At 39.6% G+C, this 41682-nt stretch carries 37 protein-coding genes, 1 pseudogene and 4 riboswitches (1 of these 42 cut by a window edge); of the genes and pseudogenes, 8 read left to right on the top strand and 30 right to left on the bottom strand.

Features of this window, described 5'->3' with window-relative positions:
• Nucleotides 1–45, bottom strand: a riboswitch (TPP riboswitch) (it extends 52 nt beyond the left edge of the window).
• A 5-nt stretch (nucleotides 46–50) separates the two neighbouring features.
• The 8 genes from thiD to ACGLXV_RS23785 form a co-directional block, all read right to left on the bottom strand.
• Nucleotides 51–866, bottom strand: coding sequence for a bifunctional hydroxymethylpyrimidine kinase/phosphomethylpyrimidine kinase (gene thiD, locus ACGLXV_RS23750; RefSeq protein ID WP_391560565.1), 816 nt, complete (start codon nucleotides 864–866; stop codon nucleotides 51–53).
• A gap of 20 nt (nucleotides 867–886) precedes the next feature.
• Entirely contained in the window at nucleotides 887–1522 is a 636-nt protein-coding gene (gene thiE, locus ACGLXV_RS23755) for a thiamine phosphate synthase (protein WP_391560566.1), read from the bottom strand.
• 13 nt (nucleotides 1523–1535) lie between these two features.
• Entirely contained in the window at nucleotides 1536–2351 is an 816-nt protein-coding gene (gene thiM, locus ACGLXV_RS23760) for a hydroxyethylthiazole kinase (RefSeq protein WP_391560567.1), read from the bottom strand.
• A gap of 94 nt (nucleotides 2352–2445) precedes the next feature.
• Nucleotides 2446–2558, bottom strand: a riboswitch (TPP riboswitch).
• A 103-nt stretch (nucleotides 2559–2661) separates the two neighbouring features.
• Nucleotides 2662–4428, bottom strand: a complete 1767-nt coding sequence (locus ACGLXV_RS23765; protein ID WP_391560568.1) for a methyl-accepting chemotaxis protein — start codon at nucleotides 4426–4428, stop codon at nucleotides 2662–2664.
• A gap of 196 nt (nucleotides 4429–4624) precedes the next feature.
• A complete protein-coding gene (locus ACGLXV_RS23770; protein ID WP_391560569.1) occupies nucleotides 4625–5974 on the bottom strand; it encodes an MATE family efflux transporter in 1350 nt (449 codons plus the stop codon).
• Between the two features lie 341 nt (nucleotides 5975–6315).
• A complete protein-coding gene (locus tag ACGLXV_RS23775) occupies nucleotides 6316–7371 on the bottom strand; it encodes a sugar ABC transporter substrate-binding protein (RefSeq protein ID WP_391560570.1) in 1056 nt (351 codons plus the stop codon).
• 25 nt (nucleotides 7372–7396) lie between these two features.
• Nucleotides 7397–9103, bottom strand: coding sequence for a methyl-accepting chemotaxis protein (locus ACGLXV_RS23780; protein WP_391560571.1), 1707 nt, complete (start codon nucleotides 9101–9103; stop codon nucleotides 7397–7399).
• A gap of 180 nt (nucleotides 9104–9283) precedes the next feature.
• Nucleotides 9284–10216 carry a D-2-hydroxyacid dehydrogenase gene (locus tag ACGLXV_RS23785; protein WP_391560572.1) on the bottom strand — a complete coding sequence of 311 codons (933 nt, stop codon included), beginning with the start codon at nucleotides 10214–10216 and terminating at the stop codon, nucleotides 9284–9286.
• A gap of 113 nt (nucleotides 10217–10329) precedes the next feature.
• Between ACGLXV_RS23785 and ACGLXV_RS23790 the strand changes: the two genes are divergently transcribed.
• The 3 genes from ACGLXV_RS23790 to ACGLXV_RS23800 all read left to right on the top strand — a co-directional run bounded on the left by ACGLXV_RS23790 (nucleotide 10330) and on the right by ACGLXV_RS23800 (nucleotide 12612).
• On the top strand, nucleotides 10330–10800 hold the full coding sequence (locus ACGLXV_RS23790; protein WP_391560573.1) for a hypothetical protein: 471 nt from the start codon (nucleotides 10330–10332) through the stop codon (nucleotides 10798–10800).
• Nucleotides 10801–10906: 106 nt separating this feature from the next.
• Complete coding sequence (locus ACGLXV_RS23795) at nucleotides 10907–11560, top strand: MtnX-like HAD-IB family phosphatase (protein ID WP_119708397.1); 654 nt, start codon at nucleotides 10907–10909, stop codon at nucleotides 11558–11560.
• Complete coding sequence (locus tag ACGLXV_RS23800; RefSeq protein ID WP_391560598.1) at nucleotides 11557–12612, top strand: iron-containing alcohol dehydrogenase family protein; 1056 nt, start codon at nucleotides 11557–11559, stop codon at nucleotides 12610–12612. The genes ACGLXV_RS23795 and ACGLXV_RS23800 overlap by 4 nt, the downstream gene beginning before the upstream one ends.
• A gap of 24 nt (nucleotides 12613–12636) precedes the next feature.
• Here ACGLXV_RS23800 and ACGLXV_RS23805 read toward each other — a convergent pair whose 3' ends face one another.
• From ACGLXV_RS23805 to abnB, 3 genes are all read right to left on the bottom strand, one after another.
• Entirely contained in the window at nucleotides 12637–13095 is a 459-nt protein-coding gene (locus tag ACGLXV_RS23805) for a DinB family protein (RefSeq protein WP_391560574.1), read from the bottom strand.
• Between the two features lie 62 nt (nucleotides 13096–13157).
• Complete coding sequence (locus ACGLXV_RS23810; RefSeq protein ID WP_391560575.1) at nucleotides 13158–13892, bottom strand: SGNH/GDSL hydrolase family protein; 735 nt, start codon at nucleotides 13890–13892, stop codon at nucleotides 13158–13160.
• A gap of 378 nt (nucleotides 13893–14270) precedes the next feature.
• Nucleotides 14271–16625, bottom strand: a complete 2355-nt coding sequence (gene abnB, locus ACGLXV_RS23815) for an arabinan endo-1,5-alpha-L-arabinosidase AbnB (RefSeq protein WP_391560576.1) — start codon at nucleotides 16623–16625, stop codon at nucleotides 14271–14273.
• Nucleotides 16626–16994: 369 nt separating this feature from the next.
• Here abnB and ACGLXV_RS23820 point away from each other — a divergent pair, with 369 nt between their 5' ends.
• Nucleotides 16995–18338, top strand: a complete 1344-nt coding sequence (locus ACGLXV_RS23820) for an MFS transporter (protein WP_391560577.1) — start codon at nucleotides 16995–16997, stop codon at nucleotides 18336–18338.
• A gap of 29 nt (nucleotides 18339–18367) precedes the next feature.
• Here the strand turns inward: ACGLXV_RS23820 and ACGLXV_RS23825 are convergent, their stop codons facing one another.
• The 4 genes from ACGLXV_RS23825 to queC form a co-directional block, all read right to left on the bottom strand.
• On the bottom strand, nucleotides 18368–19576 hold the full coding sequence (locus tag ACGLXV_RS23825) for an MFS transporter (protein ID WP_391560578.1): 1209 nt from the start codon (nucleotides 19574–19576) through the stop codon (nucleotides 18368–18370).
• Nucleotides 19577–19728: 152 nt separating this feature from the next.
• Nucleotides 19729–20457 (bottom strand): 7-carboxy-7-deazaguanine synthase QueE, encoded by a 729-nt coding sequence (queE, locus tag ACGLXV_RS23830; RefSeq protein WP_391560579.1) that lies wholly within the window; start codon nucleotides 20455–20457, stop codon nucleotides 19729–19731.
• Nucleotides 20454–20933 carry a 6-carboxytetrahydropterin synthase QueD gene (queD, locus tag ACGLXV_RS23835; protein WP_391560580.1) on the bottom strand — a complete coding sequence of 160 codons (480 nt, stop codon included), beginning with the start codon at nucleotides 20931–20933 and terminating at the stop codon, nucleotides 20454–20456. Before queD ends, queE begins: the two co-directional genes overlap by 4 nt.
• A 3-nt stretch (nucleotides 20934–20936) precedes the next feature.
• Entirely contained in the window at nucleotides 20937–21590 is a 654-nt protein-coding gene (queC, locus tag ACGLXV_RS23840) for a 7-cyano-7-deazaguanine synthase QueC (RefSeq protein WP_160546090.1), read from the bottom strand.
• A gap of 53 nt (nucleotides 21591–21643) precedes the next feature.
• A riboswitch (PreQ1 riboswitch) is annotated at nucleotides 21644–21686 on the bottom strand.
• A gap of 143 nt (nucleotides 21687–21829) precedes the next feature.
• Nucleotides 21830–21927, top strand: a riboswitch (guanidine-I (ykkC/yxkD leader).
• 68 nt (nucleotides 21928–21995) lie between these two features.
• On the opposite strand from queC, the gene ACGLXV_RS23845 reads away from it, so the two are divergent.
• Nucleotides 21996–22337 carry a DMT family transporter gene (locus ACGLXV_RS23845; protein WP_391560581.1) on the top strand — a complete coding sequence of 114 codons (342 nt, stop codon included), beginning with the start codon at nucleotides 21996–21998 and terminating at the stop codon, nucleotides 22335–22337.
• The gene (locus ACGLXV_RS23850; protein ID WP_119708387.1) at nucleotides 22337–22651 is read left to right on the top strand and encodes a DMT family transporter; all 315 of its coding nucleotides are present in this window, start codon (nucleotides 22337–22339) and stop codon (nucleotides 22649–22651) included. The genes ACGLXV_RS23845 and ACGLXV_RS23850 overlap by 1 nt, the downstream gene beginning before the upstream one ends.
• Before the next feature lie 38 nt (nucleotides 22652–22689).
• On the opposite strand, the pseudogene clpP reads toward ACGLXV_RS23850, so the two are convergent.
• The 9 genes and pseudogenes from clpP to ACGLXV_RS23895 form a co-directional block, all read right to left on the bottom strand.
• A pseudogene (gene clpP, locus ACGLXV_RS23855) lies at nucleotides 22690–23271 on the bottom strand (ATP-dependent Clp endopeptidase proteolytic subunit ClpP); the annotation flags it as partial.
• Between the two features lie 27 nt (nucleotides 23272–23298).
• Nucleotides 23299–24018 (bottom strand): sigma-70 family RNA polymerase sigma factor, encoded by a 720-nt coding sequence (locus ACGLXV_RS23860; protein ID WP_391560582.1) that lies wholly within the window; start codon nucleotides 24016–24018, stop codon nucleotides 23299–23301.
• 162 nt (nucleotides 24019–24180) lie between these two features.
• Nucleotides 24181–24873: a hypothetical protein gene (locus tag ACGLXV_RS23865; RefSeq protein WP_391560583.1), complete on the bottom strand. Its 693-nt coding sequence runs from the start codon at nucleotides 24871–24873 to the stop codon at nucleotides 24181–24183.
• A 90-nt stretch (nucleotides 24874–24963) separates the two neighbouring features.
• Nucleotides 24964–25716 (bottom strand): ABC transporter ATP-binding protein, encoded by a 753-nt coding sequence (locus tag ACGLXV_RS23870; RefSeq protein WP_391560584.1) that lies wholly within the window; start codon nucleotides 25714–25716, stop codon nucleotides 24964–24966.
• A gap of 20 nt (nucleotides 25717–25736) precedes the next feature.
• Entirely contained in the window at nucleotides 25737–26501 is a 765-nt protein-coding gene (locus ACGLXV_RS23875; RefSeq protein ID WP_391560585.1) for an ABC transporter permease subunit, read from the bottom strand.
• A 17-nt stretch (nucleotides 26502–26518) separates the two neighbouring features.
• Nucleotides 26519–27472, bottom strand: coding sequence for a sulfonate ABC transporter substrate-binding protein (locus ACGLXV_RS23880; RefSeq protein ID WP_391560599.1), 954 nt, complete (start codon nucleotides 27470–27472; stop codon nucleotides 26519–26521).
• Between the two features lie 29 nt (nucleotides 27473–27501).
• Complete coding sequence (locus ACGLXV_RS23885; RefSeq protein WP_391560586.1) at nucleotides 27502–29031, bottom strand: AMP-binding protein; 1530 nt, start codon at nucleotides 29029–29031, stop codon at nucleotides 27502–27504.
• Nucleotides 29032–29055: 24 nt separating this feature from the next.
• Nucleotides 29056–30222 (bottom strand): acyltransferase, encoded by a 1167-nt coding sequence (locus tag ACGLXV_RS23890; RefSeq protein ID WP_391560587.1) that lies wholly within the window; start codon nucleotides 30220–30222, stop codon nucleotides 29056–29058.
• A 122-nt stretch (nucleotides 30223–30344) separates the two neighbouring features.
• Entirely contained in the window at nucleotides 30345–31277 is a 933-nt protein-coding gene (locus ACGLXV_RS23895; protein ID WP_391560588.1) for a prolyl oligopeptidase family serine peptidase, read from the bottom strand.
• A gap of 183 nt (nucleotides 31278–31460) precedes the next feature.
• Between ACGLXV_RS23895 and ACGLXV_RS23900 the strand changes: the two genes are divergently transcribed.
• On the top strand, nucleotides 31461–31820 hold the full coding sequence (locus ACGLXV_RS23900; RefSeq protein ID WP_066049581.1) for a Lin0512 family protein: 360 nt from the start codon (nucleotides 31461–31463) through the stop codon (nucleotides 31818–31820).
• Between the two features lie 94 nt (nucleotides 31821–31914).
• On the opposite strand, the gene ACGLXV_RS23905 is transcribed toward ACGLXV_RS23900, so the two are convergent.
• Both ACGLXV_RS23905 and ACGLXV_RS23910 read right to left on the bottom strand, forming a co-directional pair.
• A complete protein-coding gene (locus ACGLXV_RS23905; RefSeq protein WP_391560589.1) occupies nucleotides 31915–36534 on the bottom strand; it encodes a lamin tail domain-containing metallophosphoesterase family protein in 4620 nt (1539 codons plus the stop codon).
• 124 nt (nucleotides 36535–36658) lie between these two features.
• Nucleotides 36659–37138: a DUF2798 domain-containing protein gene (locus tag ACGLXV_RS23910; protein WP_391560590.1), complete on the bottom strand. Its 480-nt coding sequence runs from the start codon at nucleotides 37136–37138 to the stop codon at nucleotides 36659–36661.
• 151 nt (nucleotides 37139–37289) lie between these two features.
• On the opposite strand from ACGLXV_RS23910, the gene ACGLXV_RS23915 reads away from it, so the two are divergent.
• The gene (locus tag ACGLXV_RS23915; RefSeq protein WP_391560591.1) at nucleotides 37290–37721 is read left to right on the top strand and encodes a MarR family winged helix-turn-helix transcriptional regulator; all 432 of its coding nucleotides are present in this window, start codon (nucleotides 37290–37292) and stop codon (nucleotides 37719–37721) included.
• Nucleotides 37722–37750: 29 nt separating this feature from the next.
• Here ACGLXV_RS23915 and cobO read toward each other — a convergent pair whose 3' ends face one another.
• The 4 genes from cobO to cobM all read right to left on the bottom strand — a co-directional run bounded on the left by cobO (nucleotide 37751) and on the right by cobM (nucleotide 41645).
• On the bottom strand, nucleotides 37751–38287 hold the full coding sequence (gene cobO, locus ACGLXV_RS23920; RefSeq protein ID WP_391560592.1) for a cob(I)yrinic acid a,c-diamide adenosyltransferase: 537 nt from the start codon (nucleotides 38285–38287) through the stop codon (nucleotides 37751–37753).
• Between the two features lie 65 nt (nucleotides 38288–38352).
• Entirely contained in the window at nucleotides 38353–39732 is a 1380-nt protein-coding gene (locus ACGLXV_RS23925) for a cobyrinic acid a,c-diamide synthase CobB (protein WP_391560593.1), read from the bottom strand.
• 18 nt (nucleotides 39733–39750) lie between these two features.
• A complete protein-coding gene (locus ACGLXV_RS23930) occupies nucleotides 39751–40872 on the bottom strand; it encodes a cobalt-precorrin 5A hydrolase (RefSeq protein WP_391560594.1) in 1122 nt (373 codons plus the stop codon).
• Complete coding sequence (gene cobM / locus ACGLXV_RS23935) at nucleotides 40872–41645, bottom strand: precorrin-4 C(11)-methyltransferase (protein WP_391560595.1); 774 nt, start codon at nucleotides 41643–41645, stop codon at nucleotides 40872–40874. The genes ACGLXV_RS23930 and cobM overlap by 1 nt, the downstream gene beginning before the upstream one ends.
• Nucleotides 41646–41682 lie beyond the last annotated feature (37 nt).

The raw sequence follows: 41682 nt of genomic DNA on the forward strand, positions 1-41682 counted from the left end.
GTTGGAAAGATTCCTCTCAGCCTTTAGGCACCCCTAGCTAATTTCATATTTTATTTCATTCCGATTTTTGCTTTGTTTCGTTTGTAAGCCCAATGATTGGTTGGACCGTGACCGGATCCAATGTGTAGATCCTCCTCGATGGCTGCCTGAATAAAGTCTTTTGCCACTTGTACCGCTTGAACAATCGATCTTCCTTTTGCAAGTTGTGCGGTTATCGCAGCGGAAAAGGTACAGCCTGTGCCATGAGTATTTTTTGTAGAAATCCGACTCGAAGTAAAGGTGTGAAATTGCTGTCCATCAAATAAAAGATCAATCATTTCTTCACTTCCTTGATCATGGCCGCCCTTAATCATGACTGATTCAGCACCCATGACATGAAGCAATTTTGCTGCTTGCTTTCGGTCATCCATCGTCTCAATTTTTATTCCTGTAAGCACCTCTGCTTCTGGAATATTTGGTGTAACGATAGTCGCGAGTGGCAGTAATTTTTCTTTTAATGCTTTTACTGCTTCGTTTTGTAAAAGTGAAGCTCCACCTTTTGCAATCATCACTGGATCTACGACGATGTGTTTCATCTCATAAAATTCTATAAATCTCGCAACCGCCTCAATGGTGTCACTGTTAAATAACATCCCGGTTTTGATCGCATCTGGACGCAAATCTTCAGCAATCGATTGGAGTTGTTCTTGAATTCCTTCCAAAGGAACTGAATAGACACCTTGTACCCCTGTTGTGTTTTGTGCGGTTACGGCTGTTATCACAGACATTCCGTACACATCTAATTCTTGAAATGTCTTCAGATCGGCCTGTATGCCAGCCCCTCCACCACTATCTGAACCTGCAATGGTTAATGCCTTATTTACCATAGTGAATGACCTCTCCTTGACTAAAATTCATCAACTAATCTACGTAAAAGCTTGGTATGCTCTGGGATATGACTGGCTCGACAAATATCGGAAATGATCGCTAGGCCATTTGCTCCTGCTTTCATAACGGTTTCTCCGTTGGTAGAATTAATTCCACCAATTGCAACTAGAGGCAGAGAGATTCCTGTGTTACAAAATTTAGTAAAAATATCCAAGTTTTGTTGCTTTTCGGTATCCTCTTTTGAAATCGTAGGATATATCGGTCCAATTCCTAAGTAATCAGCTCCGTCTCGAACAGCTTGAAGTCCCTCTTCAACCGTATGAGTGGATACACCAAGAATTTTGTTAGGACCGATTGTCTCCCTTATATATTTTGCATTTTCATCGTCCTGGCCAACATGAACTCCATCAGCATCAAGAGCAATAGCGAGTGGTAAATCATCATTGACGATAAATGGGATCCTATGTTTCCCACAGAGTTCTCGTAGTTTTTTTCCAAGCTCGTACTTTTCTATTTCTCCAAGAGACCTGGTCCCTTTTTCTCGATATTGAAAACACGTTATTCCACCTTCAATCGCTAAAGCTAACGTTTCTTCAGGTGTTCGATCCATGCAATCTTGACTGCCCATAATAAAGTACAGTTTTAGAAATTCCATTTCCCTATGCTCCTCATATGGTTGTGACTTTTGAATACACTTTTGCGAGGTCTACCACATCAGAGGATGAAGTGAGCATAAGTTGATTAAGAAATTCCATCTGGAAAGTGCCTACATGATGGTCTCCTGTCGCTAAAACTGCACGCTCAGCAACTGCTCCATAAAAGGCTGAGGCTCCTGCAGCCGCTAGTAAATGATTGCTTTCTACACTTACAAACGCTCCTACGACTGATGAAAATAAGCAACCAGTCCCAGTTACTTTTGTTAGAAGGGGATGCCCGTTTGAAATAATAATCGATTCTTCTCCATTAGAAACAACATCGTCTTTTCCGGTAACCACAACCGTCATATGTAATTTTTGAGCTGCAATACGAGCGAGATCTGCGATATTGCCTTCACCTGTGCCTGCATCAACTCCGCGTGTTTGCCATTCTTCTCCTATTACGTTGGCTACCTCGGCCGCATTTCCACGTAATATGCTAATGTTCACTTCAGATAGAAGTCTTTTAACGGTATTTGTGCGGTATGGTGTTGCACCAGCTCCAACAGGATCAAGCACGACCGGTACCCCTTTTTCATTAGCAGCTTTTCCGGCAATGATCATAGCTTCTACTTCAGGTTCCCTTAATGTACCGATATTGAGTACGAGTGAATTTGCGATGCTTACCATGTCAGCTACTTCTTCTTTGGCATAGGCCATAACTGGTGAAGCACCAAGAGCTAACAACCCATTTGCAACAAAATTGGTGACTACCACATTCGTCATATTATGAACTAACGGTGATTGCTCTCTTACTCTATCAATTAATGTTAAAAATTCCTGACTCATTTTCCCTACTCCTTTCGTATTAAAAAACTATTTCAAGACAAAAAAAGCCAGATTCTTATAGAACCTGGCATAGTTACGAAACAATTAACATTCATCTTCGCAGTAACTACTTCCCTCCGCTGGTATGAGCCAGATCAGGTTCCAAGAGTCGAAAACTGAATATTGTTTTCTCTCAGCCCGAACATACGGGCCCCCCTAGTAGATTTCATATGAAACTATAATTCAATCATAGTGGAAGGTTTTTCATAAAGCAACTATAAATTATTTAAAAAGTAAAAAAGTTCCCCCTGCACCAACAGGAGGAATCCTATTAAATCGTAAATTTCCTTAAAACTTCTTTTAAGTTAATCGCCATATCATTTACTGTCTGAACGGATGAAGCGATTTCCTCCATCGTTGCCAATTGCTCTTCAGCTGATGCAGCAACTGCACGTGAGGAGGTGGAATTAACCTTTGCAATTTCTGTTAGCACTTCAATATTGGCAGTTACATATTTGGAGCTTTCCGTCATTTTTTGTACATATTGATGAATAGACTGAATCGTCTTACGTATGTCTGTGATAGAATCAGTAATTTGTATAAAAGATCTTCCCGCCTCATTTACAGCAATAGACCCATTTTCTACCTCAAGTGTGCTCTTTTCCATCGACTTTACGGCTTGATTAGTGCCGGTTTGGATTTTTAATATAAGATCAATAATCTCGTTGGAAGAGCTCTTAGATTGAACGGCAAGTTTACGCACCTCATCAGCAACAACGGCAAAGCCTTTCCCATGCTCACCCGCTCGTGCTGCTTCAATTGCTGCATTTAAAGCGAGTAAATTCGTTTGATCTGCAATACTTGTGATCACTTTCGTTATTTGACTAATCTCTTTTGATTGACTACCAAGGTTATCAATCACTCCTGCCACTTCTAAAACTGAGTCATATATATGCGACATTTGCTTAATCGCATGTTGTACGACCTTATTTCCGTTTTTAGACACTCCGTCTACCATATTGGCTGAAGCTTCGAGTTCTTCTGAAGAAAGGGTTAGTGTTTCTTGAATGGTAGCCAATGTTTTCATCGTATGTATGGTTTCATTTACACTTTCTAATTGTTTATGAGAGGAGGCGGCAACCTCTTGAATGGAATAAGTGATACTTTCTGTCCCTTGTGCTGTTTCCTCTGAACTTGCGGTTAAATCCTCGGCAGACGCAGATACCTGTGTGGTTGTTTCATATGCTTGGGAAATTAATGCTCGCAGCTCTTTTACCATCCGGTTGAAAGTAATGGTTAGCTCACCAATCTCATCGGTTGATGTGACCTTCATATCTGCTTGACTAAAATCACCTTCTGCAACCACTTTAATTCTATCCGATAAACGACGGATTGGACCGTGAATGGAATTCATTAATACAAAGGCAACTAATACGGAAATACAAATAACTATTATTGTAAGGATCATGGTCCAAATTTGAACTTGACTTCCGTTAGAAATGATTTCTTCTCCCAGCTGTTCTACGCTTTTATTTTTTTCGTCAGCTAAAGCTTTTAATTTTGACATCGTTTGTTCTGCTTTAAACTTTTCAGATCCAACATTAAGTAATGCTTGACGCTTTTCTCCGCTATCAAACACATCAAAAGCATCCTTCATCATAATCTCATTCCATTTGCCACTATCGGAAATGACCTTTTTTACTGTGTTTTCATCTTTGTTCCCCGTAACGTTAGTCAATAACTTTTCTTCTAACTGTTTACTAAGCTGTACATTGCTCTCAAAGCTTTCCTTTGCCTGGGGTGAACCTTCAAGCATGTACTCATTTACGAGCCTTAATCGCTCAGCCATAAAAAATCGTAAATCTTGTAAATGATTTAATTGCTGTGACTCTTCTAGAATAAGTGATTTTGCTAATTCATTTGCCTTTTGGGTATTGATCATGGAGTATATAGCTAGTCCACTAGAAACTAATAACACTAGCCCGAAGCTAAGCATGATTTTTTTGCGAATACTTTGTGGTTGAATTCGATTTTTTAATATCGGAAAATACTTCATACTGCCAATTTGTTGTTTTAACCATATTCCTAAAGACTTCAATCCCTACACATCCTTCACCCGTTGTCCCATTCATTATGGCAAAGGAATATTAAGCAATTGTAAAGGAACTGTAAGTATTGTATAAATAATACAACTTTATACCTAATTCTTAAGAACTATCAAAAAAATAAAAAACCTAGGAAATGATGGTATTTCCTAGGCAAGCGCAGGTTATGACATTTCTCTGCAAAATTCCTTATCCTACTAATCGATTAGTAAGTTTTTTGACGTAAAGAGATAAAAAGACGCTTCGGGATAGACTAAATAAGATAAACGCCAGCCATACTCCGTGGTTTCCAAAGACGGGTACAAGAAATACAATGGCTGCTAAAAACACAAGTAAAGCGATGAAAATAGAATTTCTCACCGATTTCGCGTCCGTTGCACCAGAAAAAATGCCTTCTAGTTGTAATCCCCAAAATCCGACAAGTGGAAATAGAAACATCCAAAATAAGAATCCATGAGTGGTATTTTTAACTTCATGAATCGTCGTGAATAATGACACGATAAAGTCTCCAAACAGGAAGGTCAAAAGGGATAAAAGAATAGCTGTGGCAAATCCCCAGGTTGCTGAAAGGGATAAAGCTCGAAAATATAGAGAGCTATTCTTACCTCCAAACGCTCTTCCCACTAAAATGCTTGAGGCATTAGCGAATCCTCCAAAAAGATATGCCATTACATACTGAACTTGTAAAAGGATCGCATTTGCAGCTAATGTGAGCTCACCCATACTTGCTCCTTTTGAGGTGAAAATTCCAGTCATCGTGACTAAACATAATGTTCGGAGAAAATGGTCGCGATTCACAAGAAACATTTGAACTAAGGTGTCCTTCTTTATTAACGCAGCATACGAAGGGATAAAGAAACGACTTTTATTTGTATGATAAATAATGAACATTCCAACTAAAACGGAGGATACTTCAGCGATTAAAGTAGCATAGGCGACGCCTGCAACCCCCATATGTAAGCCCAGAACAAAGACAATATCAAGCACGATGTTTAATAGGTTCATACCAATTTGAAGGAATAAGGACATTTTTACTTTTCCTAAGCCGACTAGCCAACCAATGGTTACATAGCTTAGTAGAATAAACGGAGCTCCCCAGATACGAATGAGAAAGTAAGTTTCAGCCAGGGCATTTGTTGATGCATTCCCTCCCATAAGGAGAAGGGATAAATGGATGATTGGCTTTTGAAAAAGGATAAAAATCAAACCCATTAGAATAGCAATAATCATCGGGCGGTAAAGCGCAAGCATAATTCCTTCTTCATTTTTTGCTCCATCAGCTTGTGACGTGAAGCCACTTGTCGTCACACGTAAAAAGCCGAGCAGCCAGTACATCGTATTAAAAATAACGGCAGCAATCGCGACTCCACCTAACGCCGTAGGGTCTTGTATTCTTCCAACAACGGCCGTATCTACCACCCCAAGTAATGGAGTAGAGACTCCAGATAAAATTAAAGGAAAAGCTAGTATAAAGTATTCGCGATGAGTACATGTATGTGAATAACGGTGAACCATTTGTCTAACGGAAGCTAAGTTCATTTTCCTCCCCTTTCTTGATAAAAAAGCAACTAGTATAGCAAAATGCTAGGAATACCTTATCATATTGCTAGCAAGATGATAAGGTATCCTAGTCCCTATAGTTGAATAGAATTCATATACAATTCCTGTATATGATCCGTGGACGTTCCCAGCCAATGATAATAGACTATAATGTGCTAAACTTAAAGTGTCAATATTTAATCGTAATTTTTACGATTAAAAAGATAGTTTTTAATAAAAATGTAAGTTTTACATTTTTGGTCAGCCTATTTTTGTACAAAAATAATACCATTTGACGAAACAAGGACCAACTATCATCAGTTGGTCCTTGTACTTATGATTTATTTAAACACGTCTGTCTCGTTCAAGTATCCATCCTTAATTACGGTATCACGCACGTTTTCTTTTGTGATGGCAATTGGATTTAAGAAGACAGCTGGTACATCGATTTTTCCATTGTTAATTTGCTTGTCGGTCTTTACTTCTTCACCCTTTGCTACCATCATCGCCATTTCGGCAGATTTAATCGCTAATAGGTTGATCGGTTTATATACGGTCATCGTTTGTAGGCCTTGAACGACACGTCGAACTCCTTCAAGTTCGGCGTCCTGACCAGAAACCGGAACGGTGCCAGCTAAACCAACGGCAGCTAATGATTCGATTACTCCACCAGCCGTTCCATCATTGGCGGCAATAACCGCGTTAATGGCATTTCCATTTTTACTCAGGGCCGTTTTCATATTTTCCTTTGCAATGTCTGGGTTCCAATCATCTGTATACTGATCATGAACGAGCTTCACAGTTCCGTTATCGATCAAAGGCTGTAATACATTCATAGCCCCTTGTCGGAAAAGAATCGCATTGTTGTCAGATTCTGCTCCACCGATATAAGCGAAATTTCCGCTAGGTACTTTCTTTAAAATTTCCGTAGCTTGAATTTCCCCTACTTTTTCATTATCAAAGGAAATATAGTAATCTACTTCGGCATTTTTTATCAACCGGTCGTAGGAAACCACCTTTACACCTGCTTCATGGGCAATTTCTACGATTTCAGCTGAAATTACCGCATCATGAGGAACAACGACTAATACGTCAACTCCCTCTTCAATTAATAGTTTGGCTTGTTTAATTTGGACTTCATCCAAACCGTTAGCTGCTAGTGTTTTTACTTGACCACCCAGCTTTTTAATTTCTTCTTCAAACAGTGCTTTATCTTTGTACCATCTTTCGTCTTTTAACGTATCTAATAAGAAACCAACATAAGGTTTCGACTCATCGGTGATTAATTTTGAGTCGTTATTGCTTGATGCTTTCTCTGCTGAAGAACAACCTGCTGTAACGATCATTACGATTATTAGAAATAAACTTGTTAGTGACATCTTTGTAAAATACTTCATATGCTTCCTCCTTCCTAATGAGCCATTATAGTTCGAATTTTTTGATCAAGTTGTTCATTCTTTCTACCATGCTTGTTAGCATTTTGGCACTTACAGAAATATTGTCGAGCGATTGGTTTTGCTGTAGGACAGCTGCTGAAATCTCTTCCGAACCAGCTGCGGTTTCCTCTGATACGGCAGCAATATGCTCGATATTTTCACTCATGGATTGACTTGATTGTTGAACTTTATTTAAGCCTTCTGAAATGGTTTTTATGCCAATGGACATATGTTCTACTTTTTCTTTAATGTCGGCAAATTGTTGACCAGTTAGTTCAATTTGTACGGTTCCTTTATTCACTTCACCGTACCCTTCGTTCAAATTATCTGCAATTTTTGATGTTTCTTCTTTAATGCTGAAAACAATGGATGCAATACCTTCGACAGAACGCGAAACCTCTTCGGCTAATTTTCTTACTTCCGTTGCTACAACAGCAAAGCTTTTTCCTGCTTCTCCAGCTCTAGCCGCTTCAATGGATGCATTCAACGCAAGCAAGTTCGTTTGATCGGCAATGGACTTGATCACATGGACGATCTCTGTGATCGATTGTGTCTTGCTTTCTAAATTCTTCACTTGGTGAACAGATTCACTTACCACATGATTAATTTTCTTCATTTGTTGTAGTGATTCTTTCATTTGATTGTCCCCACGAACGGCCACATCTAACACTTGACCGGAGAATTCTACTAATCTTTCACCTTGAGAGTTAGAATGAATGATTTCATCATTGAATTCCTTTGTTTTTGACGCAATATTAGCTGCATTATCCGCTTGTGTGCTTGCTCCCTTAGCCATTTCTTCAATGGTGATAGAAACTTGTTCACTTCCTAGCTTTACTTCCTCTGATGACTCAAACAATGTGACACTTTGCTTGTCCACTTCCAATGATAAAGTCGAGATTTCAGAAATCATTCCTCGTAAGCTTGTTGCCATCTCATTAATAGAGTGAGAGAGCTGTCCAATTTCATCAGTCCCGCGGTAGGTTAATTCCTCATTGTTCAGTCTTCCGCTAGCAATCTCATTACTTTGAACGACGATTTCTTCCAGATTTCTTTTGATTTTACGACTAAGGATAAAAATCATGATAAATGAAAGAACGATTGATCCGAGTGATGAAATGATAAGAATCAGATATAGTCTCTCTAGTTGATTTTGTGCTGCGGCTAAATCAGCTTCACTTATTTTTGTTGCCGTATCTTTTAACTCATAGCCCAATTTAATGGTTTCATTTTTTAATTCTCTTGCTTCCCTTTCTAATGTCGTAAACTCTTCTGTATTAATTTGTTGTACTTTTGGAACGATCGTACTAAAAAAATACTCGTCGAGTTTATGATTGTTTTCAATGAGCTGATTAAACGTTTCCAATTGATTGGTAGTTAGATTTTGCTTTAGTTTTTTTGCAATGCTGACAAACTCTTGACTATGATCCAAATACACATTCAACTTTGTTTCATCAGACAACAGAATGTACTCCGGAACTAGTAAGTACTTTTCATGGTAAAGGGTTACTAAGTTTCCAGCATCTACAGCTACTTGATTTCTCGTCACTGTATCTTCCATTTTTTCGCTCGTATCTTTAATGAAAATTCCTGTTACTACAACAGAAATTAAAAAAGCAATGGTCATAAAAGAGAAGATTACCATGTACTTCCCACCAATTTTGATGTTTGACCATTTTACCCTTTTTAACATACTACTCCCCCTACTCGGTGATTGGTTTTAACAATCGACAAAATTCTTCATTCTTTTTATCGGCGTAGGAGTATAGTTTGTTAAGTTATCTTACAAATAATTATTTATTATATAAGAATAAGGAACTATAAAGAGCCTGTTTCCATCATATTTATATATGATAGAAACAGGCTTATTCTTTTAATATCCTTTATCAAAATCCACTGAATTCGATAAAGGTTGGTTTGATTCTATGGCGTGTAAGGTTTGAGAAAAGCATAGGATCGCTTCATTCAGTTCGGTTACGGCAGAGATATGTGGAGTAATGGTCACGTCTTTCCTTAACCAAAGAGTCGAATCTTTTGGTAGTGGTTCTCTCTCCACTACATCTAGAATCGCCGTATGTATGTTACCTGAATCGAGTGCATTGATGAGCGCTTTTTCATCAACCGTTGCGCCTCTGCCGACGTTGATAAAACCTACTGACTTCATTTGAGAAAATAGTTCTTCATTGAATAACTGTTTTGTGTGTTGAGTCAGCGGGAGCGTACTGATGATCCAGTCAGCTTCTCCTATAATGGAAGAAACGGAGTTTATCGGAATAATTTTATGAAAATATTCCTTTTGTTTCCCGCTTTCGGAGACACCAATAACGGTGGAACCAAAATGGATAAACGTCTTGGCTACTTCTTGGCCTATGGCCCCAGTTCCAAAAATAACGATCGTAACATCCTTCAACAACTTCGGTGTTTTTTGAATCCACTTTTTTTGTTGCTGCTGTTTCTGAAATTGCCTATGATATTGTAGGTTTGTTAATAAATAACTTAAACAATATTCACTTATTCGTTCACCGAAGGAACAAATGGTACGGGTAAGAAGAACGTGATTTTCTTTCCACCCTTCTATGTCTAAAAAATTATTCACACCTGCATTAAAGGAATGAACCCATTTTACTTTCGATAGTTGAAAATTTGCGCATGGTTTGAATCCCACATAGGCATCTGCCCAGTCTAAGTCATGATCTGTGATCGCCTCTACAGGTAGAAAGCGAAATTCCTTTTGTTCCATGTTTGGAAAATATGTCTCAAATTCCTCCTGATACTCCCCTGCTATAAGAATGTTATGTATATTCATACAAACCTCCGATGGTCTATTTATTTGTATTGTACTATAGCTTGATAAATAGCAGTAGCTGTTTGGCATTTCCCGTTCTTCTCTTTCATACAGTGTAGAACGGGGTGATTACTATGAAGAGATGGCTAAAAATCGTGATACTCGTTTATTTATCCCTTTTATTTTTCGGAAGTTTTATCGCGGTAGGTATGCTATGGACGGGAAGCATTGAAAAGTGGATTCCGGAGGTTTCTAAAATAGAGATCTTCCTTTATTATTTCTTTGCAGGCTCAATTGGTAGTTCACTTCGTCATCTATATATGTTTTGCTCTCATTATATGAAGGGTGAATTAACGGATTATCGAAAGTGGATTATGTATATATTTTATCCGATATTTGCTACGGGAACTGCCGTTGTTGCGGTTACCCTCATACAAAGTGGGATATTATTAATTCAATTTATTGAGTATGAAGATACGCCATATGCGCAAATCAGCATCGCTTTTTTTGTCGGTTTTGGTTTTAATCGGTTTTTAAATAAACTAAATGCTGTATCCACGAAGTTGTTTCAACCGGAACAAGAGACGGATAAACCATCCAATTAAGGCTCATGGAACTTTCCATGAGTCTTTTAAAATTTACTTCGTTATCTTACCAATTTTTGCTTATAATATGGGAAACACCTAAATTAATGTGAAGGGAATTTTGTAGATGAAAAAATGGGCATTTGTATCTGATTTTGATGGTACTATTTCGAAAAAAGACTTTTACTGGATGGTGATTGATAAATACTTTTCAGAAGGAAAAGAGCTTTTTAACGACTGGAAGGCTGAGAAGATCAAAGATATTGATTTTCTTGCTACCGTCTTTCGAGCGATTCACCAAGAAGAAGCACATATTATTGAAGATATACATACGATTCCAATTGACGAGTATGTCCCTCATTTTATTAAGCATGTTCAAGAAAATGGTGGAGATTTTTATATACTAAGCGCAGGTACGGATTATTATATTCATCATATTCTCAAGAAATACGACATAAAAGACGTGACTGTGTTTTCGAATGAAGGATTTTTTCATGAAAAAAATATTCATATGAAAATTGATAGTAACGATTGGAAATACTCTGAGCGATATGGAATTGATAAATCGAAAGTGATTCAAAAATTAAAGGAAGAATACGAGCTGGTGTATTTTGCTGGTGACAGTGAGCCTGATTCGCATCCGGCTGTGTTTGCTGATCTCACCTTTGCCAAGGATGCCCTTCAAGATATGCTTAAGGAAAAGGGTGTCCCCTACATCGCTGTTGAGGAATTCACAGAAATTGAAGAATACCTAATTAATAAAGGGCTGATTTCACGATAATGCGACAAGGTACAAATATTTCGATTCCTTCTTTATTGGAGATTAATAGTGGGGTTATTCATCAATTAGAAGCGTACTTAATCAAGCATGGCTTTCGTGATGCAATGATCTTTTTTGATGAATATACTAATGAAGCTTTTGCTGAAACCATCCAATCCTCCTTTTCAAGGATTTCCCTTGATACAAAGGTATTGTCATCTGGATTGGATATTAATGATTTGATTCAAGTAGCCTTTTCGCTAAAGAACTATGATGTGGTCCTTGGTATGGGCGGTGGTGCTCTAGTCGATTATGGAAAATATATTGCGTTTGTTAGAAAGTTTCCGTTTATTAGCATTCCTACATCTGCGTCAAATGATGGATTTGCAAGCTCCAACTGTTCGATTGTGGTAAATTGCAAAAAGACGACGGTTCCAGCGCAAATTCCTTATGGAATCGTTGTGGATCTTGATATCATACAGACTGCCCCTTCAAAAATGATTCTAGCAGGAATAGGTGATTTACTATCAAATATCACCGCACTATATGATTGGGATTTTGAAGAGAAACATGGAGTTGGTTATGTTAATGCATTTGCGGCGATGCTAAGTAAAAAAGCGGTGAATAGTTTTATCCGAACACCTATGAGTGATATAAAGAATCCGATTTTTTTAAAAGAATTGGTTAGTTCAATGACGATGGGTGGAATTTCGACCGACATAAGTGGAAATAGTGCACCCATTAGTGGTTCTGAGCATCTGATCTCACATGCATTAGATAAAATATCAGTTACCCCGCAAATGCATGGTGTACAAGTAGGGATTGCAACGTATATCGTAGCAAAAGTTCAGAATCACAGATACGAACGTGTGAGAAAGGTATTTGATCGGACGGGCTTTTTTGAATATGTTCAAACACTATCACTACATAAAGAAGAATATCGACAAGCCATTGATTTGGCACCTTCCATGAAGCCGAACCGGTATACATTTTTACACGAAGAAAAGTATCGTGAAAAAGCCAAACAGTTGCTCGATGAGGATGACATTTTGCAGGGATTATTTAAACAATAAAGTGGATGCTATCCAGCGCCCACTTTATTGTTCTTCTCTTTTAAAAATGATATAGTCCGAGCTAACGGGTTCTTCGTCATTTTGCCGAAGAAGGAGATTGATTTGCCCTCGATGATACTGCCCGTGTAGAGCTATATGGACAAGGATATCTCTGATCGAGTTATGAAACTCCTCTCCCGTGCTATTTTTATAAATAACTATTTGCTCGATTTCTTGTTCTGTTACTCTCGATAAATAAGTCCGATAATCATGATGGTTCTTGTGAAGAAGTTCATCACAACTTTTCAATGAGAGGTCTGTCCAAATAGGGAGATGAGCACTGCTCTTCCCCACCAGCCTTGTGATCCATACCCGTTCAGCTAATAAAGTGTGAGCGAATAATTTTTCTGCTTGTTTATTGGGTTCACTAAGTGAAAGTAATGTGTTGTTGATACGTACATTTGCCCAATGTAAATGATCAAACATACTTTGAATGGATTCCATTCTTACTCCTCCTCCTAAAAGTGTCCCGCCCTATTCGTAGTGAAAATAGGGCGGGAGCAACTTTACTCTTCTTGTATCGCCTTCCAAAATTCTTTTGCCACGGCCTTATATCCTTCTATACTTAAGTGGATGTCGTTAGGGTTAGGCACATATGCCGTTTCATATTTTTTAATCACTTTTGCGGTAGGCACAAACTCATCTCCGTTGGCAGAAGCTACTTTTTCAATGGTCTGATTCAGCGCATCTAATAATGGAAGTAAGACAGCCTGCTCTTGCTTTGGTAAATGAGGGAATGGATTGTAGTAGCCCATGACATAGACCTTTATTCTAGGATTGATTTTTTCGATTTCACTTAAAATGAGGTATAAATTTTGGGCAATGGTGTTTAGGACAGCTGGTGCTGTGGAAGGATTTTGCTGTATCGTTTTTAAATTGGCTAACAAATCATTCGCTCCAATATCAATGGTAATAAGTTCAGCGTTTTTAATGGATTCCCTTAGTGGACCGTATTTGGAATTGGTAGGATTGAGAAGCTCACTTACGATATTGGTAGTCCTGTATCCAGGGACACCATAGTTATTTAAAGTGATTTCGTACTGTGATTGCTCATAACGATCAACTAGAAAATCTGCGTACCCTTTATCGAGTTCACGATAAGGTGTTGCCCCAGCGGCTAACGAATCACCTAGAGCCACATAGTCGAGTTGTTTGTTGTCTTTCGCAAGCGTTGTCATTGGTAGTGATGCAAACATTGCTCCGATTAACATGGTACGTAAAATTTTACTCTTCATTTTCATAACCCTACTCCCCCTTTTCTTATTCTTTATACTAATTCGTGATTAAGAACGAAATTCCTATTGGTACTATAAATATTTAGGATAGTATGGTATATAAAAGAGTGATAAAATTAAGTGTTTCGTTAGGGTTTAGTCGGGTATTTTTTGATATTCTTTGTTTTTTCATAGTAATTGAGAAAGTTATTTTGTAGTTCTCTAAAATATACTAGGGATTATACTAGTATTTTTGCGATTCTCAGATTTTATTTGCGTTCATAATATTATATTTGCTATTCCGAAGATTTATTTGCATTACACCTGATTTACTTGCGATTCTTATTGGACCACGAAAACCAAAAAATCCAACTCACCCTACAACCAGTGAGTTGGATTTTATATTTACTTACTCAATTCTGCCACTTGCTCTGCGGTTAATGATCCTTCATATACATGTAACTCATCGATTAACCCTTTATATGGTGTGTCCCACCAGTTTACACCCAGGCCAAAGGTTCCGTTTGTTGTTGTAAATACATTCGGGAAACCGTCTTTGTTAAATTTCTCTTCTCCATTCACGTATACCGAGATTTGACCTTCGTTGACTGTAAATGCGAGATGCGTCCACTCTCCAGCTGGAATTGTCATCCCCGTAACGGCATCGTACCATGTTGTACCAGACCAGATCATCGTTTGATTTCCAACTGGTCCCATTGGAACAAGACTCACCCAGTTGTTTGCATCTCTTGCCCCAAAGAATGTGGTAGTAAATGCTGTAAGCTGTTCAGGCTTTAACCAAAGTGCGACAGAATAGGAGTTGCTTGAAATCAAGCCATTTGGTAGTCGTACTCCTGAATCCCCGTTAAAAACAGCCGCATTTCCACTTTTTCCTTCTGTGTAGCTGATGTATCCAGTCGTATTATCAATGCGATTTCCAGTAACCGTTCCTGCGGTTAAATTACCTAATGAATCTGTTAAATCTCCGTTAAAGGAATAGTGTGCAATTTCCCCACTTGCCTTTGCTGGCAGAACAGAAATGGTAAAGACTTTTGTTGTTGTTTCGCTTCCTTTTTGAATCGTTGCTGTTAATGTCGCTTCGGCAGGGTCAGAACCAGCTGCAGGACGTGTAATGATCCCTGTGTCTGTTACTACATCTGCATTTGAAGATGACCAGCTGATTACTGCATCACGTGTACCTTCCGTTGGTAGCTCGAGATTATTAATCACAGCTGTAGTATCACCAATATTCAAATCTGCTTCAACGTCTGCGACGATTTCTTTATCTGTCTTAGTTGGAACCTTGCTTCCCCAAACCGCTATTCCTTCTTGTGATAATGTACTAAAGGTCATCACATATGTTTCTGAGGTTGGGTCCCACTGACGTAAAAATACCCCTTTAAACGTTCTGCCATCAATAATCAACTCGGCTGAGTTATGGTCCGTCTTCTTCCACGTTCCTGTCACATCACCAGTGATTTTATTGTTTTTCGCTAGAGTAATATCAACGGTTTTCTTAATTTCTGCCGAAATGTCTTTTCCGTGGTTGATCATTTTGTAGTCGCCAATGATATCTTCTCGGTATACTTTTTCTAATTCCTCACCAGCATAGCGATAAGGTGCTACCACTGGCCAACCATCTTTATTCATAAACATTTGATGAACACGGATTTCATGCATTTCGCCTGTTTGCGGGAAACGAGTATGGAAAATTAGGAAGTGTTCACCTGTTTCTGGATCATAGTAGGCTGAGTTATGGCCTGGAGATATATAGCCAGTACCGATTCCTGTCCCTTCGTCACCGATCTTTCGATCAAAAAGGTGATTCCCCATGACTTTTACCCCATATGGCTCAATAGACTTGTCATCGAATATAGGAAGGCTAGGGTCTGCCTTAACGTTAATCATGTCATTGCCTTGTGCATCATAGTATGGACCATCTGGATTCTCGGAGCGAACGACACGCATATTATAGCCGCCAACTGCATCAAGACCTCCAAATGAAAGATACATATAATAGTAGTCCGTTTCTGGGCTGTATAATACGTAAGCGCCTTCAATTCTACTATGATTTCCACCTAATAATTTCTTTCCATAGCCTTGGCCTGGCAATGGCTTCCCCGTTTCAGGATCCATTTCCATAATGAAAATACCGCCGGAATACGAACCGTACATCATCCAAAGCTTTCCGTCTTTATCAAAAAATACATCTGGATCAACCGCGTTTGGATGAATTCTTGCATCGTAAATCGTTCCATCCTCACTCGTTTGATTCCACATACCGGATTTTATAATGATTCCTAAATCTTTATAAGGTCCTTCTACACTGTCAGCTACCGCCACACCAAGTGCTGATCTTGGAGAATCCCCTTTACAAGCATTGTAATACATATAAAACTTTCCATCTTCTAGCTGAATCACATCAGCTGCCCATAAAGTATCTGATTGAGCCCAATCAAACGTCTCTTTTAATTCTTTAACCACATCTTCAAAAAGTGGATTGTTGCTGCTTACTCCATTTGCTACCTGTTCCCACTTCATAAGGTCATTCGATTTAGCGGCAGCTAAATGCGAGCCGAACACATAATACGTTTCGTCTACTTTAATGACGGATGGATCATGAACTGACGCATTTTCAAAGGTTGGAGCTTCCATTGTATCTTCTGTTGTATTTTTACTAGTTGCAAATGCCGAGATCGGAATAATTAATGAAATAGCGACGATACTCAAAAATAATTTTTGCAAAGTTCGTTTACTCATCTTTTCCTCTCGCTTTCCGATTTAAATTCTTGTTTCACAATAAATGTAAAAAATACCTCCTATTCATTTTTATATATGTACGTACAACCATATTTAGATTAAGCGCTTTCAACTTAACCTAAATACAGAGTACACTAAGTTCTACTAAACTATCAATGTGACTAAAGAACTATATTTGTACGGTCAAGTTAATCGTGTTGTGACAATACCAATAAATATATGTGCAATCAAGTTTGCAAAATACTATGAAACCTCTGTTGTGACCCCTCCTCTTGACATAAACAACCAATTGCTTTAATATACTTCAAGTTCAAGATACTTCTGTTTTCGAAGTATTATATATATCAAGCAGTAAAAAGGAGAATTTTTATGAATAGTCGAGTAACTGTCATGATTAGTATTGTACTGGCGATGCTAGTTGCATCCATTGATACAACAATCATGAACACCACCATGCCCGTCATTGCGGAGGAGCTTGGCCGTTTTGATTTGTATGCATGGTCTTTTGCTTCCTATATGATTGCAAGCACCATTTTATCCCCGGTGGCCGGAAGATTATCTGATTTGTTTGGAAGAAAGAAAGTGTTCGGCTTCGGAATTTTACTTTTCTTAGCTGGATCACTTCTATGTGGCGTGTCTGCGAATATGATTCAACTGGTTATTTTCCGAGCCGTACAAGGGATGGGTGCCGGATTTATGATGCCCTTTCCAGCCATTATCGCTGGCGACCTGTTCTCAGTAGAAAAACGCGGGAAAATCCAAGCGTTATTCACAGGAATGTGGGGGTTATCGGCTGTACTTGCTCCCCTATTAGGATCATTCTTTGTTGAAGTTTTAACATGGAGATGGATTTTCTATATTAACCTACCAATCTGTCTGATTTCGTTTGTCACTTTATTGGCTTATAAAGAGGAATACGAACCGAAGAAAGCAAAGGTCGATTATTTTGGTGCGGTGCTTTTCGGAGCTAGCATTACTAGTCTGCTTCTTGTTACAGTGGTTGAGCAAAATAGATGGATCTATTGCATTGTAGGAGTGTTATTGCTTGTGGGATTCTATTTCTTTGAGAAAAAACAAGCTTCACCCATTGTTCCGTTCTCTATGTTTAAAAACAAAATGATTTCGAGAATTAATTTTAATGGTTTTATCGGGAACCTTGCTCTCTTTGGAACAGCAAGTTATATCCCGTTGTTTTTACAAAATATCGCTGGTCTTTCCTTATTCCTCAGTGGTGTCGCTCTGCTCGGTTCGGCTATTGGCTGGATGATGGCAGCCGTACCTGCAGGAAAGTGGATTTTAAAATACGGGTACCGAAGATTGCTGATTATCGGCAATGTGTTCTTATTCGCATCTGGTCTTTTATTGCTTCTTCTAGATCCAAGTCATGGCTTTTGGTTTGTATTCTTTGTCATGCTTATTCAAGGTATCGCCTTTGGAATGCTCTCCACAGTTGGAGTGATTGGGGTTCAACAACTGGTGGGAGTCCATGAAAAAGGAGTATCAACAGCGTTTTTTATGCTCTGTCGAAACATGGGTACCGTTATTGGCGTAACGGTCATGGGATATTTGTTAACCACAGGTGCAACCGATATGGACGGAATTCATCATTTATTCCAGTTTGGATTTTTCGGTAGTATTTTAGCTCTATTAACTTCTTTCCTTATTCAAAAAAATACAGTAGAGCAATCAGCTCCAGCTGCTAAAATTGGGTAACATAAAAAGGACGCACAGGGGCGTCCTTTTTACTTGCTATGTGCGACTCTTCTCTTTGTAGATGTCTGAACTCCGGTTCCGTTCCAGTAGACAAAAGCAGTTGCTGCAAATAATAAAATCGCGGTAACAAGGAAAACTGATTGTATAGGAAATAGACCCCCAATTGCTCCACCAATCATCGGTCCAATCATACCCCCCAATTGGTTCGCAGTTTGGTTTAGTCCGAACGCTCTTCCGCGGAAATCCTCTTCCGTTGCCTTTACCACAAGACCGTTTAATGCTGGGAATACCGCACAGAAGAAGATTCCGAACAAGAAGCGTACGATAGAGAATCCCCAAATTTGTGTAAACGCGATTTGGGCAAGCATACCAATCCCCCCACCGAGAAGACCGATAAATAATACTTTATGGAATCCTACTTTATCTGCCCATTTACCCCATACCGGTGCGAACAAAGCACTAGCAATTCCAGGCAAGGAGAAGATGATTCCCGCTAATAGAGAAGTATTTTCATAGGATCCACCGATTTTCACCACATACAATGGAAGAACAGGCTCAAGGATCATGATGGAACAACTGGTTATAATGGTCAGTACAATGACCATCATTAGTGGACGGTTGGACATTGCTAACTTGATATCGTTCGTAACCGATCCTCTTTCCTTACTTGGAACAAAGTTTTCTTCTTTCACCCATAAGATAATAAGAATCGTGGCAAAGAAGACAATTATCCCACCTGTTGCGAACGCCCATCTGTTACCTACCCACTCTGCAATGGCACCACCAATTAATGGTCCAGCAATCATACCGGAGGCCGACGCAGTCGATATGAGTGATAACGCATATCCTACGTGCTTGGAGGGGGTATTGGTTCCGATAAGTGCGATGGCTCCAGGGATAAAGCCACTCAGTAATCCTTGTAAAATTCGAAGTACCAAAATTTGATAAGGGTTCGTAACAAAAGCCATTAAAGTGTAAATAAAGAACAGGACAATTCCGGCCCTTACAATCATTGGTTTTCTACCGTATTTATCGGCTATTCTTCCCCAAAATGGAGAGGCAATTGCCCCTGCAAAAAAGGCGGAGCTAAACAATAATCCTGACCACATTTCCGTATGGTCGTGTACACCAATTTGAATCAGAAAGATGGGTAAGAATGGAATGACCATTGAAAAACTAGCTGCTGTAAAAAAGACGCCAATCCAAAGTACCCACAAATTTCGTTTCCACGTTTCCATCCTTTACATCTCCAATTTTCATCATTCGCTAATACTTTGCAAGATTTATATCTTTATATGATAACATAAAATGGAATTATTTTCACTTACGAAATATTCGAAGTGTGAAATAAAAAAACATCCACCAATAAGGTGAATGCTTCTATTTTATCTTATACTCCGCGCTTATTACCCCATAAAAAGGCATGTAATTGTGGTAAAACTTTTACATCGTTTAGCTCAGGGTCAGCAACAGCACGATCTACTAGCCACTCGTATTTTTGTAAAAGCTTTTTCACAAGCTCGTCGTTGTTTGTATTGGTGAGGTCGTCATTCCCTACTTGCAAGTAAAAAGGAATTGTAGCGTATCTTTTATGAACCATTTTCGCATACTCTAAATCAAGATCATCAAAAATAACCACTTTTACACTCACTTGATTCGCAAACTCTCCTGTTTGCAAGTTGGCAAAAATGCTGTCCAACACTTCAAAATTCGTCTCCATGCCAGAGCTTGGCGGCTTAGGAGATAGAGTAAGTTCGTCAATTTGTAAAAACCAATCTTGCCAACGGCTCCCTTGTGTTTCAATCCCGATCTTGATGTGCTTTTCTTTTAGTAGGCCAATCAATCTCTCAAGATTTTTCAAAAGGGCTGGGTTTCCACCAGAGATTGTTACAAATGAAAAATTGTCTCCGCCGATTTCCTTAAGCTCGTGCCAAATTTCTTCTGCTTCCATCATGCGAATATCGTCTTTTGCACTTCCATCCCATGTGAAGGCAGAGTCGCACCAGCTGCACGAATAGTCACACCCAGCTGTGCGGACAAACATCGTTTTTTGCCCGATGACCATGCCTTCCCCTTGAATCGTAGGACCAAAAATTTCTAACACAGGAATCTTACTCATTCCTCCATCCACTCCCTTCTTGCTTCCGCGTAGCTTGTAGGAGTTTCATAGAGTTTAACAAATTCCACTCTTGCCCCATGATACAGATTTTGACGTTCTTCTGTTGAAACAGCTTCTTGCATTTTTTCATAAATCCAGACAACCATGTTTTCCGCCGTTGTGTTCATCGGTGGCAAGGTTTCGTTTAAATATCTATGATCAAGGAAAATTTCAATTTCATTTTTCCAAATGTCTTTAATGTCACCAAAGTCCATCATTAAGCCTCTATCATCAACAAAGCCGCTAATGCCAAAGATCACTTTATACGTATGGCCGTGAAGGTTTTTGCATTTTCCTTCATAACAATGTAGGTGGTGTGCAGCATCAAACGTAAATTCCTTACTCACAAGCACACGCTTTGTATGATATTTTAGTTCGTTTCGTTTGATGTCTTGATCAATTTTTTGAAGATTCTCTACGATGCGAAATCCGTACATGCGTTAAAACCTCCCGTTATAAAAATCATCAAGGCCTCTTTTACGTAACACACAAGCGGGGCATTCTCCACAGCCATCAGAGATGACGCCATTATAGCAAGTTAAAGTATTTTCACGAACATAATCTAGCTTGCCTAGCTCATCAGCTAGTGCCCATGTTTCGGCCTTGTTTAACCACATAAGAGGGGTATGGATAACAAATTGATCATCCATGGAAAGATTTAAGGTAACATTTAATGATTTAATAAAAATGTCACGGCAATCTGGATACCCGCTAAAATCTGTTTCGCAAACGCCTGTTACTAAATGCTTCGCACCTACCTGACGTGCTAAAACACCAGCAAAAGTAAGGAATAATAGGTTTCTTCCTGGAACAAAAGTTGATGGAAGCTCTCCTTCTTCTCCTTCTTTTACTTCAATATCTGAGCGAGTTAACGCATTCGGTGCTAATTGATTGAGTAATGACATATCTAAAATATGGTGTCTTACACCTAATTCATTGGCTATATTTTTTGCACATTGTATTTCTAAGCTATGACGTTGGTTATAGTCAAACGTTACCGCTTCAACTTCTTTAAAGTTTTTAAGCGCCCAAAATAAACAAGTCGTGCTATCCTGTCCACCGCTAAACACAACAATGGCTTTATCGTTTTTCAATTTGCATGCTCCTTTTTAACGGAAAAAACAGTACCACTAAGAAAGCAGTACTGTTTTCCTTAGTTTTTTAGAGAGGGTAGCTAGAACCTCTTTTTATTTATCCCTCGAGAATTATATCATATTTCGACAAAAGTGGTAGAAGATTTGTTCTTACTATCATACTTATTTATAAAATTATAAAATATGTAATCTATTTGCATAAATTTCATATATGTGTATAATATATTTTGTTATATATGGAAAATGTTTTCTAGGGTTCCGCAACAGCTTGTTGGTCTGGTCCGAGAGGAAACTCACAGTTTTTGCTGTGTCACGGAGGGATAAAAGCCCGGGAGGTAACTGATCTTTCAGTAGCTCTCGGGCTTTTTTGTTTTGTGGGAATAATAATATTTGGAGGGATTTCACATGAATAAGCATTGGATCATGGTATTTATTGCTGCTTTTTTTGAGGTGTTTTGGGTGATTGGGTTGAAGCATGCCGATGATGTGTGGGGTTGGTTAGGAACAGGAATTTCGATTTCTATCAGTTTCTATGTGATGCTTCGCGCGAGCCGCGCCCTACCAGTTGGAACGGTGTATGCAGTCTTTGTCGGATTAGGAACCGTCGGCACGGTATTGGCAGATATCTTGTTTTTCGGAGATCTTTTTAAAATAGAAAAAATGCTACTGATTCTGATTTTATTAATAGGAATTATTGGGCTTAAGATGGTCACAGGAGAAAAAGTTCTGGAAGGAGAGGAAAGATAATGGCTTGGTTTGCCTTAATTTTAGCAGGATTACTTGAAATTGTTGGTGTGAGTTTGATCAACCAATTCAACCTAAAGCGAAATTGGTACTCACTAGCATTCGTTGTTCTTGGATTTGGAGCGAGTTTCTTTCTTCTCTCATTTGCGATGAAAACGATACCGATGGGAACAGCTTATGCGATTTGGACAGGAATTGGGACTGCAGGTAGTGCCATTATCGGAATTATGTTTTATGGTGAATCGAATGATTGGAAACGAATGCTTTTTATTGCCATGGTGTTAGGGTCTGTGATTGGATTAAAACTTGTATCATAAAAGGAGTAGCCTTTAAAAGAAGCTACTCCTCTTTTTATCTATTTAATAATTTCATCAATAATCCCATATTCCTTCGCTTCTTCTGCGCTCATAAAATAATCTCGGTCTGTATCCCTCGCTACCTTCTCCACAGGCTGGCCAGTTCGTTCGGAAATAATCTGGTTGATATGTTCGCGAAGTTTGATAATACGTTTAGCTGAGATTTCGATTTCTGTTGCTTGCCCCCTGGCTCCCCCAAGAGGTTGATGAATCATGATTTCGCTGTTTGGAAGTGCCATCCGCTTCCCTTTTGTTCCAGCAAGTAAGAGCATCGCCCCAAAGGAAGCAGCCATACCTGTACAGATCGTTCTTACATCTGGCTTAATGTATTGCATCGTATCAAATATCGCAAATCCTGCAGAAGTGGAACCGCCTGGACTATTGATATAAATAGAAATGTCTTTCTCCGGATCATCGGCTGCTAAAAACAATAACTGTGCTACTACGTTGTTTGCAACAGCATCATTAATCTCCTCACCGATCATTATTATCCGATCCTTTAATAGTCTAGAGTAAATATCGTACGAACGTTCCCCGCGGTTTGATTGTTCGATTACATATGGAATTAAACTCATGATTGTTTCCTCCTTCGTTTCACTTGCATAAAATTATGCAGCCATAAAGACAGTGCTTGAAGGATAATTGAAGAGAGGTGATGGTTTCATCGTGCAAGTTGGGTTGCTATCTTTTCGTAACGAGCGAATGTTCGGAATGGAACGAATGAGTATGGACGGATCTTGAGACTTGAAAGATTCATGAAGAATGATCTCGATTTGTTGGCGATCTTCCTCATTCCAATACTGATCAATTAAAGGATTGGTTTCTTTTGAGTCCTTTTTTCCAAGTCGCTGTTTTGCCCGAAAGATGGCCGCCTTTACAGCACCTTCAGAAGAATCCAAAAGCTCCGCTATTTCCGAAAGCTGGAACTGAAAGCCTTCTTTTAATGCAAACATAATCGCTTGTTTCGGGGTTAATTGATGAATTAGTTGTTGAATCGCTTCCAGTCGATTTACTATTCGATCGGTCTCAATTTGAGAAGGTTCAGGAATGTCTTCAAGAGACTCTTTGCTTCGCTTTCTAATGGTGTCGATCCATTCATTATGAGCAATCTTATTCACAAGCGCGGCAGAAATCTCCGGCTGAAACTTATAATGAAGCCAAGCCTTCAGGAACGATTCCTGAGCCAAATCCTCTCCATCCCATTTATTTTGGGAAATGAACTGACAATAGCGTTGAAGTTTTGAATAAAGTTCCTCGATTTCTTCCTCACGTGTAAGACTCGGATGTTGCTGAACATCCGTCTCATTCTTCCTAACTTTACTTTGCACCACCATCACTCCTTCAGCACTCTCTATCTTTTAAACGAAGAACGGATAAAAAAAGATACGGGGTCACCATCTTTTTTTTAGTTTATACGAAATGTATGTGATGGTACCACTATTTGGAACATAAAAAATGTGACTACTCTAATAGAATAGTCACATTTGACGTTAGGGAAACAGCTTTAACTTTTTTGCTTCCTCTTCATGATGGGTCATAATTTCATCAAAAAGTTCTTCCGTCGTTTTATTTTCGGTAGAAATGCCTAATTTCTTTGCCGCCTGAAGAATTTTTGCTTCTCGTACTTCATGTGCTAGTTGACGGAAATCTTTATTTTCTGTAGATATTCCCAATTCTTTTGCTTCTTTCTTGATGCTGGCTTCACGAACTTCCTTGGCTAGTTCTTTGAGTTCTTTACCCTCAGTAGAAATGCCGAGTTCCTTTGCCTTTGTTTTTATGATGGTTTCACGTACTTCTTTTGCTAACGTATCACTATCTTTTCCATCTGTTTTAATTCCAAGCTCGTCTGCTTGTTTTTTAATAAAGGTTTCTTTTACTTCTTTCGCGAGGATGTCAAAGTCCTTTCCCTCTGTTTTGATTCCGAGCTCCTCCGCCTTTTTCTTAATCATGGCTTCACGTACTTCTTTTGCTATTGTCTCGGAATTTTTTCCTTCGGTTGATATCCCTAACTCTTTCGCTTTTTTCTCAAGAAACTCTGGACTGTGGTGGAAATGTCCCTTATGGGCATGTGCTTCCTTCGATTCCACTTCCACCTTTTCCTCTGTTGCAGCAAATGCTTGAACAGAACCCATCAATCCAAAAACTAGAGCAACCACAAATAATCCACTGATCTTTTTCACCATTTCTTTCCTCCTTCATCTTATGTTTTGTACTACAGAAGGTAGGATGTCCAGAAATTATTACCAATTTATGAACAAATGATGAAAGAATCATTAAACAATTTTGTAATTACTCTTCTTTTCACAGCTTTCTTCCATTATCACATCAAGAATTTCCTCGGTATAGTGATGAAAGGTTGGGTTGGATCGACTTCTAGGCCTAGGTAAATCAATATTTTTGTTCATCACCACTTCTCCTTCTCCAATCACAATTACTCGGTCCGATAGAAGTACGGCTTCTTCCACATCATGCGTGACCAAAATCGCTGTGAGTCGATTCTCTTTCCATACGGATTCAATCAGGCTTTGCATTTCCATTCGAGTTAACGCGTCAAGAGCTCCCAGTGGCTCATCTAACAATAACAGTTTTGGTTCATGGACAAGGGCTCGAGCTAGTGCTACTCGTTGCTTTTGTCCGCCTGATAGCGAAGATGGATAATGGTCAGCTCGTTCTTTTAAACCAACACTATTTAATACATACGTAGCTTTAGGTTTCCAATCACCCGTTAAGCCTAAACCGACATTTTGTAGGAGTGTTTTCCACGGCAGCAATCTTCCATCTTGGAACATCATTCTTGCATCACCGTTAATGGTTGTTAAGCTTTCACCGTTTACTTTTACTACACCCTCATTAATATCTTCTAGACCAGCTATAATACGAAGCAACGTACTTTTCCCGCAGCCACTTTTCCCGACGATTGAAACAAACTCTCCTTGAAAAATAGACAGGTCAATTCCTTTTAATACCGGGGTGTTGCTATATGATTTTCGAACACGATCAACATGTAATATTGGGTTAAAGTCCATAAGATACCACTCTCCTTTTGTTACGATAACTGTTTCCACATCAGCCATTTCTTTTCAAAGAGCTTTGCAATCCAATCGGAGAGTTTGCCGAGTAAGGAGTAAATGAGAATGCTTAACACAATCACATCCATTTGCATAAATTCTCTGGCGTTCATGGCCATATAACCGATCCCAGAATTGGCGGCGATGGTCTCTGCCACAATAAGTGTCGTCCACATGACCCCTAAAGAGTAGCGAATTCCTACCAAAATGGAAGATAACGCACCTGGTAAAATGACCTGAAGGAAAAGCGAATATCCTTTCAGACCATAGGCTCTTCCCATTTCAATAAGTCCTTTATCAACCGATTTGATTCCGTGATACGTATTGATATAGATGGGAAAAAGAACCCCTAAAGCGACGAGAAACACCTTAGACACTTCATCAATTCCGAACCAAAGGATAACGAGTGGAAGTAACGCTAAATGCGGAATATTTCTAAGCATTTGAATCGAAGTATCCAATAGTAAATCCAAAGGTTTAAATAACCCATTAAATAAGCCGAATAGAAAACCTAATAATCCACCGATCAGAAAACCGGTTAAGGCACGACCTAGACTTATAGAGATGTGGTTGATTAATTCACCTGATGCAGTAAGCTCCGCTCCAGATTGGATCACTGCGATTGGTGACGGTAGAATGGTAGCCGGAATCATCCCGTTCATACTAAGAATCTGCCATAACCCAAGGATCATCATAGGAATCATCCAAGGAATCAGCTTTTCCCTCCATATACGATTGAACATTCCCTTTCCCTCCATTCTTACTGTTTGACTGCCTCGTTGACCTTTATTTCATTAGGAATAATCTCTAATGTGTAAAACAAGTCAGCCATTTCTTGTTGTTCATTCAATATTTCATCATTAATGTCCTCTACCCCATACACGCGTCGTTCAACCGCTAAGGTAACAGAAGCTTCGTCCATTTTGAGCTCTTTTGCTAGTAATTCAATGAGCTCCTCATGATGACTATTCGCCCATTCCATAGACTCTGACACTTCTTTAAGAACGGAGTTAAGTACTTCTTCTTCGTTAGTTGCGAAATTTTCGGTAGAAACAAAAAAGTCGCGATCAGAGGTTAAGCCTTCCCCATTGACCAGTAATTTGGCATTGGCATTTACTTCAGTAGAAGATGTATAAGGATCCCACACGACCCATGCGTCCACCTGATCTTGTTCAAATGCAATCCGAGCATTTCCGGGAGTTAAGTAGGCAGGTTCGATATCATCGAGAGAAAGACCAACAGATTCTAAGGCTTTGACGATTAAATAATGAGAGCTAGAGCCTTTTGAAAAAGCGATCTTTTTTCCTTTTAAATCAGCAAGCGACGTGATCGTTGAGTCATTTTTCACAAGAATCCCACTGCCTTCATACTTCGAAAATCCAGCAGCAACATATGTTAGTTGAGAACCCGCTGCCTGTGAGAAGATCGGTGGTGTGTTCCCGGTTCGGCCAAAATCAATGCTTCCTGCATTTAGCGCTTCTAAAAGGGAAGGTCCATCCTGGAATTCCTTCCATTCGACCGTAAACCCTAGCTCTTTTAAACTATCTTCTAATGTTCCTCTTGACTTTACAATAAACAGAGGTCCATTTTTTTGGTAACCAATTCTAACTACCTTTTCTTCCTCTTTTTCCGTACTCGATTGATTGCTGCAACCGATCGTCACGAAACAGAGCAGAAGCAAACTACTAAGGATCATTAGATACTTTTTATTCATTTTCAAAGTTATACACAACCTATCTATTTTTATCTCATACTTGAATGCTGGAGATTTTGAAAATATTCCACACTTATTTCTTTTAATCTACTTCTTTGCACTTTTCCTGTTGGTCCATGAGGGAGATCTTCAACGATGACAACTTTTGCTGGACATTTGAAGCTTGTTAGGTATCTTTTACAATGATCCATAACCAACTGTTCCAATTCATCGTTGTGATCGTGTTGATTTTGACGAATATAGGCAACGATTTCTTCCCCATAGAGATGGTGCGGGATCCCGATCACAGCGGCTTCTTTAATCATAGGAAGCTGACGTATCACGTCCTCCACCTCGTAGGGACTGATTTTTTCGCCTCCGCGATTAATCATTTCTTTGATTCGACCAACGATAAACACATACCCTTCCTGGTCCATAAACCCGAGATCACCGGTATGAAACCAGCCATTTCGAAAATCATCTTGATTTAGAGCTTCCACATACGATGTGATGACATTTTTTCCACGAATGGTTATTTCCCCTACTTTATTTGCAGGTACTTTTCTTCCGTTTGAGTCGACAATTTGAAGCTGAAGCCCAACTGGCAGACCAACAGATCCTAGTACTCTTTTTTTAGGTGGAAGTGGATTTACGCAAATCTGACTAGCCGCTTCTGTCATTCCATACGATTGAATTAACGGAATTCCAAATCGTTGTTCAAATCGTTTCGCATGAATCATCGGTAGCTGTGCTGAGGCGGAACGGATAAATCGAACATGAGTGGGAATCTCTTTCGGCTGTGGTTTTTCTAGTAAAATCGATATAATCGCAGGTACGGCTGATACCCATGTGATCTGAAACTCTTGGATGACATTCCAAAACTTTGTTGCACTGAACTTCTCTTCAAGAACGATTTTCCCATGTGATAAAATGGTCGAAAGAACCGCCACCACTTGTGCATTAATATGAAACAATGGCAAAAAGCAGTATGTCGTATCCGTTGACTTCAGTTCATGAGACATGATAATATTTGTGGCTGTTTCCAGAATTTGTCCATGAGTTAATCCAACTGCTTTCGGAACCCCGGTTGTCCCCGATGTATATAAAAGGATGGCAATGGAATCTTCTTCTATATTGGATTCACGCTGGTGTGGTTGAGGTATATCTTTAAAATCAAAGAAGGTGTAACCGTCGTAGTCCACACGGCAAAAGGAATCGAGTGGAATCGACTTCACTTCTTCTTTTAATAAAAAGTTTGTATACTCTGGTTTGATAAATCCAAATACCGGCTTGCTTCTTTCAATGAAGGAGAGAAATTCAATCTCTGGCATGTTGGGATTAATCGGTACTATGACCGCTCCATAATCAATAATTCCTAGAAAAATAGAAATAAATTGATACGAGTTTGGAAGACCCACTAGGACACGGTCTCCTTTTGAGACACCTGCTGTGATCAAATAATCTTGAACTTTAGCCATCTCCCATTGCAATTCTCTTGTTGTATACCAGGTTTCTTTTTCATGTAAGATGGGTCTCGTTTGTAGCAACGCCTCTTGTATTTGATGGGTTAGTTTTGACATTCGAATCCACTCCTATCTAATTTCTTACAGTTGTTCCCTTGCCTTCACCATTTTTGGCCAACGTGGAAGTTTTGACTTTTTTCCGACCACATAGGAAACGATGGGGGTTTTGTTCAACATGTACGAAAGGATCATTGATGTGACATACACAAACACAATCGAAGCCGGAAGAACAAACACATACATCCACTTTGTTTCAGAGAACAGTGGCACCATTTGTTTAATCATAAACAGTGGAAACGGTTGGACGAGAAACATGCCAAAGGAACAACTAGACGCAAACATAATAAATTGGCTGAATTTTTCCCATTTTGGTTCGTTGCGAACGCTAGCCCACTTTCTACCATAAATCATAAGAATGGCAATCACTAGTAGGCTATACGGGAGGAAAATCGGTTGCTGTGGCGACTGTGCCCTTTTGTCACTTTCCAAAAGAATGAAGCGATTAAAAACGTAATACACCCACATAATGACGACTCCAGCAAGTAAAAGAAAAAGAATCGTCTTTTTATGTTGTTCCAAAAACGAAGATATTTTTTCGTAGTGACAGGCCACCATTCCCCCTGCAATAAACCAGCATTGATACGACAACACAAATACACCGTAATGAGAAAGCAAATAGGGCCAATTGCTTGTATCAAGATGTGGTATCCCTAGCTTATAAAAGGTAGTTAATAGCACCTGAAAAATCACACTTCCAACAAATAGTTGTAAATGCCATTTTTCATACCTTTTCAGCAAAGCTAGTAAAAACGGAAACACGAGATAAAACTGGAAACTTACCAAAACAAAATAAATATAAAACTCATCACCTTGTAGCAACGAATTCATAAGTTCCACTAAAAAAGCTGTGATGGATCCGTTAAAATCAATGCTGTACGTCCCTCGAAACAATAGATAAACGATGTTCCAAAACAAATAGGGAATGGCGATCAATGATAGTCTTTTTTTCCAAAAACTAAAAAGTTTAAGTTCCTTATGATAATACGTAAGGAACAAGACAAATCCCGTGATGAACATAAAGGCAAGTCTTGTCACTTTCATCGAGGAATGGAAGGCAGACATCGACAGAAAGGGAATCGTCCAATCATCAAATTGTTGATTAAAGATCGTCATCGTATGTACGGATAAAACCCCCAGCATGATGAACGTTCGCATAAAATCCACTTCATATACATGTGTCTTCTTCACCTAATCTAAGACCCTCCTTATCTAGAAAGTTTGTACTATCTCATTTAAAAGGATAAATATGACGATTTTGTTACCATTTATGTAACAAAGTAGGTAGAATGCGAAAAGGTGAACCTAGTGGCTCACCTTTTTAAATGGTTATCAAAAAATTGTTGTACGGTTTTTAATATTTCTGGTTGGGAAAATCCACCGTGACCTGCGCCTTTGATTTTAATCATGGTTGCTTCTACGTTTGCTTTTTTTAGTGCTTCGTATAAAAGGACACTTTGATTGTATGGAACCCTAAGATCTTTGTCACCATGCATAATTAAAAATGGTGGATCATCCTTGGTTATATATGTGATGGGGTTGGCGCGTTTCACTTTTTCCTTGTTTTCTTGAAGAGGTCCGCCAATGAGCACTGATTCTGGTGAGTTTGGTGAGTCGAAATCAACATCAGCGGGATATTTACTCATCTGTAACATGTCTGTCGGTCCATACCAATCGACTACGGCTTGCACGGAGCTTGACTCGTTCAAGTATTCACCATTGCCTTCTAGTTCACCTACTTGTCCTGTGGTTCCTAGCAGAGCCGCTAGGTGGCCACCGGAGGAGTTGCCCCATACACCAATTCTATTTGGATTGATATTGTATTGAACTGCGTGGGCACGTAAGTATCGAATGGCATTTTTCACATCGTAAAGCTGGGTCGGAAATTTTCCTTCATGACTTGTACGATGCTCGATACTTGCCACCACATAGCCGTGTTTGGCGAACATCACTAATTGCGGGATGAACTCAAAGGTCTTTTGTGGATGATGGAATCCCCAGCCTCCTCCCTTTATAAACACGATCAAAGGACGAGGTGTTGACTTTTGTTTTGGTAGCAAGATGTGCATATGTAAAGGTTTGACCTTAGTCTTCGCGTACACAATATTTGCATGAAGATGTACACCGTTATATGCTGATTTATTTGTGTGAATGGTTTGAATACCATTGTTATTTTCAGCATAAGAGCTGCTTGTGATTAAATTAGTTAAGGCGACTATGATTAATAAAAGAATGCTTTTTTTCATTTGATCAACTCGTTTTGTAATTTTGGATTGGAGATGGTGGTGTTACGGCAAGAAATTGGGTTTCTTTTATTAAAATAACCAAATGTTTCTATTTTATGATGGCTAGACCACCCCTTTTAGTTGGTAAATCGACTGATTTGCGTTATCCTTAGATGGAGAAAAATGATAAAGGCAGGGAAACTTATGGATCAGATAATGTTTATTGAAACAGGAATGGGGATTGATGTTCACGGACAAAACGTGACAAAAGCAGCGATTCGCGCAGTGCAAAATGCAATTCATTTTAACTCAATGCCTGGCATTCGCACAGTTCTTCCGGAAAACAAGCTAGAGAACATGAAGGTAAATGTGAAATTGGCGGTTCCTGGAGACAAAGAGTTACTTGATATTGAAGCGGTGAAGGCAGTTCTTCCGTACGGAGAGGTGACCGTTCAGGTTCAGGACGGCGGAATGCTTACAACAAGTGGGATCGTTCTTCCTGATAAAGAAGATAAAAATGATTTGATGTACATAGTTGTAGCAGCTGTTGAGGTTGGATACTAATAAAAAATGGGCGGAAATAATGCTTTCCGCCCATTTTTTATTTACCATTTACATGGGGCCACCCCCGGATCAGTGTCTCATGTTCGTTTCCAGTTCATTTTCCAGGTTTAGAAGCTTTTTTATCTTTACTCTTTGGCTTTCCTTTCACAAAGGTCCAGATAGGTGATATGGAGTTCCCAGTATATTTGTCAGAAGCAACAGCATACCAGGAGTACGTTTGATTCTCCTCTAGTCCCTTCCAAGTGGTTTCGGCTATTCCTCCGCTTTTTACCTTTCGATCTTCTCCAATTAAGGTTTCCGTGTAAATATTAACGGAAAAATAATCGGTTGCGACTCGTTTGTCTGCAGCAGCAAGGTCTAGATCCATTACAAACTCGTCCTTATTTCCATACGTATCTGTATTATAAAAATTGTAATCATCTAAATACGGAGAGTACGTGTTCACGATCACACGATTTTGATAAACATCAAAGTGTAATAATCTCATATAGCCTTGGCCGCCCTCAGGACCTGCTTGGTAGTCAGCTAACATTTGATATACTTTCCGGTCAGGAGTTCCATCTCCATTGTCATCAATTTCATCAATTAATGTTTGTGCTTCATGATAATGTCCGCTTAAAACAGCCATCACATTTTTATTTGGAACGACGATTTCATTGTAAAGCTTCTCTCCTAGTGGATGACGGGTACCTGTTGCTAGAAGGTATTCATGGAAATTTAGAATCGCTTTCCGATCCGGATGTGCCTGTAACACATCATTCACCCATTGAATTCCATCATCTGTGACTCCCCAGCCAAGATACACCATGATATAATCATTGCCTCCGACCGAGATGAGATCATAGTGGCCTCGATTATTCAAATACGATCCCCCGTAATACGGTTTATTATTAAAACGGTCTTCACCAAAATATTGATAATAGTTCGTATAGTCCGTAGACACTTGATCAACATCGTGATTCCCGGCTAGCACCCCATACGGGACATTGTGATCATCAAGTACTTTCATATATTCATTTGCGCGACTCCACTGGGTCATATCGGTTGAGATGTTCACGAGATCACCCGTGTGGAAGACGTATTTGATTTTCATGTCTTCTTGGTGCTCAGCAATCCATTTGGTTTGTTCCTCATATATATATGGAAAGCTTTCCGAGTAGTATTGTGTATCCGACATCCAAACAAAGGTATAATCATACTCACTTGGATTTGCAGGAATTTCGTCTTGAACAAGAACATTAATTTTCTGCTCGTGAACAAATTCATCCACTTGAACATTTCCTTTTAATGTAAAATCGTTATCCCCTGCAATTTTATAGTCGATGAGCACCCATTTGCTTGTATCGTGGCTCCATGCGTACATAGATACCTTTCTTCCGGGTAGAGAATTTCCTGTCCAAAATAGCTCAACCACATCATTACCATCCACTTTTTCATCGACGGTCACATCAAATCGGTGATATGGAAAGCCTTCACTAGAATCCTTCGTTAAATACTTCCCGTCTTGCTCTGAAACAAGCGACATATCGTCTTCTGAAAATGTCTCTTCTCCTTGAGGTGCGGGTTCATTAGGTGGCTCTATATCGGCCACGTTTGAATACCCTTTGACTTGTGATTGGTCACCAATATCGTATTGGAACCCTTCATAGAACGATACATCCATTTTGTCATTTGTAGGGTCTGTCACTTTTACCTTGAGTACAGGGTCTCCCTCCACAGGTATTTCTCCAAATGATGAAACGTCCGTTGGCAGCAAGGGATTTTCATTGACAACAGAAAAATGGACAATCATCGTGGAGGAATTCCCTATTGAATCCTTTGCTGTAACAGAGAGCTTGTGCTCACCTGGCATGAGTTTTGATGAAGCTGTTTCAAAAGGAATTTGGATAGGCTCATCGTCTAAAAATGCTTCTACCAACTCGACCCCTGCACCATCATCCTTTGCTTTAGCTTGAATCGTGAAGGCCCCTTTGTAGGTTTTTCCTTCTTTCATATTCGTTGTGATCGTAGGAGCGGTGTTATCCACTAAGACCGTAGCACTCACTTCCTCATCGAGGTCAGCTACCGTAATCGTATGTTCGCCATCAGGGACGGTTGATGTATTCCATACATAAGACTTTGATCTTGCGTGCTCTTCCGTAATTGGAAAGTGGAAATCCACGAATGGGTTCCCATCATTCATTTTTATAATACGGGCAGGATCGTTGTGGCTAGGATCTTTGATCACGGTACCATCAGCTAAAACAAGCCTTACGTTACGAAGATCATAATCATCCCTGTTTTCTGCTGATTCTAAGTCAAATGGTGAGGCTTTGTTGCCTGAACGAAGGGTGATGATATTATCTCCTACTTGTAATCGATCGGCTGTGATGGGTACTGAAAAAGTTTTCCATGCTGATAGCCAATCTTTATCCATTAAATATAAGATTTCCTCCCCCATCGTCACTGCATTTTGGAAATAGGTATTTAATCCATTTGCTTCAAATGCGAGGTAGGCGGTATGCTCCATGGAAGAGTACAGATCTGTCGTTACTTCTGTTTCGTCGATTGATAGCTTAACATTTTCAGGAGCATCAGACGCGGATGTGGCTTTCACCACCTTTTCACCACCTACTTTATCTCCCTCTTTTATGTTTAGGCGTAAACTAGATTGGTCCAGATCGTTGGTTACTTGTACGCGATAGGTTTCACTTGTTACCTCATTGGTGCCATCGGATGCTAAAAGATAATAATCTACATATTCTTTACCGATGAGCTCAGGAGAATAAATCGTATGGTGAAAGAAGGAATCATCGTAATTCTCTTTCACAATGGCTTCAGTAAACTCCGATTGCCCCGAAATTTTGTAAAAAATCTTTACTGTTTTTACTTCCCTATCATCGGTTGCTTTTGCGATGACTTCGATATTTTCTTTTTGATTGACGGTTATCACGTCCGTTAGGTTTTCAAGAACCGGACTTGTCGAATCAATTGGGTACTCACGTGGAGTTATTGGAACTTGGATGGGTCTTACAGTACCAGGGGTTGCTTGTTCAATCGTTAGCTTATACATCTTTTTGCTCTTATCGGTTGGATACCTATATTGAATTCCATTATCTGCATACGTATCATCCACATTGGATTCGTCATTATAATAGGCAACAGCAATTTCCCTCCCTGTGTTGGTTGCCATCACAAGTCCGCGTAAGCTTCCATTGGCCATTCCACTGCTGAAAATCCGAACAATATCCTCATTTTCTGCTAAATTTGTACCAAAATGCTGATTAAAATCCGCTACCGTTTTAGAACCATTTTGTTCATTGATAATCCAAAATACAAGGGTTTCCTTTGCTGGGATAATCACATCATCAGGAACAGAAGCCCAGACAACATCAGAGCCAGGATCGTTTGTATAATAGCGATAATTTAGTTTGTAATCCTTAAGGGACACGGGACTAGTTGAATTATTATATATCTCGATAAACTCATATCCATCTGCTGAGCCGACATTTGTTGAATCTGGTAACACTTCTGTTACTAGAAATGGTGGAAGTGTAGTGTAATCAACAGATGTAGTTTCGACTTCGACTCGATATTGCTCCGTTTTTACGGTGTTTATCCCGTCAGACGCTTCCATGTAATATGTTATATGATTCGATACATCTACTTCAGGAATGGCAGCTGTAAAAATATTGGATTGACCCTCTTTTATCATAGTGATGCTCGAGAAAGCGTTCATTGTCTCATTTTTATAAAAAAGAGTCGCATTGGGTACGGCAAAATTGTCCGTAATTTCTGCGGTTATCGTAATGGGCAAAAATTCAGAAGCGGCTTGGAGTGGTTCGTGTTGAATACTTGGTGCTTGAGTATCCGTTGGGTTCTCAGGTATTTCTACCGGTTGGGTGGGAACTTGGTGAGATTCGATATGACCAGGTGTTGGCGCTGCTAAAACGCTATATGTATCCATTAAGATACCAGACAATGGGTACTTATAAGCAATATCGTTCCCGTAATTATCGTTTTCACTTCCTAGATACGAAGCTGTAACCAAGTCCTTTCCCTCTTGGCTACGAATCGTAATGGCCCGATTGCCACCGTTTGCAAACCCTGGAAACACATCGGTAAATTCAATAACAGCTTCTCTCGGAAGGCTAGTCCCAAAATTTGAGTTAAAATCCTCGAGCGTCTTTCCTCCATTATTAAACCAAAGAACGATGTTTTTCTGAGGTTCAACCGTAACATTAGGAACTTGGAATGGAAGGTCTGCCCGACTGCCATCTGTGTACTGATAGACGAAAGAATAATTCTTAAGTGGTATTGGTTGGTTACTATTATTATAGATTTCAATAAACTCAAAATAATCGGTTCCAGTTCCTTTTGAATTTGGTGATATTTCAGTAATCAAAATAGATGGATACGATTGATAATCTTCATCGGCGGCTTCTTTAGTAGAATTGGTTTCTACTTCTGATGTAGAGTTTGTTTCTTGCTGAGGTGTTTCTGTAACTGTGGTTTCTTGATTCGTTGGTAAGGATTCTTCAGGCATTGTAGATGTGATTTCTTCTGTGCTGGTCGAGGCTTCATTTTCTTCCAGTGTTCCTTCGCTTGTTGAAACCGTAGTTTCAGCAGCAAAAGTGTTAAAAGGAATAGACGTCACGACACTTGTCAAAAACAAACTAGTACTTAGTACTATGCTATAGTACTTTTGAAATGAGTTTTTTTGTTTCTTTCGCATAAACATCCCCCAGTTTTCTAATAGGAAGGAGAGTAATTACTAGACTCTCCTCTATTAAAAACTTTACCTTTCCATTTTTAACGTTCTGTAAAAAGGATGTAAATTTACTGTTTAGATTTTCCAATTAGTTTTGTGCGGGTGAAAGTGAACGTTCTTCAGAATAGATCTTTGTAAAAATCAAGCGAACAATGGGACCGACAATTAAAAGCTGTAGTGGCAAGGCGGCAATAAAGTTGAAGCTAACACCTTTAACATACGCGCTTGGAAGTTCGGGGCTGATTCCAACATTCATGATTGCACCATAAAGAGACATCAGTAAAACCATTCCCGACACCATAAAAAATGACATGAATAAGATCTTTTTAATTAATGGATCTCCCTGTTTCACGATTTTGGTTACGACGGATTTAGATAGTTTTCCTACTACAAAAATATCTAATAATAATCCAACAATAAACGCTGGAACAAATCCTATGATCACATCAAACCATACAGAAGAAGTAAATCCTTTCAACAATAATACGTTGTAGATGCTCATCCCAAATACCATACAAGCGCAGGTAAGGGTTGTGAACACTAGTTGTTCCTTTTTATTTTTTCCCACTCTTTTCCTCTCCTTTTTCAAACGTAAACTTAGTTGACGGTTTATTCTAACTTGATTTTCGTATTATTGTCAACCTAATTGACGGTTTTGGTTACACGTTATTTTAGAAAAAATGCTACAATGAAAGGAATCACATACTTAGGAGAAAAAAATGAGTGAATTGAATTTGTTCGGATTAATTGATTTAGTCAGTGATAAACACGCTGAGCTTAGAGGTGAGGTCCGTCAGCGATGGATCCAAAATGGAAATGAAGATGTTACCCCACAAGAGTACTACTTAATGACAAGGCTAGAACTACACCAGGAACTAACCATTGCCGAAACCGCTAGGAAAATGAATATTTCCAGACAGGCCGCCCATAAATGTGCAAAGGGCTTAATTGAAAAAGGATTGATTGTAGCAGAAACATCTGAGGAGAACTTACGTGAAAAATTGTTGCAGTTAACGAGTAAAGGCTTAGAAAGCTGCAAAGAGATGACATGGATTAAAGAGGAAATTGAAAAAGAAATCGTAGATATTTTGGGGCAAGAAAAAGTGAAACTCTTAAAAGACATATTAAAAGCTAACTGGTATAGAAGTTGAATTCCACTTCCTACTAGTTAGCTTTCTATTTAAAATTCGATTCCTTTTACCGCAGGAATGCCATCCTCATAGTAATGTTTGACCTCTTTCATTTCGGTAACAAGATCGGCTAACTCTAAAATTTCCTGTCGAGCCGAGCGACCTGTAATTACGAGGTGCATAGCCTCAGGACGATGTTTGATCAGTTGGATAACTTCTTCAATTGGAAGAACATCCTCAATCGGAAACTTTTCGATAGCAAGTGCGTTATTGAGCTCGTCTAAGATCACGACATCGTATTCCTCGCTGTAAACCTTTTCCTTTGTGATTGCCCAAGCTTTTGTGAGTGCTTCTCGATGCTCTTCCGGCGTTTTCGTCCATGTAAAGCCAATTCCTAATTGCTGCATCTCAATCCCTATTTGGTCAAACATGATTTTTTCCCCATAGGTTCGGGCGGGAGACTTGATAAATTGAAGAACTAAGACACGTTTTCCCCGGCCTTTTGCTCGAATTGCTAGACCGAGGGCAGCAGTGGTCTTGCCCTTTCCATTTCCAGTATAGACGAGAGTTAATCCATGTTGAGACATTTTTTGTAACCTCCCTTTTTTCAATTGGTTTGTTTATTTTCGAGTTAATTTGGGTTAATAAGCTACTAAACCCTAGATTTACTATCCTTGTACTTTCTACAAAGCGATATCCAGTTACCCACTAATTCTGGGCAGGATCCGAAATGTAAATGTGTATAGCCGGCAACGAGATTTCTTGTTAAGAAACCTTCCTTTTTTGTTCCGTGCATGCCTTTGGTTTGGTAAGCTGGAGGTAACTCGGACGTCGGATGAAAGGTAGAGTAGTGAAACTCGTGACCCTTCGCTCCTAGATTGCCTTGAAACAGCCTATTTCCTTCTTCTCCGGTGATTTCCCTATAACCAAGTGCAGCTAGCTTTTTATGCATTTGAACGACCCCAGGGATAAGTCCAACCATCGGATAACTGTTCCCCTCTGTGGTTTCTATTGCATCTGTTAAATACATAAAGCCCCCACATTCGGCCAATGTTGGCAGGCCGTTTTCAATCGCGTGTTTAATAGAATGCTTGACCTCGTCCAACTCGGCTAACTCTTGTGCGAACTCCTCAGGGAACCCTCCTCCGAGGTAAAGACCGTCCACCTGTTCTGGGAGTAACTCTCCTTTTAACGGGGAAAACTCCACTAACTCTGCCCCATAAGACTCGAGCAGTTCCAAATTTTCCTGATAATAAAAATTAAAAGAAGCATCTCTTGCAATAGCCATACGCACGTTTTTGACTTTGTTTTTTCCAAGCTGTTGTCCTTTCAACATAAGCTCAGGAGCTTGTGCTAACTCGTATAACTTATCAACATCAATGGTTTCAAGCACCAGATCACCAAGTTTTTCAAAAAACGGCTCTAGCTCTCCACGTTCAATCGAAGGAACTAAACCGAGATGTCTTTCAGGAATGGATACCTCGTCATCTCTTTTCAAATAGCCGACAACAGGAATCTGGCATTCCTTCTCGACTGCAGCTTTTACTAGTTGATAATGTCCTTCGCTACCTACTCGGTTGGCTATGACCCCAACAATATTGACATCGTCATTAAAGGCTTGGAACCCTTTTACAATTGCTGCAGCACTACGAGCCATGCTAGCGCAGTTGACGACAAGAACGACAGGGCTTTTCGTAATCACACTGATCTCTGCCGTAGTGCCATCATTTGAAGTCGGATTTTTCCCGTCGTAAAACCCCATCACTCCCTCGATAATTGAGATGTCAGCTCCTTCGCTGCCGCGAACAGCGATTTCTTTTACTAGCTCGTGATTGAGCATCCAGCTATCAAGATTTCTTGATGGCCTACCAGTAACCGCCGTATGATAGGTCGGGTCGATGTAATCAGGTCCGCATTTAAATCCTTGAACAACCAGCCCTTTTTTCTTAAAGGCTGACATGAGTCCGATTGTTAAGGTTGTTTTTCCGACACCGCTCCCGGTTCCAGCTATGACCATTCTTCTTTTTGACATGATATGTCCTCTTTTCTTTTAGTAGTGAATCAGAGCAACGGAAATGGTGACATTGCCTGATTTTTTCTTCTCAAGTACGGGTTTCGTTGTTCCAGAGTATAGCAAGCAAGCTGGTTCACTCACTCCGTACGCACCTGTAAATTTAAATACTGTTTCTGATGGTTCAGCGATACGTACGGTGTTTAGCTGTTTAGGAGAATAGGTAACGAATTCCCACCCGTATTGATCAGTGATATCTATTAGCCCTTGCTCATCTTTTTTCAAATCAATCGAGCAGATCGCTTTCACACTTTTTATTGAAAAACGAAGCTCAGCCAATGTTTCTTGGATCACTGCCTCGATTTCTTCCTTTGACGTCCCTCTATTACAGCCCATACCTAAAGCAATGACCTTGGGGCGATACAGTACACCATTATCTAAAATAGCTTGTTCCTCTTTATCTAGTAATCGATGCGTAATCACAAGTGCTGCCTGAGGCTTGGTTACCAATGCTTCTAAAATACTTGAATAAACCTTAATATTTTCTGGAAGTGGCCGATCATACGTCCACCAGCCCTTTTCCCCTGATTCTTGTACCACGGCGACTGTTTCCTCGTTCACCACCGATGCGCTCACAGGTGTTAGCTTTTCTGCAGATTCCCATACCCAGCCAAATCGTTTTCCGAACAAATCAACAGGAATTGTTTTTTGTACATCAGACGCAGTGGTAATCACTGGCCGAGCATTTAAAATCGCAGCTACTTCCTTTGTTAGCTCATTAGCTCCGCCAATATGCCCGGATAACACACTAATCACGTGCTCTGCTTTATCATCTATTACGACTACGGCAGGGTCAACCTTTTTATCTACTAAAAGTGGAGCAATCATTCGAACCACTGCCCCTAAGGAGACGATGATGATTAGACCTTTATACGCTTGAAAAAGAGAAGGAAATAGAAGACGAACGCTACCGGAAAACATCTGTATTCCACGGTCCTGTTCATCTCCCTTTTCAAATTTACTCATATAATACAAATCGGCGTTTTGTAGAGAAGGTGCTAGCTTTCTAGCAATCTCGACTCCGTGCTTCGTAATGGCAACAATCGCATATTCTCCGGTTTGATTGATAGAAGCAAATTCCCCTTCTTTTAAAGCAATCATCACGGCTTCACCCCACGTCTAAAGCCATGTGTAAAGCTTTGATCATACAGCTTTGAGCGATAGTTTTTATCATGTATTTTTTCGTCTAATGCCCAGCCTGCTAGGATCATCGCCTGCTTACGAATCCCATTGTTACGCATATCATCATCCAAATGTTCAACCGTCGTTCGGACAATTTGTTCATCCGGCCACGAGGCTTTGTAAACAACAATGACGGGGGTATCCTTGTTCCAGCCTGCATCGATAAATTCCTTCATCACCTTCTTTGTTAACGTAGCACTTAAGAAAAGAGCAATTGTGCTATGATGACTTGCTAGATCACGAAGCTTTTCAAATTCCGGAACAGGCGTTCTTCCTTCTGCTCTAGTTAAAATGACTGTTTGTGTTAAATCAGGAATGGTTAGTTCTGCCTGGGCCGCAGCTGCAGCGGCAAACACGGAGCTGACTCCAGGAACAATCTCTACTTCAATACCAGCTTTCTTTAATAGAGTCATTTGCTCCATAATTGCTCCGTATACAGCAGGATCACCTGTATGAACACGAACCACCTTTAGCCCCGCTTGAATTCGATCCACCATGATATCAACCATTTCATCAAGATGCATGCCTGCTGTTTTCATCACTTCAGCAGTTGGTTTTGATTTATTAATTAACTCTTCGTTCACAAGCGAATCCGCGTATAAAACTACATCGGCTTCTTGTAAAAGCTTTAACCCCTTTACCGTAATTAGGTCAGGATCTCCTGGTCCGGCACCTATGATGTATAGCTTCATTTTCTCACCACCATTAATGTTAAGTATTCAAGCTCAG

The organism is Robertmurraya sp. (assembly GCF_036676585.1).
GTDB lineage: Bacteria > Bacillota > Bacilli > Bacillales > Cytobacillaceae > Robertmurraya_A.

What these genes read in the sequence shown, in the direction of transcription:
- thiD (WP_391560565.1), bottom strand. Translation starts at nt 866, where the DNA reads ATGGTAAATAAGGCATTAACCATTGCAGGTTCAGATAGTGGTGGAGGG.
- thiE (WP_391560566.1), bottom strand. Translation starts at nt 1,522, where the DNA reads ATGGAATTTCTAAAACTGTACTTTATTATGGGCAGTCAAGATTGCATG.
- thiM (WP_391560567.1), bottom strand. Translation starts at nt 2,351, where the DNA reads ATGAGTCAGGAATTTTTAACATTAATTGATAGAGTAAGAGAGCAATCA.
- ACGLXV_RS23770 (WP_391560569.1), bottom strand. Translation starts at nt 5,974, where the DNA reads ATGAACTTAGCTTCCGTTAGACAAATGGTTCACCGTTATTCACATACA.
- ACGLXV_RS23775 (WP_391560570.1), bottom strand. Translation starts at nt 7,371, where the DNA reads ATGAAGTATTTTACAAAGATGTCACTAACAAGTTTATTTCTAATAATC.
- ACGLXV_RS23780 (WP_391560571.1), bottom strand. Translation starts at nt 9,103, where the DNA reads ATGTTAAAAAGGGTAAAATGGTCAAACATCAAAATTGGTGGGAAGTAC.
- ACGLXV_RS23785 (WP_391560572.1), bottom strand. Translation starts at nt 10,216, where the DNA reads ATGAATATACATAACATTCTTATAGCAGGGGAGTATCAGGAGGAATTT.
- ACGLXV_RS23790 (WP_391560573.1), top strand. Translation starts at nt 10,330, where the DNA reads ATGAAGAGATGGCTAAAAATCGTGATACTCGTTTATTTATCCCTTTTA.
- ACGLXV_RS23795 (WP_119708397.1), top strand. Translation starts at nt 10,907, where the DNA reads ATGAAAAAATGGGCATTTGTATCTGATTTTGATGGTACTATTTCGAAA.
- ACGLXV_RS23805 (WP_391560574.1), bottom strand. Translation starts at nt 13,095, where the DNA reads ATGGAATCCATTCAAAGTATGTTTGATCATTTACATTGGGCAAATGTA.
- ACGLXV_RS23810 (WP_391560575.1), bottom strand. Translation starts at nt 13,892, where the DNA reads ATGAAAATGAAGAGTAAAATTTTACGTACCATGTTAATCGGAGCAATG.
- abnB (WP_391560576.1), bottom strand. Translation starts at nt 16,625, where the DNA reads ATGAGTAAACGAACTTTGCAAAAATTATTTTTGAGTATCGTCGCTATT.
- ACGLXV_RS23820 (WP_391560577.1), top strand. Translation starts at nt 16,995, where the DNA reads ATGAATAGTCGAGTAACTGTCATGATTAGTATTGTACTGGCGATGCTA.
- ACGLXV_RS23825 (WP_391560578.1), bottom strand. Translation starts at nt 19,576, where the DNA reads ATGGAAACGTGGAAACGAAATTTGTGGGTACTTTGGATTGGCGTCTTT.
- queE (WP_391560579.1), bottom strand. Translation starts at nt 20,457, where the DNA reads ATGAGTAAGATTCCTGTGTTAGAAATTTTTGGTCCTACGATTCAAGGG.
- queD (WP_391560580.1), bottom strand. Translation starts at nt 20,933, where the DNA reads ATGTACGGATTTCGCATCGTAGAGAATCTTCAAAAAATTGATCAAGAC.
- ACGLXV_RS23845 (WP_391560581.1), top strand. Translation starts at nt 21,996, where the DNA reads ATGAATAAGCATTGGATCATGGTATTTATTGCTGCTTTTTTTGAGGTG.
- ACGLXV_RS23850 (WP_119708387.1), top strand. Translation starts at nt 22,337, where the DNA reads ATGGCTTGGTTTGCCTTAATTTTAGCAGGATTACTTGAAATTGTTGGT.
- ACGLXV_RS23865 (WP_391560583.1), bottom strand. Translation starts at nt 24,873, where the DNA reads ATGGTGAAAAAGATCAGTGGATTATTTGTGGTTGCTCTAGTTTTTGGA.
- ACGLXV_RS23870 (WP_391560584.1), bottom strand. Translation starts at nt 25,716, where the DNA reads ATGGACTTTAACCCAATATTACATGTTGATCGTGTTCGAAAATCATAT.
- ACGLXV_RS23875 (WP_391560585.1), bottom strand. Translation starts at nt 26,501, where the DNA reads ATGTTCAATCGTATATGGAGGGAAAAGCTGATTCCTTGGATGATTCCT.
- ACGLXV_RS23880 (WP_391560599.1), bottom strand. Translation starts at nt 27,472, where the DNA reads ATGAATAAAAAGTATCTAATGATCCTTAGTAGTTTGCTTCTGCTCTGT.
- ACGLXV_RS23885 (WP_391560586.1), bottom strand. Translation starts at nt 29,031, where the DNA reads ATGTCAAAACTAACCCATCAAATACAAGAGGCGTTGCTACAAACGAGA.
- ACGLXV_RS23895 (WP_391560588.1), bottom strand. Translation starts at nt 31,277, where the DNA reads ATGAAAAAAAGCATTCTTTTATTAATCATAGTCGCCTTAACTAATTTA.
- ACGLXV_RS23900 (WP_066049581.1), top strand. Translation starts at nt 31,461, where the DNA reads ATGGATCAGATAATGTTTATTGAAACAGGAATGGGGATTGATGTTCAC.
- ACGLXV_RS23905 (WP_391560589.1), bottom strand. Translation starts at nt 36,534, where the DNA reads ATGCGAAAGAAACAAAAAAACTCATTTCAAAAGTACTATAGCATAGTA.
- ACGLXV_RS23915 (WP_391560591.1), top strand. Translation starts at nt 37,290, where the DNA reads ATGAGTGAATTGAATTTGTTCGGATTAATTGATTTAGTCAGTGATAAA.
- cobO (WP_391560592.1), bottom strand. Translation starts at nt 38,287, where the DNA reads ATGTCTCAACATGGATTAACTCTCGTCTATACTGGAAATGGAAAGGGC.
- ACGLXV_RS23925 (WP_391560593.1), bottom strand. Translation starts at nt 39,732, where the DNA reads ATGTCAAAAAGAAGAATGGTCATAGCTGGAACCGGGAGCGGTGTCGGA.
- ACGLXV_RS23930 (WP_391560594.1), bottom strand. Translation starts at nt 40,872, where the DNA reads ATGATTGCTTTAAAAGAAGGGGAATTTGCTTCTATCAATCAAACCGGA.
- cobM (WP_391560595.1), bottom strand. Translation starts at nt 41,645, where the DNA reads ATGAAGCTATACATCATAGGTGCCGGACCAGGAGATCCTGACCTAATT.